We start from the raw sequence: 57,671 nt of genomic DNA, 5'->3' as shown, positions 1-57,671 counted from the left end.
AGAAGGACTCCACCCAAAGTGTTTGCCGTTGGCTGACCTGGGTTGGTGTTACCCGTATGCCGAGCAAGGTGAGCGGCCCCCTTTTCAGCGGCGGTATCTTTGCATCCGCTGGTACTTCGCTGACATACCAGTTGGGGTGCAATGGGCGCTCGATATTCTGCAGCAGTGCCTGCTTGTACCGCGTACTGCGCGCGGCGGGCAGGTACTGCAGTTCACGGGCCGGCGGTTGCAGCGAGAGCAGGGCGCTGCCATCGTCGAGCGCTTGCAGTTGCGTGCCCATGTCGCTGCAGAGGCTGGCGAAGCGCGCGCTGGCTTCCGCGGCAGCGCGGCCGGTGAGCTGGCGGCTGAATCCGAAGCCTGAGCCCACCGGGTAAAAACGTATCCGTTCTACCCCGCGGTGGCTGAGTGAAAGCCGGAAAATGCCGCTGTCTTTGAGGGTTTTGCGCACACTGTCGAACAGCAGGTCGCCGGCGTCGTGGATGATCGGGCGCGCCTTGTAGATTTCGATACCCTGCAGAATATGCGCACTGGTACCGAGCACCGCATCGGCACCGGCATCAATGATGCGATGGCCTACAGCGATTTCATCCACACCCGGGTGCGGTTCCAGGTTGTCACCCCAATGAACCGCAACCAATACCACGTGGGCCCGCTGGCGGATCTCATGGATACGGGGTGCGAGGGTTTCTGTCCAGACATCGTGCTCCTGCAGCCGCAGGTAGGCACAGCCCGGTTGTCTTTCCCCAGCTGCAAAATGCGGCTGGGTGGCGTCGATGGAAAAAATGGCCACGTTCAGCTCGCCGGCCGCACGCACCACCGGCGCCAGCGCTGCCTCCCGGTTAGGGCCTGAGCCGGCGTGCCCGATACCCAGGCCGTCGAGCCAGAAGCCCTGCTCGAGTAGTGCCTGGACACCGTAATCCCCGCTGTGGTTGTTGGCCGTGGCGACGACATCGATACCGGCGCGGCACAGCAGCCTGAGCATTTCCGGTCGCGCGCGGTAGTAGTAGGGGGACTTCTCTCCCTTATCCACGCCCTGTTCGCCGCTGGTGGCGACCACACACTCCAGGTTGACCACACTGAGGTCGGCGTTACTCAGCGCAGGGATGCGGCCGATAACTTCTTCTTCGCCCAGTTCTGCAGTGCGGTAGTGTTGCCGGCGGGCCAGATTGACATCGCCACCCCAGGCGACGGTGGGGTAATAATCCTCGCTGGGCAGCGCCTGCACGGCCGGCAGAGTCGCCGGTGAAAACTCCGCGGGGCGGCCGCCCTGCAACAGGTATTTGCGGAAGGCGACAAAGCCCGAGAGGTAATGCTCCACATCGTCGATGCGCACGCGGAACGCGTGGTGACGGATAAAAAAGCTGCCGACAATCTTGCGCGGGTTCTGGAAGTACATGGCGTACTCCGGCCAGTAATAGCCGTTCAGCAAATACATGGCCCGGGTGTGCAGTGCGCGGTAAAACTTGTGCAGGTCCAGCGGCTGCAGCAGTGATGCAAACTGCGCGTCCTGGCGCAGGCGGCACACCATGCGCTCGGCGGCCATCATCAGTTCCAGCAGGGTGGGGAAGGTGGTTATGCGTTCGAGTATGAAGTCCAGGTGGCCATTTACGTTCTGGATACCAAACTGGTAATAGCGCGCCTCCGGGCGGTAGAGTGTCAGTTCATTGACGCAGTAACTCAGCCAGTGGTCGTTGGCTCGCCAGTGTTCGTTGGCAATGAAATACTCGAACGCGTTTTCCACAATCTGTAGCCAGCGCGGATCCTTTGTCAGTCCGTAAAGGCGCATCAGTCCGAATGCGGCCTCGCCGTCGTAGTAGATGATCCGGAACGCCTCTTTGACCTCAAGCTCCGGGTACTGCAATACGTGTACAAATTTCCCCGAATCGGGCTCCTGCATAAAGCGGATACCCAGGGCCAGCTTTTCCAGTAGCGTATCGAACTGCCGGCTGCCGGTGAGTTCGCTGTATTTCACCAGTGCCAGCAGGCAGACCGCGTTGCCGCCCAGCTTGATTTCGCCGTTGCGCTCAACCAGAAATGCGGCCTCATCTCCGGAGGGAAGCTGCGCGGTTTTGATCAGCGTTCCGGTCAGGTGATTGAGTGCACGCTCGATGGACTGGCGCAGCTCAGCGTCCCCGGTCACCTCCCAGGCTTCGAGCATTGCGTAGGTGGAGCTGGCATGGCGCAGGGTGTTGTAGGTGCCGATGGCGCGGTCAAAACAGCAGTGCCAGCCGTATTCGAATCGTCCGTTGGCTTTGACCTGAGTGGAGAGGTAGCGGCTGCTGGAGTCGATCAACTGGTAAACCGTGGTTTCATCCAGCTCGTCGATGACTCGCCGCCCGGCATTGCGGCCCGGTCCGTAGAGAAACTGAGGTTGGGTGTTGCGATCCAGGTAAATGCCGCGGGTACTGAGCATGGATACCGGACTGTTGTCGGAGAAATCCAGCGCAAGTTTTTTCCCGAAGCGTTGCTGGGCATAGGCACGAAACCGCGACTCGTTGACCAGGACGTGAGGGATCTGGTTGCCACCGTACAGCATCGCATTGGCATTCAGTTCCTGTTCGAGGAATGCGACCTTGTGCTCGGTATCGAGGGCGATGCCGTAACGGAAATAACCGCGCTTGGTGTTGTTAAAGCGCTGCCGGAGCTGGAGCCAGGTCATCGGGCTGGTCTCGGTGACCCAGTCGATGCGCAGCCAGCGTGCGTTCAGGTGCGCACTGCCCAGGATTTTTCGCGCCTGCCGTGCCAGCTGCTGCCACAGCCGTGGAAGATCTGGGCCATGGGCATGCGTGACCCGCGCGCGCTCGACGCCATCGCAGACAGAAAGAAACAGGGTGTAGGGCGGGGGCAGGTTTGCCAGTTCCTGTTCGACAACCGGGTGCGCGCGCGACAACAGCTCAGATAAGGACATGATGATGCTTCAGAAAAAACCGGGTTTTATATTCGGCGTTCCGGTGCGAACAGAAGCGCAAGACAGCGCACTGGCGGGTGTAATTGTGTGCTTCCTGCCGGGCTTCGCTCCGGTCGCACCTCTGGCGACGCCGGTGTAACGGAAACCGCATGACGCCCGGAAATTCCAGTTTCCAGCCGTTAAACTCCGTGGGTGTAAGTATAGGTGGGCAAATCGAAGCCGCCGCGACTGAGGCGACCGGTGTGGTGGCAGTGAGTAGTCGCAGGGAAAAATAAAAAAGGCGCCTGAGGGGGGCTCAGGCGCCTTTTGCAGAGCGGGTTTCAGCGCTGATCAGAGTTCCGCGGCGAGGCGGGAGCCCTGGTTGATTGCCCGCTTGGCATCCAGTTCGGCGGCTTCGAAAGCGCCGCCGATCAGGTGGCTGGAAACGCCGCGCTGTTGCAGCTCATCGTGCAGCGCGCGCAGGGGCTCCTGACCCGCACAGACCACGACATTATCCACTTCGAGGATCCGGGCTTCTTCACCGACGCGAATGTGCAGGCCCTGGTCGTCGACTTTTTCATAGCTGACACCCGCGAGGTTCTGCACCTGACGGTGCTTGAGGCTGGTGCGGTGGATCCAGCCGGTTGTCTTGCCGAGGCCGGCACCGACTTTGGAGGCCTTGCGCTGCAGCAGGTACACCTGGCGCGGGCTGGTCACCGGCGACTGGGGCTTCAGGCCCGCGCGGTTTTCCAGCGCGATGTCTACGCCCCATTCGTCGAAGAACTCTTCCTTGCTGCTGGCGATCAGTTCGCTGGCAGGCTCTTCATGGTGGGTCAGGTACTCGGCAACGTCGAAACCGATACCGCCGGCGCCAATGATGGCGACCTTTTCACCCACAGGTTTCTTGTCTCGCAACACGTCGAGGTAGCTCAGTACCTTGGCGTGTTCGATCCCTTCAATCGGCGGTGTGCGCGGTTCGATGCCGGTGGCAATGATGACGTCATCAAATTCCTGCAGGTCTTCTGCGGTGGCGCGGGTGTTGAGTTTCACTTCCACACCGGTCAGTTCCAGCTTGCGCTTGAAGTAGCGCAGGGTTTCCTCAAATTCCGCCTTGCCCGGGATCTGCTTGGCGATATTGAACTGGCCGCCCACCCGGTGACTGGCTTCGAACAGGGTGACCTTGTGGCCGCGTTCCGCCGCCACAGTGGCCGCGGCAAGGCCGGCGGGGCCGGCACCGACCACGGCGATATTTTTCGCACTTTCCACCGGCAGGTAGTTCAGCTCGGTCTCGTGGCAGGCGCGCGGGTTGACCAGGCAGGAAGTGAGCTTCAGCTCGAAGGTGTGATCCAGGCAGGCCTGGTTACAGCCGATACAGGTGTTGATTTCATCCGCGCGGTTTTCCGCAGCCTTGTTGACGAAATCTGCATCCGCGAGGAACGGCCGCGCCATGGAAATCATGTCTGCGTGGCCTGCGGCGAGTACGTCTTCACCGACCTGCGGCATGTTGATGCGGTTGCTGGTCACCACCGGCACGCTCAGGTGCTGTTTCACCTTGGCGGTGATTTCACTGAACGCCGCGCGGGGCACACTTGTGGCAATCGTCGGCACGCGGGCTTCGTGCCAGCCAATACCGGTGTTAATGATGTTGGCACCGGCTTTTTCGATGGCCTGGCCGAGCGCGACCACTTCATCGAAATCACTGCCATCTTCCACCAGGTCGAGCATGGAAAGGCGGTAGATGATGATGAAGTCTTCGCCGACGGCTTCGCGGATGCGGCGCACGATCTCCAGTGGCAGGCGGGTGCGGTTTTCAAAGTCGCCGCCCCAGCGGTCGGTGCGCTTGTTGGTGCGCTTGACGATGAACTGGTTGATGAAATAACCCTCGGAGCCCATCACTTCGACACCGTCGTAGCCGGCTTCGCGGGCCAGGGTGGCGCAGCGCACATAGTCTTCGATCTGCTGCTCGACTTCGGCGTCGCTCAGCTCCTTCGGCGTGAAGGGATTGATCGGGGCCTGGATCGCGGAGGGCGCAACCAGGCTGGGGTTATAGGCGTAGCGACCCGCGTGGAGAATCTGCATGCAGATCTTGCCGCCCTCGGCGTGTACCGCGTCGGTAATCTCGCGGTGGTGCTGGGCTTCTTCCGGGGTGCTCATCTTGGCGGAGCCCTGGAAAACCCCGCCCTCTTCGTTGGGGGCAATGCCGCCAGTGACGATCAGGCCCACACCGCCGCGGGCGCGCTCGGCATAGAAGGTCGCGAGGCGGGTAAAGCCGCCGGCGTGTTCTTCCAGGTTGGTGTGCATGGAGCCCATGAGAACGCGGTTCTTCAGGGTGGTGAATCCCAGGTCGAGGGGGGCAAGCAGGTGCGGGTAAGTCTGTGACATGTCGGTCATTCTCTTTTTAGCGCGCTGCGGCATCGATGTTTGGTTTGCTCAGTGCAAAAGGTTATATGCAATAAGTTGCATAGGTTGAGCGGAGGATAACAGGGTGCCGCGCCGTGGGCACTGACGGATTCGACCGTTTCTTCTGGCGGTTGTGTGGGTGGCGTGACCAGTGTTGGCTTACTAGTCAGAGTCATGGCCAGAGTAACCAGCCAAACGAGCTTATCAGAGGCTTCAGGTAAACAGCGCCACGATCTGTTCCCGCAGCCAGCGGTTGGCACCGTCATCGTCCTGGCTGCGATGCCACAGCAGATGCCAGTCCATCTGCGGTATCTGGAACGGCAGTTCAAACCGTTTGGCCGGGTACTGACGGGCCAGGCTGGCCGGAATGGTCAGCGCCAGATCGGTCTTCAGTACCACCAGCGGGGCCACGCGGTAGTGCTGCACCCGCAGCTTGACCTTGCGCCGGCGCCCCAGTTTGTTGAGGGCGATGTCCGCAATGCCGGGACCGCTGCGGCGGCTGGATACATGAATATGTTCCAGTTCCAGGTACTGCTCGAGGGTCAGGCTGCTTTCGCCTGCCAGTGGATGATCAGGGCGCAGCATGACCTGGTAGCGATCCACTACCAGGCGCTGCTGGTGCAGCTGGGTGGCGGACACCATCGGGATATCGAGGCCGAAGTCGAGGCTGTTGGCGGCCAGTTCCTTTACCAGTTGGTCGCGGGGCACATAGTAGGACTCGATTGCGATACCGGGCGCCTCCTGTTGCAGGTGCTCCAGCAGCCGCGGCAGCAGCAGGGTTTCCGCCATGTCATTCATGGACATGCGCAGGGTCTTTTGCGCACTGGCAGGATCAAACGTGTGATGCTCGGCGAGGCTGCTGCCCAGCAGGGCCAGCGCCTGCTGTACCCGCGGCATGATGCTCTCGGTGAGTGGCGTAGGGCTCATGCCGCTGGGGGTGCGGATAAACAGCGGGTCATCCAGGGAGCGGCGCAGGCGGGCAAGGGCATTGCTGACCGCGGGCTGGGTGATATGCAGGCGTTCCGCGGCGCGGGTGAGATTGCGCGTGGCATATATCGCATCCAGCACCGGAAAGAGGTTCATATCAATTTGCTGCAACTGCACCTTATGGCTCCCCTATCACCACTGTGAATGTTTGGATATTTACATAATAAACTTTGATGATCTACGCGGACTGGGTAGTTTTGTTCTCTTAGCGTCCCGGTGGGTCAACTAGCCGGGAATGAATCCTGAAAAAGCCTGGGTAGGGCGGGGGAGAGCAATGCCGGAAATTCATGTGGTACGCCATGGGCAGGCGTCCTTTGGTAGCGACAACTACGACCAGCTCTCCGAGCTCGGCTGGCAGCAGGCGCGCTGGCTGGGAGAGCACTGGGCCGCGGATGGGCAGACATTTGACCGCATCGTGTGTGGCGACCTGCAGCGCCACCGGGAAACCGCGCAAGGAATCTGCGAGGGGCTCGAAATTGACCGCGGGCGTGTGGAAATCTTCCCGCAGCTGAATGAATTCGACTTTCAGGGGGTCATGGCGGCCTACGCAGAAAAGAGCCCGCAGGCCTCGCCGGGACACGGCGCCTCGCGCGCCGACTACTACCGCTTTCTGAAGCAGGCGATGCACGCCTGGTCGGCCGGCGAGATTCAGCCGAAAGAATCCTGGCAGCAGTTCGAGCAGCGGGTGGAAGAAATCCTCGGTGTGATTGCCGCGGCCGCCAGCGGCAGCCGCACCCTGGTGGTCAGCTCCGGTGGCGCCATCGCCATGATGGTACGCCAGATTCTCGGGGCGCCGGCTTCCAGCGTGCCGCAGCTCAACATGCAGATAAAAAATACCGCGATCAGTCATTTCTTTGCCGGAAGCAGCGGCGTCAGCCTGCACAGCTTCAATCACGTGCCGCACCTGGAGCACCGCGAGCGGCGTGAATGTATTACCTACAGCTGATCCGCTTCAACGAAAACAGAGCGAGACATTGAACATGAATTTTGAGTATTCGGAAAAAGTACAGACTCTGCGAGCGCGCCTGCAGGAGTTTATGGCGGCGTATGTGTACCCGGTGGAAGACCTGTACTTTGAACAGCTGCAGGAAGATCGCTGGGGCGAGCCTGCAATTATGGAAGAGCTGAAAGCCCGTGCCCGGGAGCAGGGCCTGTGGAACCTGTTTATGCCCGGCAGTGAGTTTGGCGCGGGGCTGACCAATCTGGAGTATGCGCCGCTGGCGGAAGAAATGGGGCGCGTCCTGTTTGCGTCGGAAATCTTCAACTGCAGTGCGCCGGACACCGGCAATATGGAAGTGCTTGCGCAGTACGGCTCGCCGGCGCAGCAGCAGCGCTGGCTGCAACCGCTGCTGGATGGAAAGATCCGCTCTGCATTTGCCATGACCGAACCCAAAGTGGCGTCGAGTGATGCCACCAATATCGAAACCTCCATCGTGCGTGACGGCGATGAGTACGTGATCAACGGCCACAAGTTTTACATCAGCGGTGCGCTCAACCGGCGCTGTGAAATCCTGATCGTGATGGGGAAAACCGATCCCGACAACCCAAACCGCCACCAGCAGCAATCGCAGATTCTGGTACCGATGAATACGCCGGGGGTAAATATTATCCGCCCGATGACCGTATTCGGTTACGACGATGCGCCTGAGGGACACGCGGAAATTGTATTCGACAATGTGCGGGTGCCGGCAGAAAACCTGATTCTCGGCGAGGGGCGCGGATTTGAGATTGCCCAGGGCCGCCTCGGCCCTGGCCGTATCCACCACTGCATGCGTTTGATTGGGCAGGCCCAGCGCGCACTTGAGGAAATGGCGGTGCGCGCCGAGCAGCGCGTGGTGTTCGGTCGCCCTATGAGCAAACAGGGTTCGGTGCGCGAGGACATTGCGCGCTCGGCGTGTGAAATCGAACAGGCGCGCCTGCTCACCCTGAAAGCAGCGGATCAGATGGATCGTGTCGGCAATAAAGGGGCGCGGGATCTGATTGCCATGATCAAGATCATCGCGCCGCAGATGGCCTGCAACGTCATCGATCGCGCGATCCAGATTCACGGCGCGGCCGGCCTTAGTCAGGATCAGGTACTGGCCCGCGGTTACGCCTATGCGCGCACCATCCGCCTGGCGGATGGCCCGGATCAGGTACACATGATGCAGCTGGGGCGAAACCTCGCATCCGACTTTGCGGCAGCCAAGGGGGAAGCCTGATGAGCGCGACGGAAACAGGCGAAATCACTGTGACCAATAAGAACAAGGCGGTAGAGCAACTCGATATGGCCGCGCTGGAAAAGTATCTCAGTGCCGTGTTGCCAGAGTTCCGCGGTCCGATTCGCGCGGAGAAATTCGCCGGCGGCCAGTCCAACCCCACATTCAAACTGGAGACCGGTGCTGGCACTTTCGTGCTGCGCCGACAGCCGCCGGGTAAGTTACTGAAATCCGCTCATGCGGTGGATCGGGAATTCCGGGTAATGCGCGCGCTGAAGGATTCGACGGTGCCGGTACCAGACGTCTTGCACCTGTGTGAAGACCCGCAGGTGATTGGCTCGATGTTCTACCTCATGGAATATTGTGAAGGCCGTATTTTCTGGGATGCGGCACTACCGGAACTGGACAATACCCAGCGCACCGCCTTTTACGAGGAAATGAACCGGGTGCTGGCGGCGCTGCACAGCGTTGATATCGATGCTGCTGGCCTGTCGGACTATGGCCGCGCGGGCAATTACTTCGAGCGCCAGTTCCAGCGTTGGGAAGGCCAGTACCGCGCTTCCGAGCTGGCTACCATCCCGGCGATGGATCACCTGATCGCCTGGCTCGGCAACAACCTCCCCGCCGATGACGGTCGGGTGGCGCTGGTACATGGCGACTACCGCCTGGATAACATTGTATTTCACCCGACCGAAAGCCGCGCCATTGCGGTTCTCGACTGGGAACTCTCGACTCTGGGACACCCATTCGCCGATCTTGCTTACCAGTGCATGCAGCTGCGCATGCCGGCCAACAGCGGCAATATTTCCGGCCTGATGGGAGTGGATCGGGCAGCGCTGGGCATTCCCTCCGAGCAGGAATATGTGGCGCGCTATTGTGAACGTATGGGCATCAGCGCGATCGACAACTGGGCTTTTTACCTCGCCTTCAGTTTCTTCCGCCTTGCCGCGATCATCCAGGGCGTCGCCAAGCGTGCGCAGGACGGCAATGCCTCAAGCAGCAGTGCCGCAAAACTGGGTGCATTTGTCGATCCGCTGGCAAAACTGGCGCTGGATGTGATCGAAAAAGAAAGCTGAAAACGAACTTTGCAGAATCAGATTGCTAAAACCCAAGAATAATTTCAGGAGCAGAACCCATGGCGACGAACCTTTTTGACCTGACCGGAAAAATTGCCCTGGTGACCGGTGCCAGCCGTGGCATCGGCGAAGCCATTGCCAAATTGCTCGCCGAGCAGGGCGCGCATGTACTGGTATCCAACCGCAAGATTGAAGGCTGCCAGGCAGTGGCCGACGCGATCACTGCCGCTGGAGGCAAGGCCGAAGCCGTGCCCTGCCATATCGGAAATATGGAGGATATTGAAAAGGTATTTACCCATATCCGCGAGCGCTACGGCCGGCTGGATATCCTGGTCAATAACGCGGCGACCAATCCGTACTTCGGGCATATCCTTGATACCGACCTGGGTGCCTTCGAAAAAACCGTGGCAGTGAATATCCGCGGTTATTTCTTTATGTCGGTTGAAGCGGGCAAATTGATGCGGGAAACCGGCGGCGGCTGTATTGTGAATACCGCCTCCATCAATGCGTTGCAACCGGGCGTGGGGCAGGGGATCTACTCCATTACCAAGGCGGCGGTGGTGAATATGACCAAGGCGTTTGCCAAGGAGTGCGCCCAGTTCAATATCCGCGTGAATGCGCTGTTGCCGGGCCTGACCAAGACCAAGTTCGCCGGCGCACTGTTCTCACATGAGGAAATCTACAAAACCGCCATCGGCCATATCCCCATGCACCGCCATGCGGAGCCGGAAGAAATGGCGGGAACAGTGCTGTACCTGGTATCCGATGCCGGAAGTTATACCAATGGCGAATGTGTTGTGGTGGACGGCGGCCTCACGGCCTGCGGAGGTCTGTAAACCATGACGCACTTCAATCGCGATCCGCTGCTGGATTTTACCGGCAAGGTGGCACTGATCACCGGCGCCGCGAGCGGCTTCGGTGCACTGCTGGCGAAGGAGCTGGGCAGCCGCGGCGCCAGCCTGGTACTGGGTGACATCAATGAGGCCGGCCTTGATCCGGTGGTACAGGAACTGGCGGACGCCGGGGTTCCCGTTATTGCTCAGGCCTGCGACGTGGTGTCGGAAGCGGCGTGTGCGGGGCTGGTGGCACAGGCGGTGAAACACTTTGGCCGACTGGATATCGCCGTCAATAACGCGGGGCTGGCACCGCCGGTGCAATACCTGGAAGACGTGGAAGAAGCCACGTTTGATCGCCAGCAGGCAGTAAACGTAAAAGGCGTTTTCTTTGGCCTGAAGCACCAGCTGAAGCAGATGCGTACGCAGAAACAGGGCATCATTCTCAATGTGAGCTCCATGGCGGGGATTGGCGGTGCACCGAAAGCCTCGGCATATGCCGCCGCGAAACACTCGGTGATAGGCTTGACCCGAACGGCTGCGGTTGAATACGCCCGGCACAATATCCGTGTGAATGCGGTGTGCCCGTTTTACACACTGACTCCGATGGTTACCGAGATCGAGGCACCGGAAGGGGCTACGGTTGAACAGATGCATGCACTGTTTGCGGCCGGCTGCCCGATGAAGCGGCTGGCGAACCCGGAAGAAGTGGTGAGTGCGATGGTGATGCTCTGCTCGCCTGCGCTCAGTTATCTCACCGGACAGGCGCTGGCAATCGATGGTGGCGTTTCTGCGTTCTGAACAGCGGGATTAGCCGGGAAAGGCAATCAGCCCCATCGACGAGTGGAATACCGCCGATGGGGTGCCTCGGACAACCATCATTAACCCAGCGGATGGGCTCGAGTTCGAGGAGGTCAGGGCCTGCTGGGTAGAATCCGGCAGTGCTGCCTGGCTTTTGCGGCAAGGTCTGACGGCAGCGCAGCGTCCGTGTTCGCGCGTTGTTCCTGCCTCCACTGATGGCACAGGGAAACGTAATTGCCTGCTTCCAGCTCACTGCGCAGGTTGTACCACTGATCCGGTACTTCGAGGGCTGCCAGTAACTCGGGTTCAAAGCGTACCTGGGCCGCTGGAGAACTGCCTTGCTGACTGGATTGATCCGGGGTCAGTGCGCCCAGGTACTGGGCGGGATGCAGTAATACGATGGCAATGGCTATTGCGCTGAACCCGGACGCAGCCTTCGAAAGCATGCGGTTTTCCCGCTTCACGGGCTTGTATTTCCGGGCCTGTGCAAAAATTTTCTCATCCAGCTCACCTGGAGCGGAAATGCCGTTGACGGCGGATATGTATTCCTTTTCCCATGCCAAAGAGCATGCAACCCTGTTGTTGCTGTTCATCACGCTGGTACCTCGATTCCCTTGACCACACTGGCATTGGCGGCAGCACTGTCTGCGCTCAGCGTTTCGGCTGAGTCGGGCCGTGCGCTTTTCTCTCGCTCCACGGCAAGTTCCATTCTGCGGGTTCGCTGCGACTTCCAGGCGCGGCGGGGCTGGCCATTGATAAGCGTTTCCAGGGAATCCCGCGATTGCCGGTAGTAGGCGGTACACGCCTTCAGCGTCAGGTTTTCGATATCGGCAATCAGGCCCAGCGACAATCCGCACTCCACATGTAACAGGAAGATATTGCGCTGGATACGCGGCAGCTGTTGTACAGCTTGCAGTAGCGCAGCGCGGTCGGCATCGCCGCGGGCAAGCGCCTCGAATGCCGTGTTTTCACTGCTATCTGCGAGGTGTTCGTCAGTGCTGCTTTTGGCAAAAGCTCCGCCCTGAAGCATGCGATTGGCTTGAATGTACAACCAGTTACGTAGCAGCCGCCCGCCCAGCCTGGGGGGCTTTTCCAGCAAGTTGAACCACAGCTGCTCGAGCAGGGCGGCACAGTTTCTGCGGCTTACCTGAACACAGTAGCGATACAGGCGATCCTTGTGGCGCTGGTAGATAAGCTTGAACGCTTTGAATTCGCGTGTGCTGTGGTAGTGGGTAAGTAGAGCTTCGTCACTGAGACTGCACAACTTGTCCGCAAACATGGGATTTGCCTCCTTGGCTTTTGGCTCCCATTGTCCTGTTACTCGAATGCGCACTCGCGACCGGCCGATTGACGGCGCGCCGGAAGCGGATGTTTTCAGCCTTGGTTACTGCGGGGCTGCGAGCAATTTGTCCGTATTACATTATTTCGCTTCTTATTACTGCCGAGCGAAAACTACTCTCTGACTCAGTGTTTGCCGTGTTCGTTCTGGGATTTTGTGTTGTGTACTTCTTGTCTCTGGGGATCCGCGTGCGGTGTCTCTTCTGCGGTCAAGTCGCCCGAATGGATGGTCTGGCCTTTCACCTCTTTTTCATCCGGTTCGGATTTGCGGCTTTTTCTCCAGGATGCCAGAAACAGCGTGGCGAGGCCGAGCAGGACTTCATCCACAAAAGGCACCAGGTCAGGAATGACGAGATCGACCAAAAAAATCACGCTGATCCACTTGAACAACTGTGGGTGTTTCAGCTTGCGGGCGTAATTCAGGAACCAGCCGACAAATGCGCTGGGGATAACACGCTTCATATTTTTTGATCGAAAAGCACTTCGAGACCGTGTTGGGAGTATAGCCGGCGGCAAGGGAGGGGGTGGCAGGGCAATCGAGATCCGGTGATAAATCGCGCTTCGAGTGGCGCCATATTGCGCGCAGCTTGAAAACCCATTGGTCGAAATGTGAGCGAAACCGGGCGCGAAGCCCCGGGAGCTCAGGTGCGGGAGGCGAGTTTGCCCCTGAAAGGCAGCGGCAACTGCTCCGGTCCCAATTCGGCACGTAAATCCTTGAGTTTCACGCCTACGCCGAGCAGTCGAACCGGTTCGCTGCGCTTATCCCAACATTGCTGCAACAGCTGCTTGAACTCGCTGATACGTGCTGCGCGACTGCTTCTCTCCTGTGTGGTCAGGCTGAAGTCGGCGTACTTGACCTTGACCACGGCACCACTGATTTCGTAGCGGTCACCCAGATTCTCGATGCGTTCCCAGAGTCGACTGTAAAGTCCGGTCATTTCTTCCTGCCACTCTTCAAACTTGCACAGGTCGCTGCTGAATGTGTGCTCCACACTGACGCTCTTGCGCGAGCCATCACTGTTGACCGGGCGCTCGTCGATACCCCGGCACAGCTGGTAGAGGCGATTGCCAAACTTGCCATACATCTGAACCAGTTCAACCAGGGAATATCGCCGTAAATCACCGCAGTTGCGGATGCCCTTGCGGTGCATCTTCTCCGCAGTCACGCGGCCGACGCCGTGAATTTTTGCCACTGGCAGGCGTAACACAAATTCTTCCACAGCGGCTGGATGGATGACTGTCAGGCCGTCGGGCTTTTGCCAGTCGCTGGCGATCTTGGCCAGGAACTTGTTCGGCGCAACCCCGGCGGAAATCGTGATGCCCAGTGTTTCCGCCACTTTGCGGCGGATCTCGGTAGCGATCAGGGTGGCGCTGCCGTTGCAGTGGGGACTGTCAGTGACATCAAGGTAGGCTTCATCAAGAGATAAAGGTTCTATAAGGTCGGTAAACTCGAGAAATATATTGCGGATCTGCGTGCTGACCTCCCGATATTTTTTCATGTTGCCCGGCACAACAATCAAGTCGGGACAGAGCTTCAATGCCTGCGATGTTGGCATCGCCGAGCGCACGCCGAAACTGCGGGCTTCATAGTTGCAGGTGGAAATCACCCCCCGACGGTCACTGGAACCGCCCACGGCAATGGGCTTGCCCCGCAGGTTGGGGTCATCGCGCATTTCTACCGAGGCGTAGAAGCAGTCGCAGTCGCAGTGGATGATCTTTCGCATGCTGGGATTATATCCAGTATACGTGGATCTAGAAATCCCTGCGGTTCTGTCCCGGTGCGCTTCGGGATGGTCGGCGTGCAACGGGAGTTCGCGGTAACGAAAGGGCCGCAACAGGTTCGGCCGTGACCTGTTTGTGCATTTCTTTGCATCGGTTGTGCGCACCATCGATATGCGCGTAAGCAACATAAGCGCCAATCGTGCCTTGTGACTGCTGGCTACCACTACACTTTCCTGTAGGTAGCGCGTTTGCGGATGTATCAGGCCCACAGGCGTGGGCTGTGGTCGCAGGCGTGGTCTTGTAACAACGGTTGTGCTTTCACTAAAACCTGTTGGTTTTAGGGTTGTCGGGTATGCCCGCTGTGGCGGCGCGGTTATCGGCGATGGGGCCTTTTGCGTTTCAAGGGCCCGGGCCGATAGAAATCCATTGATCCGGTCCTACCTGGAAAGCGCGAGGAGTGGCAAAGTGAGCTGGATTCCCCTGGTTGAGAAGGCCCCGGATGAGCGGGTGCACGCAATTTTTGATGACATACGCACGCAGCTGGGGGAAATCCCGGATATCTTCCGCGCGTTTGCCAATGCTCCTGCGTTGTTGGAGCTGATCTGGGCCCAGTACAGTAACCTGATGTCGCTCGGCCATTTGTCGCCGCAGTTGAAGGAAGGTATTGCGTTGATGGTTTCTGCCGATAACCGCTGTGACTCAGGCATCGCCCACCACAGTGCGCATCTGGAGAAATACGGGGTTGATCCCAGGGAGGTGTTGCGGATCCGCACCAATCCGGATCATGCCCATTACAACCCCAGGGATCACGCATTACTGGAAGTAGCCCGGCACGCCATTCTGGCGCCGCACGATCACGGTGAGCGGCTGATCAAGCTGGCCCGCGAGCAGGGCGCAAGTGATGGGGAAATACTGGAAGCGTTGGCGGTGGCCGGAATGGTCAGTGGCTTAAACAAGGCGTCGGACTTGATGGGCCTGTAAAGGCATTCATTCAGATAGATAAAAAAATATAGCCAGATAAAAAAGGCCGCCTTCGGGCGGCCTTTTTTATAGTCCAAATCGTCAACGGGGCGGTTTGCGACGACCGAAGATCAGTGCGACTACGAAAAGTACCAGGAATACAAAGAACAGTATCTTGGCGATTTCCGTCGCTGTGGAAGCTACGCCACTGAAGCCAAAAAAGGCCGCAACCAGCGCAATGACCAGACAGATAATAGCCCAGCGCAACATGGCAATACTCCTGTTGTGGCAAGGGACTACCGGCGGTTAGCCGGCTCAAGACGGGCAACCTAAATAACTATCCAGGTTAGCCAATCGACCTCATTGATAACGAACCCTGAGGCCCATCACCACTTTTTCTGCGCAGGATTGTGAATGCCATTCCGCTTGCGTGCGGCAATGCCGCTCGAAGCCTGCTCCGCTAGGTAGTTTTTTCGACCACCGGGAGCAGCTCTGACAGGGCGACAAACTCATACCCTTTGGCTCGCAACTGATCGCTGATCAATGGCAGCGCATCCAGCATTTGCTGGCGCTCGCCATGCATGGGATGGAGCATCAGCACTGCACCGGGAAACGCGTTGTCGGCGACATAATTGGCCACTTCCTTGAGCTCTGAAGGCTTCTGGTTTGAAGGCTGGAACGTAAGTGAGTCCCGACTGCCCAGTTTGCGCAGGATGTTGGCGGCGCTTGCGAGCTGACGGCGAGCGCTGTCGGGCGCTAGTTCGATCTGGGGTGAACCAGTGAATATAGGCGGCGCCGGCAGGAAGTAGGGCCCCCTGTTGTCATCAACGGACGAGCCAGGTATCAGGGAGGCCTTTATCCTGAGACGCTGCAGGGTTTGCAGCAGGTCTTCTTCGGTTCCGGACTGGATGGCGCCGCCAAAGGCCAGGGCAATGCGGCGATCCTCGCCAAAGCTTTCCAGGGGCAGGGCCAGAAGGGCGATAGCCATGGTCTGGCGCAAAAGGATGCGTAGGGACTTCATTCTCATGCTTGCTCGGATTACTGCTCTCGGGGTTCAAGGAAGGGGGGTACTGGTTGTGAGTCCGATGGTTTCAGCGGAAACCTGTATTCGGCGCAAACAAAAAAGCCGTCTTGTAAAAGACGGCTTTTTCAGAAACGTTGGCAAATCAGCGCTCGAGGTGCTCCAGCTTGCCTTTTACGCCATCCCACTCCTCGGCATCCGGCAGCGGCTCTTTCTTTTCAGTGATGTTCGGCCAAACCTCAGCCAGCTCAGCATTCAGCTCGATATATTCCTGCTGATCTTCCGGCACCTCGTCTTCCGAGAAGATGGCGTTGGCCGGACACTCCGGTTCACACAGGGCGCAGTCGATGCACTCGTCCGGGTGGATTACCAGAAAGTTGGGGCCTTCATAAAAGCAGTCTACCGGGCAAACCTCTACACAGTCGGTGTATTTGCACTTGATGCAGTTTTCCCCAATTACGAATGTCATGCTTGTCCCTCAACGCTACTGCGGCTTTCTTGCTTATTACCGGCCCCCTGTGGGCCCGCATGGAATTCTGCGGATTTTATCAATAACTGGCGCGAATTGTAGTGGCTTTTGAGTCAAATTGGTTGAGTGCTTATAACAATTTGCGCAGAGCGTAGAGCTGTTCCAGCGCCTGGCGTGGGGTCAGGTCGTCAGGATCCAGTGATTCCAGGGCTTCTACTGCCGGGTGCGGAGCGCTGCCAAAAAGATCTACCTGGGCCGGGGTGGACGCTTGTGGCATGGGCTGCGGCTCAGGTTTTGGCTGCGGTTTGAGCTCAGGCTTCGCGGCTGTCTGCATCGCGGGGCCGGGACCCGAGTCCCGGGTCGTGTTGCCGGCTTCCAGTGACGCCAGCCGCTCACGGGCTTCGTTCAGCACTTCCGTGGGGATACCGGCAAGCTTGGCCACCTGCAGGCCATAGCTCTTGGAGGCCGGGCCCTCCTGGATGCGGTGCAGGAACACGATGGAATCGCCGTGCTCGGTGGCATTCAGGTGGATGTTGGCGGCGTCGGCACATTCGCCCGGCAGCTCGGTCAACTCGAAATAGTGGGTGGCGAACAGGGTAAATGCCCGCACCTTATTCGCCAGGTAATGGGCGCACGCCCAGGCCAGCGACAGGCCATCGTAGGTGCTGGTGCCACGGCCGATTTCATCCATCAGGATCAGGCTGTGTTCACTGGCGTTGCGTAGGATGTTCGCAGTCTCGGTCATCTCCACCATAAAAGTGGAGCGGCCACCGGCGAGATCGTCGGCGCTGCCGATACGGGTGAAGATTCGATCCAGCAGGCCAATACGGGCACTGTCGGCGGGGACGTAGCTGCCGCAGTGTGCCAGCAGCGCAATCAGCGCGGTCTGGCGCATATAGGTCGACTTACCGCCCATGTTCGGGCCGGTAATCACCAGCATACGGCGGTTGTCGTGGAGCTCGATATCGTTGGCGACGAACGGCGCATCCAGTACCTGCTCCACCACCGGGTGGCGGCCACCTTCCACGAAAATACCGGGGGTGGTGGAAAGCTCCGGCTGCACCAGGCGCAGCTGGTCGGCACGCTCGGCCATGTTGGCCAGCACATCCAGTTCGGAAACTGCCGCGGCAGCAGTCTGCAGCTCTGCCAGGTGCTCGTTCAGGGTATTGATCAGCTCCTCGTACAGGAACTTTTCCCGCGCCAGTGCGCGGCTCTTGGCCGAGAGCGCCTTGTCTTCGAACTCTTTCAGTTCCGGGGTGATGAAGCGCTCGGCGTTTTTCAGGGTCTGGCGGCGGATATAGTCCACCGGCGCCTTGTCGCTCTGGCCGCGGCTGATTTCGATAAAGTAGCCGTGCACCCGGTTGTAGCCAACCTTCAGGGTCGGGATACCGGTGCGCTCTTTTTCGCGCTGTTCCAGCTGCACCAGGTAATCACCGGCGTTTTCGCTGATTCCGCGCAGCTCGTCCAGTTCCTCGTCGTAGCCCTCGGCAATCACGCCGCCGTCGCGGATTACCACTGGCGGGTTTTCCACTATCGCCCGCTCCAGCAGTTCCACGGTTTGTGGCCACTCACCGATCTCGCGGCCGAGCTGCTGCAGACGGCGGGCATCGGTTTCCGCCAGCTGGCGTTGCAGCTCAGGGAATTGGGCCAGCGACAGACCGAGGCGGGAGAGATCCCGCGGGCGCGCGGAGCGCAGGGCCAGGCGACCGAGAATCCGCTCCATATCGCCAATGGGCTTTAGTGCCTCTCGCATAGGTTCAAAACGGTAGTCACTGATCAGGGCGCCGATCGCCTGCTGGCGCTGCTGCAGGGTGTCGAGGGTGCGCAGCGGATTGTTCAGCCAGCGGCGCAGCAAACGGCTGCCCATGGCGGTTTTGCAGGCATCGAATACCGACAGCAGGGTGTTGTCGTCACCGCCGTTCAGGTTCAGGTCGATTTCCAGGTTGCGGCGACTGGCGGGATCCAGTGCCACGGTGTCTTCACTGCGCTCGGTGCGCAGGGTGCGAATATGCGGCAGCTCGGTACGCTGGGTATCGCGGGCGTACTGCAGCAGACAGCCGGCCGCGCACAGGGCTGCGTGCATATGGCTGCAGCCGAAGGCCTCGAGATCCATAGTGCCGAACTGGCGGTTGAGCAGGCGCAGGGCGCTCTCCAGCTCAAACTCCCAGGGGGCACGGCGGCGCAGCCCGGGGCGGCGCGCGATCTCCGCGGGCAGATCCAGGTCTTCCGGCGTCAACAGCTCGGTGGGGCTGAAGCGCTGGATCTGCTCGGCCAGCGCTTCCAGGGTGTCCACTTCCTGCACCGCGAAGTGGCCGGTACCCAGGTCCAGCAGCGCGAGGCCAAAGCGGTCGCCGAGCAGCCCCGCTGCCGCCAGCAAGTTGTCGCGGCGCTCGTTAAGCAGTGCCTCGTCGGTCACGGTACCCGGGGTGACGATGCGCACCACCTTGCGCTCCACCGGGCCCTTGCTCGTGGCCGGGTCGCCGATCTGCTCGGCAATCGCCACCGATACGCCGGCCTTGATCAGGCGCGCCAGATAGCCCTCTGCCGCATGGTAGGGGATCCCCGCCATCGGAATCGGCTGCCCACCGGACTTGCCGCGGGCGGTCAGGGTCACATCGAGCAGCTCCGCGGCGCGCTTGGCATCGTCGTAGAACAGCTCATAGAAGTCACCCATGCGGTAGAACACCAGCTCCTGGCGGTGCTCGGCCTTGATGCGCAGGTACTGTTGCATCATTGGGGTGTGTTCGGGCTGCTTGTTGCTACTGGAAGTGGGGGTTGCGACCATGAGGTTGAAAATTCTTTTTAAATCAGTTGGTTAGCTGCTTTTACGCTGCCGGGGTTGGCCGGGTGGCATCCGCAGGCGGGGACTACCGGCAGGCCGGGGAGGATATCAAAGCGACAGACAAAGCACTATCTGACTGGGACGTCGCTATTTTCACGGTGATACCTGTCCCAGAGCCCCCGGCTTTCCGTTCAGCCTGCACCACCTTATGGTTGTGGTACGCCACCGTTAGGGTGGGGGTGTGCGCCCCGAGCGCCGATGGAGGCAATATGAACCTGCAGATAATCTCCCTGGAAGGACATATCTATCTTGTTGAGACCGTCGATGAAAACGGGTCCCAACTCCTCACCGATCGCCATCAGCGGCCCCGCAAGTTCCACTGTCTGGAGGAAATCAGGGATCACTTGGATCTCCGCCGCTTCGATGAAGTCTGGTTGGAGCAGCAGACGCCATATGAGGAAATGTGCGGGCTGGATGAGGAAACGATGCCACTGCGCATTAAATTGAACTGGTGAGTAGCTGGGTAAACGCTGCCAAATCCTCTGAAAGGTGTAGCGATTCGACGAGCGATAACCTGCTTTCTTTATTAGGGAAGTTTTACAGGGCAATCTTTTGTGGTTTCTTGCGTAGGTGTGTTGGAATAATTTATTCTCGATCACAATTTTTAGAATAATGAGTCATCTGTCCAATGAAGCTTCTGATTCGTCCCGCTGCGGCGGCACTGTCGTCAATCGCCCTTGTCATGGCCGCTGGGTGCTCCGATCCAGTCCAGGAAAAGAGTGGGCTGTTACCAGCATTGGAAAGCCTGAGCCTGCGCGAGAAGATCGCCCAGAGGATCATGCTGGATATCCGCTACTACTGTGCAGACGCGGCACGACCGGACTCTGGCGACGAGGGAAAGTGGGGGAGCCGGGACTGCGATCAGCCCGTTACGCATTTGCCCCCGGCATTGGGCGATGTGATACGGCGTACCGGTGTCGGCGGGATAATCCTGTTTGCCGATAACCTGCAAAGTAGTGAACAGATTGTGCAGCTCAACCGTGACCTGCAGCAGGCAGCCAGCGGTGCACGCGCGGGGATACCCCTGCTGATTGGGGTGGATCAGGAGGGCGGGCGCGTCAATCGGTTACCCCGCGACGAAGCGGCGGCATTTGCCGGCAATATGGCCATAGGCGCGACCCAGGCCATTCACGGCGAGCGGTTTGCCACGGCAACCGCGGAAATCATGGCGGATCAGTTGCGCGTGCTGGGCTTCAACGTCAACTTTGCGCCGACTTTGGACGTCAACAGCAACCCGGATAACCCGGTGATCAATGTACGCTCTTACGGTGAATCGCCGCAGGTTGTGGCCGATCTGGGGACGGCCAGCGTAAAGGCGTTTCAGCGTCACGGGGTGGCGGCGACGGTGAAACATTTTCCCGGCCATGGTGACACCAGTGTGGACAGCCACACCGGGTTGCCAAGGGTTGAGCGATCACTGGAATCCGCGAAGTCGGTAGACCTGCTGCCGTTTGCGCAGGTCTTCGAGCGCGCGCAACCCGCACTGGCCATGACGGCGCATATCCAGTATCCCGCACTGGATAATTCCACCATGCGCTCGAAATCTGGCGAGGCCGTTGTGGTACCCGCTACCCTGTCGCGCAAAATCCTCACCGGATTGTTGCGCGAGCGGATGGGTTACAAAGGAGTCATTGTTACGGATGCGCTGGATATGGCGGGCATCAGTAATTATTTTTCTGCAGAAGAAGCGGTGGTGCATACCTTCGCTGCGGGTGCGGATATTGCGCTGATGCCGGTGAAGATCCGCTTCCCGGAAGATTTGACACGCCTGGATGCGATCATTGACCGTGTTGAGAGCGCAGTTTTGAATGGCGAACTCGCGATGCCGGAAATGGAGCAGTCGGTACAGCGGGTACTGAATTTGAAGCAGGAATATATTGCCCCGCAGTGGATGCAGCAGGACAGGGAAACGGCGGTGGCGAACGCGCGCAGTTTGCTCGCGACACCTGCGCACCACGCAGTGGCCAGCGAACTGGCCTCCGCCGCGCTGACCAATGTGTTCCCGACGGTGTCGGCGAAATTGCCAGTGATCAGCGAGAAGACCAAAGTCGTACAGGTGCTGGCGCCAAGCGCGGCGGTGGGCGCTGCATTCAAGATTGCCCTGTCTGAAGTGACGGGAGCGGCAATCGAAATTCTTGAACCACAGGCTGCGATCGAAAAGATATCCGCAAATGCCGCCGATCTGTTGATCGTTGCGAGTATCGTACCGGCGGAAAGCGCGGTGGAACTCGGGGGTGTTGAGGATCTCGCCCGTCTCTCGTCAGTGCAGAAGCTGCCGCTGGATACGCTCTATGAAATCTATCGGACTGGTTTGCAGGCCGCGCGCGAGCAAGGACTAAAAACCGTATTCGTGAGTATGCGCTCGCCATATGAATCTGCGCTTTTCGCGGATGTGGCCGATGTGCACCTGGCCAGCTTTGACTACAAAGCGTTTATCAATGCCAATGGCGAACTGCAGGGACCCATTTATCGGGCGTTGGCCAAGACCCTGGTCAATAAGCAACTGCCCAAGGGGCAGCTGCCAGTGACGGTCGCACTACCGACCGGTACTGGCGGTGCGCTCGCTAGCGGAAAATAGGCCGATCCGTCAGTACATAAATATACCGATCCAGGCCCGGTAAATTCCGGGCCAATTGACCTCCCATTTATTCGCGCTCTGCCAGTACCTCGTTACCAATACCTGGATAGTGACTCAGCTTGTCCGGGAAATACTTCTCAAGCAGCGCCAGCAAAATAGCACGGCTCTGGTTATCTACTTCTCCGTCGGCCTTCCAGGGGCGAAAGTGATACTGGAAAGCCCGGGTGTACAGGCTTATTTCGGTTTCTGAAGCCGTCTCAGGATTTATTCCGTAGCCGTAATCAGACAGCCAATGGGCGAATCGCCGCCGGATGCTGTCACGGTCGCTGCTGGTGTTTCCCTGTAGGTACTCCATATGCCGGCTGACGGCGTCCTCGTCATACCAGGCGCCGATACCGGCTTCGGCCAGTTGCCGCCAGGGAAACTTGGGGCCGGGGTCAATTTTATAGTGGGGAATAATATCGCCGTGACCGATGACTCGAGTGGGGGTGATATCCGGGTAGCGCGCGAGAATATCCCGGGCAAGCGCGATCACCAGCTCGATCTGGGCAGGATCGAAGTCAGGGAAGATACACACCTGGCCCGGCTCTTCGCCGGGCGTTGATTCAGGAGGCGGCTCGCATCGGCTCTGGTTCACAATCTCAATGCCGATGGAGTGGTCGTTCAGCTGGCTGCGGTCTTCCCACAGGCTTGGACCTGCGTGCCATGCGCGGCGGTATTCATCCACCAGCTGGTATACCCTCAGGTCTTTGTGGGGGTAGCTACCATCGTTGCTCTCTGGCACCAGGTAATGGGAGCTAACCGGGGCAGAACTCGGTTGAGTCAAAACGCGCAGCGAGGTTGCGAAATCGATTGCGGTAAAGTGCAGGACGAGGAAGCGCACGCGTTCGCTGGCATTTTGTGACATGACCACTTCAATGTCATAGCCGTTGCCGCGGTGATTGATACCGCTGTTGGTACTGCAGCCATTAAGTCCAAACATTGCCAGCGCCAGGCCGGTGACGCAAACCGTGGTACGGAATCTAAAGGGCATAGCGAGTCCTTTGGTCGAATCTGTTTTGGTGTCGAGCTGTACATCAGCATTGTTATTCCGGTGGGATCTCACCGATCTGCAGCGCGCATCTGAAATTCTCTAGCCACTTCTTTTTATCCGATCCCGATAAGTTCAGGTCACTCTGATCAGGAATAACAGATCCCCTGTGGCGCGAAAATTAACCTGAAATGCCATTTTTCCCCTGAATTGTACAAATAATTTATTCCGAAAGAATAGTTTTTGTGGAATTTTTTAAGTACGCTTGATGCGTTCCGAGAGTCAGCGCGGGCAAATTGAAGAGAGGTGCCGGCACCATCCATACCAGAATGACAGCGATGTCAGTTCGGTCAGGTTGGGCAAACAATAAATGCTGATAAGCAATTAAGTGACCAACGACAAGGCGGAAATGACCATGAATAAATTTGAGTTCCGTAAAAAACTGGTGTCTCGTGGCGTGGCTCTGGCTCTCGCAGGAATAGCAGCACCGATCGCAGTAGCCCAGGAGGTAGCTCCCAAGAGTGAGGCGGAAGTCCTGGAAGAAGTTCAGGTGGTAGGCTTCAAGGCTGCGCTGGAAAAAAGTGTCAACGTAAAGCGCAATGCCACTGTGGTAATGGATAGCGTGAACGCGGAGGATATCGGTAAATTCCCCGACAAAAATATTGGTGATGCATTGATGCGCCTGCCTGGTGTCGGTATTGAGCGGCGCTTTGGTGAGGCGGATGGCGTGAGTATCAGGGGGCTTGATCCCGCACTCAGCCTGACGTATTTGAACGGCCAATCGATCTCCACGGCGCAGTGGTTTGAGGGTTATCGGCCTACGCGTGGATTCCGTTCCGACATGCTGGCTTCCGAACTGGTGTCCTCACTGGAAGTGTACAAGTCTCCGCGCGCGGATCTTCCCGATGGTTCAGTGGGCGGTATCGTAAATATCAAGACCCGCCGTCCGCTGGATCTGGATGCCAACACCATGCAGGCGTCCATGGAATATCAGTACACCGAGAATGCTGAGCGTTGGGATCCGGCGTTCTCCGGGCTGTACAGTTGGAAATCTGAGGATGAAAAATTCGGGTTATTGGTAAGCACCAGCCACCAGGAGCGTTTTACCACTTACGATGCGATGGAAAACTACTACGGCACCAGCACTGAAGGCAAAGATACCGATGGTGCCGGCAATTTCACCCAGGCAACCTGGGGAGCTGGCCACGCCATTTTTCAACAGGAACGTGAACGTACGGCGTATAACATTACAGCGCAATACCAGCCCACCGAACAGTTGGACATTACCGCCAACTACCTGAACTTTGCGCTCTCCGCAGACAACGTGAACTCAAACTATTTGGTGGTTCCTGCTCGTACAGCAAACATTCGCAATGTTTCTGCCGTAGGTGACTTCCCGGCGGGTCAGGGTGTATTGCGGCATGATTCTTACCTCGCCGATGTTACCGGTGAGGCTGGCAATGACTACTGGTTTGGCCCGGATACCTTCTTCCGCAATACCAATCCTGAAGCCCAGGCGTTTGATATCGATGTCAATTTCAGTCATGAGCTGTTTGACGCGCATATGCAGGTGGGTTACACCGAGGCTGAAGGCGACATCATCGTGATTGGCTATTCCGGCATGATCAACGCCCAGACCATGGCTGCGACCAATTTGACCGGCGATGAAAAGCTCACCCTGGATCTCACCGGCAACAAGCTTGGAGTAGAGTTTGATGGATTCGATCCTAGCCTGCCGGAGAATTACCCGCTGTCGATCCGAGAGGTAAACCCGCATATGGAGGACTCGGATGAGGAGACCTATGCGCAGTTTGATCTCACTGTCCCGATGCCGGACGCGGGCTTTATCACCGCGCTGAAAACCGGTATGAAGTATCAGGATCACAGTAATGATCGCCATGTGTATTTCTTTGATGCGGAAATTCCGGAAAATTTGATGGCCGGTGTGGCGACTTATGCCGACTTGCCGGTGAATACCGGCTGTGGCCAGTTCGAGGAGACAGCCAAGAGCAATACCCTGACGTGCCTGCCGACCCTTGCCCTTGGCGGCATCCGGGATCTCACCAATCAGCTGACGCCATCGAATACCCGCCAGACAGAAAATCTCAGCGATTTCTATGAAATCAATGAGCAGAAGTTTGCCGTGTATGGAATGGCGGAGTTCGAATATGGCAAGTTCAGCGGTAACTTTGGCCTTCGCTATGTGGATTACGATCTTGAGTCCATTGCTCACCAGGACGATGCACTTAATGTCCCCACCAACAATGACTACAACGAAATATTACCCAGCCTGAATGTGGTGTACGAGATACAGGACGATCTCCTGCTGCGTGGTGCGGCAGCGCGGGTGATGTCACTGCCGAACTATCAGGATTTGCGTAACACCTTCAGTTATAACAGCCTGACCTTGTCTGGGTCTGCAGGTAACCCCTATCTGGATCCCTGGTTGGCCAATCAGCTGGATCTGGGCATCGAGTGGTACTTTGCGGATGGTGCCCTGGCCAGTGTGACTTATTTCCGTAAGGACATTGATTCATTCCTGTTCTCCATTACTGAAGAAGAGGAGCATGAAATTGTTCTGGAAGGTACCGATACGATTGAACCCAGGACATTGATGGTGTCACGCAACCGCAACGGCGGTGAAGCGAAGCTACAGGGACTGGAGCTGCAGCTGCAAACAGAGCTCGGCTATGGCTTCGGTATGAGTGCCAACTACACCTTTACCGATGCGGAAGTGATCGACAACAACGGGGTTGATGGGCTGAACCTGCCGGGTAATTCCGACAAAATGTGGAATATCACCACCTATTGGGAGAATGACCGCTACAGCGCGCGTCTGATGGCGAATCAGCGCGGGGAGTTCTTCAGCGGGCTCCGCCTGGGCTCTGCTACGGAAACGGAAGCATATACTTCTGTGGATGTGGCATTCTCTGCTGAGGTAACCGACAGCGTTACTTTAAGCTTGCAGGGCGTCAATCTCACCGGTGAACTTTACCGTACCAAGAACACGGAAGATTCCTGGGACGGGCTGTTCCGCCAGATCAACGATAACGGCACGCGCTGGTTTGCGAACGTTGCGGTGAAATTCTGATCTTCTCGGCCGGCTCGCCAGTCGAGCCGGCAGTGAGTTAATCGAGATTAATAACAAAGCCGGCTTGCGCCGGCTTTGTTATTATCCCCACACAATAAAAACGGATTGCGGGGCAGGTGTGTGGACAAGCGGGGCTCAATACTGATTGTCGGTGGTGGTACCGCCGGGTGGATGGCAGCCAATCTGCTGGCCCAACGTTTTCGAGGCGGCAACGTCGATATCACGCTGGTTGAGTCCGATGGGATTGCCACTGTGGGCGTGGGCGAGGGCAGTACGCCTTATCTCAAGAATTTCTTCCGTGGGCTGGATATCCCGGAGTCCGAGTGGATGCCCGCCTGCCAGGCCACATACAAGTGCGGTATCCGCTTCCCCAACTGGTCGGAAACTCCAGGATTTGAGTCCTATTTTCACCCGTTTTTCTCGCCGCTAGACCGTGAAGTGGGCGCTGAGTTTTTTCGGCTGGCGGACAGATGCCGGCAGGGTGAGCCAGCCAGCGCCTTACCGGATCATTTCTTCCACGCACCCTATCTTTCCGAAGCGGCAATGTCGCCGATACCGCAGCGACCGTTACCGTTTGAACTCGATTATGCGTATCACTTTGATGCGGGCCTGCTAGGCGCATTCCTGAAAAATAAGGCCATTGCCCGCGGCGTGAACCACCAGATTGAAACCGTTTCCGAAGTGCTGGTTGAGGGCGGCGAGATAGTGGGGCTTTCCACAGTGAGTGGGCACCGGTTGACCGCGGACTTTTATATCGACTGCACCGGATTTCGCAGCCAGCTACTTTCAGCGCTTCCGGGCTACCGCTTCCGGGACTATTCCAGCACCCTGTTCAACAATGCGGCGGTCACGCTGCAGTTGCCCCGGGATCACGCTGAACCACTGATCTCAGCGACAGAGTCGGCCGCGCTAACCAACGGTTGGATGTGGCGGATTCCGCTCCAGCAGCGTACCGGGCTCGGTTACGTGTACAGCGATGATTTCATTTCTGCCGAAGCGGCCGAAACAGAGTTGCGCTCTGTGAGCGGCGCCCCAGATAGCCTTGAATGCCGGCACCTGAAGATGCGCGTTGGCCGCGTCGATGCACACTGGTCCGGTAATTGCCTTGGGGTCGGGCTTTCCCAGGGATTCATCGAACCACTGGAAGCGACGGCGCTGATGCTCGTGCAGTTCACGCTTGAGTGCTTTGCCGGGAAATTCGATCCCGGTGTCATGACGCCAGATATTGGGGCACAGGAAGCGTTCAACCGGCGTATCAACCGCATGTTTGACGGTGTACTCGAATATGTGGCCGGTCACTACCTGCTGAATACACGCACGGACTCTGAATACTGGCGTGCCGCGCGGGAGGACCCGGCGAAACCGGACTTTCTGGTGGAGTTGCTGGCGAGCTGGGATTCGCAGGGTGACTTCTCAGGGTTCCTGGCTTCCGAGGGAACGAATCAGATTTATTCCCGCGCAAGCTGGTATTGCCTGTTGGCGGGCATGGGGCGTTTCCCCAGCCATGGCTTACCGGTGCCGGAAAGTACCCGGGCTTTGATTCAGGAGGCGGGCAAATTTTGCCGCGGTAATATCGCGCGGTTTCGTACCCATGAGCAGCAGATCGCGCACTTGTCTGGTTGATATCCGTTATCGCAAGCCTTGGAAGGTACCTCGCTACAGCGCTAATCAGACTTGTGATCTGGCGTTTGATGCCACCAGCGGCTTTACGCTATTCTGCTGGAAATGTCTGGCTTCGCGGATAATTTATTCTTCTCTTTGCCCTCCAATCCTCGGTATGTACATCCCCTCAGAGTCTGCCTGCGCCGATTTGGCGTCTAATGATCTGCCTATATATCATTAGCTGTCATTCAGTTATATTTTTTTGAATTTTTTATCATTTATCTATCGCACCAATTGAATTTTTTTTGCAGAATCATCGAGGAATATCTTATTCCTATAGTTTTCCGTCTAATACATAAACTATGACTTCAGGTTGTGGTTGCTACCTGATCAATATAGAGGGCGTCATAGAAATGCCCCTTTTGGCGATGAACTCTATTCGTGTGTGAAGCCAGCCTTGCCACGGGAAATAAACACAATAACAGCCTGGGAGATCTCAGATGCGTGAACCTAAAGTGAAGGGAAGTAAAGTTATCCATCGCCAGCTTCTGGCGATAGCGATTGGTACAGTTGTTGGCGTGAGTGCGCTCAACGCTCCGCAAGCTCTGGCCGCGAACAGCGATGGTGCCATTATTGGTACGTTCGATCAGGCCGACGCCAAGAAATTTGCCGGTGCGGAGGTTGTGATCCGAAACAAGGCAAATGGCTTCACGCGTACGACTAAGGCTGACGAAGATGGAAGATATCGATTTTCCAGATTGCCCGTGGGCACCTATGACGTAACAGCCAGAGTTAATGGTGAAGAAGTATCACTGGGCCGTAACGTGCGTGTGACAATCGGTACTGCAACCGAGCTGGACGGTACTTCCACTGCGGATTTAGAAGAGGTGGTTGTTGTCGGTCAGCGCGGTCGCCTGCAGATTGATACAACCAGCTCTGAGTCTGGAGTCAGCTTCTCGGCTGCTGATCTGGAGATGCTTCCTGTTGGTCGCAGCCTCGATTCCGTCGCGCTGCTTGCCCCTGGTACAGTTTCTGGGACCGCCTTCGGTGGTGTTTCCTTTGGCGGTTCATCCGTTGGTGAAAACGCAGTATTCATCAATGGACTTAATGTCAGTGATGTGGAAACCGGTATTGGCGCAGGCGCCGTGCCATTCGCGTTCCTCGAAGAAGCGCAGATAAAGACAGGTGGTTACTCGGTAGAGTTTGGCCGTACAACTGGCGGGGTCACCAATGCGGTTGTGAAATCCGGTACCAACGAATTCAAGTATGGATTTGCTTCTTACTATACTCCGGAAGCGCTTCGTGGTGGCGGTACCGATGGTTACAACTTGTTGGGGGAGCGGGTATCCAGCAATAATATGTCGGACAGCGATGCGCTCAGTACTAACTTCTATGCGAGTGGTCCAATCATTCAGGATAAGCTGTTTTTCTATGGTATTTACGAACCTCGTAATAATCGCAGCGAAGGCACTGTTCTAAATGGCGATACGACCTGGAAGAGCAAAGATGATAGTGGTTTCTGGGGCGGTAAAGTTGATTGGCTGATCACTGATGATCACTCTCTGGAGGTTATAGCATTCTCCGACGAGCGGGAATCTGCTACCGACTATTTTGACGCCGGGGAATATCAGCAGACAACCTTTGAGGAGCGCGGTGGTCAAAATTATCTCGCGACTTACACGGGCCAGATCACTGATGATTTCCTGGTTAAAGCGATGTATGGCGAAAGTGAAGGTAAGTATGTTTCTACCAACACTTCAGGCCTGGAATGTAACCGGGTCTACGATGACCGCAGTGGGGTGGATGCGCACATCGGTTGTACCACAAGTACCCGATTTGACGGACGTATTAACAGTCGAGAAGCTTTCCGCCTGGATATGGAATATGCGCTGGGTGATCATCTTCTGCGTTTCGGCATGGATGACGAATTGCGTATCACGAAAATGGATCGTCTGACGACTGGGCCGAACCAGGCTTACTATGAAATTGAAGATTCTTTTCCGGGCGAGCCGCTGCAGGGGGGGACTGTTCAGGGTGATGCCTACGTGATGGCCCGTACTAGGAACTCGATAGGTGAGTTTGAGTCTGATACGTCAGCGTTCTACCTGGAAGATATCTGGTCCGTTACCGACAATGTTACGGCTACAATGGGTGTCCGCTTCGATGAGTTTGATACCAAGGACGCGGCCGGTAACTCTTTCCTTAAGATTGACGAAATGATCTCTCCTCGATTCGGCATCGCCTGGGATGTAAACGGTGATGGATCGTCAAAACTTTTTGCTAACCTTGGGCGTTACTATTTCCCTCTGGCCAACGGCCTGGTTGCTCGCGAGGGTGGCGGTACCTTGGATACCCGTACTTACCATGAGTTCCTCGGCCTCGAAAGCGAGACAACTGCTTCCGGTTATACCAATGTTACCCCGATTCTCGGGGCTCAGATTGGCGAAACCTATCGGGTTGGTAATGCGGCTGAAGGTCTTGATGGTACTGAGGCTTTTGTAGATAACGACCTCGAGGCGAGTTACCAGGATGAGTTGATTCTTGGCTACGAAAAGCTGGTCGCAGAAAACTGGAAGTTGGGCGTGCGTGGTATTCATCGTCGCTTCCATAACGCTATTGAAGACATGAAGATTGATGTCGACGTAGCGGGATGTGGAAATGTATCCGGATGGGTGTTCGCCAACCCGGGCCGTGAACTGACCTTGACAAGAGAATGCGATGATGGACAGACCCGTCAGATCAATATTGATTTGGCCAAAGAGCAGATGCCAGGCTCTAACGGCGAGATGCTGGGCGGTCCTGAGGTGGAGCGTAGTTATAACGCAGTGGAGCTGGTGCTGGATCGGCAGTTTATGGATCAGTGGAGCTTTAACGCGGCTTATACCTGGTCCCGTTCTTACGGTAACTATGAAGGCGGGGTGAACTCTGATACCGGGAATGATATCCCTGGTTGGACCGAGGCAGGCGACAATGTGGCATACTTGCTCGGCAATTACGGCCGGCTACCTAATGACCGCACCCATTCATTCAAAATGCGTGGTCAGTATGCCTGGAGTGAAGACCTTACACTGTCGGCAGCGTTCACTATGATTTCGGGTCGCCCGATCAATGCACGAGCACAGGGTAATCCCTTCACTGATAGCGAAAGCTACGAGTTCAATTACGTGTGCCTTACCAATTGTACCGACCTGCTTGACGACAATGGTGATGTCATTGAAGAGTATTCCAACGGTGATCGTACCTTTAGTCGCTTAGGTAAGGGGCAATACGGCGATCTGGATTGGATTCATTCCCTGGACTTGGGTCTAGCCTACCGTACCCAGCTCGCGGGCAATGCTCTTAATATGCGCGCCGATATCTTCAACGTGCTGAACAGTCAGGGCGTTACTGACGTGGATGAAATCATGCGTTATTCCATGAGTGCCACTAATGCTAACTTCCTCGCTCCGACGGGATTCCAGGCGCCTCGTAGCGTGAGGCTGGCGGTCTCTATGGATTTTTGATGTGAGGTAAATAGAAGCGTGGGATCCTCTCGGGGATCCTGCCTTCTTACCAGTATAGGACTTTCGAATCTTCAAAAGGTGGTGCTTTTCCAAGCCGTGTAACTTTTAGGAAACTCGCCATCTACCTCCGTTGTCGGTGAGGGGGCATGAGTTCTTATTCTCTCCTGGGTTATTTTCGGAAGTACGGATTGCCTCGGTTCTACCGGGGCTTTTTTATAATGCAAAGTTCAGGTCTGGGCGCGTCCATCAGTAATTAACGTTTCAAGATTGGTGAATTATTTTTGAATAAATTATTCTTCGCCGGTAAATATAGCGTTAATATGTACACTGATATTCGAAAGGGGTGTTTTTAATGAGAGCAAAAAAAACGGTTAGCTATCTGGCAGGATTCGCCGCAATTTTTGTTCTCACCGCTTGCGGTGAATCCGATCAAAGTATTGCGGCTCTCCCCAATGCCGTTTCTACCAGTGTCCCTGCAACTGAGTATGCCAGTGACGTTCCGGGAATCACCGAAGCGATGTTGGTTCCCGATTTCTGGTTGCAGCGTTTAAGCGATGATCGCGTGCGCATGTCCAATCAGCAGATTCGCGAATTCAACACGGCAAATTTTGCCAGCGATCCTTACCTTCACCGATTGGATGACTTCCCCCAGACCCTGCCCAAAGAGGAAGTGGTGGCCCTGATTGACAAGGTCAGCGCACCGGCTTCATCCCCCCGGGTATTTGTCGATGGACGTGAAGTCAGCGCGGCGGATTACGCGGATCTTGAGGCGGCGGTGCAGCGTGATGCCATCCCTCAGGTTGTGCCTGTGCGCTGGGGTGTGGCGGTTGCACGCGCAAGTATGCGCAGCTACCCCACCAGCGAACGCGTTCTGAAACATATCGAGGATCAGGATCTGGATCGCTTCCAGGAGACGGGCGTGTTTCCCGGGCAGCGTCTGGTCATCCTGCATGAGAGTGCGAATGGCAACTGGTGGTTTGCGCTGAACTATCACTACGGGGCCTGGATACCCAAGCGGGCAGTCGCACTGGGTGACAGGGATGCGATCAACGATTGGTTTCAGCATGTGCCCCGACTGACGGTGACTGGCGCACAGGTGCGTACCAATTTCAATCCCGAAGATGCGCGCACGTCAGAAGTCGTTCTGGATATGGGCGTCTCGCTGCCTCTGCTGAGCGCTGCGGAGGTTGGCCATAACGTACACGGTCAAAACCCTTATGCCAGTTATATTGTGTCCCTGCCGGTGCGCGGTGAGGGTGGTAAGCTTGAGTTTGAGCCGACATTGATAGGGCGGGGTCGCGACGTTTCGGTGGGGTACTTGCCTTACCAGCCATCGGTGATCCTGCAGCAGGCGTTCAAGTTTCTCGGCGAACGCTATGGCTGGGGGCACGATTACAACGGTCGCGACTGCACCGGGTTTGTGGGTGAGGTTTACAAATCCGTTGGAATCCTGATGCCGCGCAATTCCGGGCAGCAGGGCCTCAGCGACTTTGCCCCCACCAGACGATTCGGGCCGGATGACCATGCGGCGCGGGAAAAAGCGCTGACTGAGCTGTCGGTAGGGGATCTTATCTACATCCCCGGACACGTGATGATGTACATCGGCGATGTGGATGGTGAGCCTTACGTGATTCACGATGTCACTGGTCTGAGCTATTACCGGGACGACAATACTTTTTATCAGGGCACGCTTTCGGGCGTGTCGGTCACCCCACTGATGCCGCTGCAACTCACGAATGAGAAGCGCTTTATCGATGGCATCTACGCCATAAAATCAATTATTTAACGGGTACGCCATGAAGATCGTTGACGTAAAACTGGGCATGCTCCAGGTACCGCTGGTAACGCCTTTTAAAACAGCCCTGCGCACAGTCGAGTGTGTGGAAGACGTGATCGTAATGCTGGAAACCGACACCGGTCATGTGGGCTATGGCAATGCACCCGCAACCGCGGTGATCACCGGTGATACCCATGGTTCGGTCATCGAGGCAGTACGCAAAATATATACGCCATTATTGCTGGGGCGCGACGTGGCCGATCTCAACCGCCTGACGCGGCAGATAGAGGGCGCGATGATCAACAACACCAGCGCCAAGGCGGCGGTGGAGATCGCTCTGTATGACCTCTTTGCCCAGAGCTATAAGACCCCGCTTTACAAGATCCTCGGTGGTGGCGAGAGCAGTCTGACCACTGACATTACCATCAGTGTGGACTACATCGACAAGATGGTGGCCGATGCCGAGCGGGCGGTGGAGCGTGGCTTTGAAATTCTCAAATTGAAAGTGGGTAAGGATATCGGCCTTGATATTGAGCGTATCAAGGCGGTATACGCTGCGGTGAAGGGGCGTGCCCTGCTGCGCCTGGATGCGAATCAGGGCTGGAGTCCCAAACAGGCGGTGATGGCGATTCGCGGGCTGGAAGAGGCCGGCGTTTTGCTGGAACTGGTTGAGCAACCGGTGAAGGCGGGTAACCTCGAAGGAATGCGTTACATCTCTGAACGCGTGAAAACCCCGATCATGGCCGACGAAAGCATATTCGGTCCTCATGAGGTGATGGATGTCATCCAGCGTCACGCTGCGGACATTATCAATATCAAACTGATGAAAACCGGCGGAATCTCCAACGCACTGAAAATTGCGGATCTGGCGGGTTTGTATGATGTTGAGTGCATGGTGGGCTGTATGCTTGAAACCAGTATCGGTGTTTCCGCCGCGGCGCATGTAGCGGCGGCGAAAGCCCCAATTGTCACCAAGCTGGATCTGGATGTGCCCTCCCTGTGCCAGTTCGACCCGGTAGTTGGTGGCGCGACCTACAAGGATGCGGATATCATTCTGAACGAAACGCCCGGCTTGGGTATCGAAAAAATTGACGGTCTGCAGTTGCTGGCATGAAGCCGGCGGTAACGCAGAGGGAGACAGCAGTAAGTGACCTGTCTATTGAAAATGCGCGCGATGCGCGACCAGATGTCTGTAAACGAGCGCAAGCTCGCGGACTTTATTTTGGATAACACCCAGCTCCTGCGTGACTATTCGTCGTCACAACTGGCTGAAGCGGTTGGTGTGAGTCAGTCCAGCGTGGTGAAGTTTTCCCAGAAGCTCGGCTATCGCGGCTATCCCAGCCTGAAGCTCGCCGTATATGAGTCTTATGCTGGCGCGGGGCACGGCGGGAGTAGTGAGCCTTCACGTCCTTTTTCCCAGGCGGACAGCGCACTGAGTCTGCTGGGGCAGAAAAAGCTCGAAATTTTGGAGAACACGGTCAGTATCAACGACGACGACCAGTTTTCCGCAGCGATTGACGCAATCCACGCTGCGCGCTGTATCCAGGTCTCGGCCTGCCCGGGGTCTGCGGCGGTCGCACGTTATTTTACCCACCAGCTATTGGAATTGGGGTGCTGGGCCGTTTATGACGAGGGCGGCGCGCTGCAGGGGCGGATTGCCGATTCGCTCAAAGATGAAGATCTCCTCTGTATCCTGTGCGACTTCGGGGGTGAGGAATCCCTGGTCGATGTCGCCAATCGTGCGCGAGAGCAGGGCGTCAAGGTGTTGAGCCTGACCCGGTACAACTACAACGCAGCGAGTATCAACTCGGATATTCGCCTCTATGTCGTACCGTCGGAAGACGATGAGGACTTGCAGCGCCTGCTGTTCCGCTCGGCGCAGTTGCATGTCATTGAAGGGCTTGTCAGTGGCCTGTTGAGAAAAGGCCGCTGAGAAAGGTTCCTTGAGAAAGCTTTGTTGAGAAGGTTTCGTTGAGAAGGTTTCGTTGAGTTTGTAGCACCCGGGATATCCTCCCGGGTAACTCGCCAATATTCCCTGTACCTATCAGTTGTTTTCCGCGGTTACCAGCGGATTCACCAGTTTCCAGTCCATATCGTAATCCCACTGGTCAAAGTAGAGGTTGCCACCGCGCCACTCCACCTCACCTCGCTGTGAGTCCACCGTTTCCGAGCGGAAATGCTGCTTGGCGGGGCTGAACTCCCGGCTGTAGTCGCTGTTGAATATCAAGCGGTAGCTGTCAATGCCGCCGAGGTAGAACCAGCGCTCCTGCTCGCTTTCGCCATTGAGAAGGCCGTGGGTGACATCCATTGGCATCCAGCCATATGGTGCCAGGTAAAATTCGCCCCAGTCGTGCATGGTGTCGAATGTCTCGGGAGAAAATTCCCAGCCGGATTGCCAGCGAGCCGGTATGCCATTCATGCGCATCAGGGTGATCAGCAGCATCGTCTGCTGCCCGCAATCGGCATGGCCGGCTTCGGCGGCATACTCGCTGATATTGCGGATGGTGGAGTACTCGCGGGCTCCAGCCCAGGGGATCTGGTCAACGTGCGCAAACAGTTTCTGCGCGATGCGATAGGGGTTCGTTTCCTCACCGACGATCTGTTCAGAAAGGGCGCGCATTTTGGGTGTGAATTGGATATGCGGCAGGCGCTCTGAAAGGTATGGTGCCAGTGCCGGATCTTCGGCGGGTGTCACCCGGCTGGCATCGATGTTGGACAGGCTGCTGATGCTGTCAAAGCTGTAGCGCACCTCAAACTCGGTGGGTTCTCCCTTCTGCGCGGTCTTTTCCAGGTAGATGGTGCGCTGCGGATGGGAGGCCGGGGCAAGTTCGAACGTGCCCGGGATGCTGCCGGTCAGCTGGATATTTTCCTGGCGGGTGGGGATTTCCTTGGGAAAGGGGATCCAGGCGCGCACTGTCTCCCCGGCGGGCACGGCATCGGCGTCGACGGTCAGTGAGTATTCCACCTGAATGCGCTGGCGCAGGGGCGCCTTGGATTTGATCACCGCTTGGTGGTGCGGGTGAAGTTGGTAGAGCGGCGCCTTGTCGGTGAATCGGCGGTAATCGTTGGTACGCAGCGCAGCGGCTTCCGAGATATGCACCAGGTTGTACGCGGTTTTGTCGAAGTAGCGCCGCTGGCCATCAATGGTCATGTATTCCAGCAGGCCCTCGCTCTCCCAGTGCTCGATATCCTTTTCCGTTGCGTCGGGGATATAACGCTGGATTGACGCCAGCAGATCCTCTGGCTTGAGTTTGAATTCCATCTCGATTCGGCGCATGCGCTCGGCCTCAAATGCGAGTGCACTTGAAACTGAAGCCTGACCGGATTCGCTATTCATGGCTGCTTGCTCCTCGCCAGTGGGGGTCTGTTGCCCGGCGGTTTGGGGGAGTAATTGCTGAATCCGGGCTTTGGCTGTCTGGTAGTACCCGCTGTCAATCTTGGCCTGAATCGAGGCCAGTTCATCCGCGGTGGCCGGGGCGATCAAAGCGCTGAATACGGCTAGTGCTTTTAGCGGGAAACGGTGGGAAAGATCGATTGGCATGGGCGCTCCATCCTGTGCTCGTTGGACCGATACCCTGGTCGCTGGCAAGTTGTCGGAATAATTTATTATTTACTTAAAATTCTATGGTTGATAAATTATTCTGATGCGTACGCCGCGTCAACCCCGCTGAAATTCGCCAGCGTCCAAATAATCAAAAATGCGGAGCGAACACTATGCGCGTATCACCCCTTTTACTCTGTTCAGTCGCTCTGACCCTGGCGGGCTGTGATCAGCCGCCTCTCGATTCTGGCACTGCCGAAGCGTATGTCGAGCGTGTGCTGCAGGAAGAGCAGGTACCCGGCGCAGCTGTGGGAATCTGGTATCGCGGCAAACCACTGCTATTGCAGGGGTTCGGGGTCACCAATGTGGATCAGCCCAGGCCAGTTGACGGACACACGCTGTTCAAGCTGGCATCCACCAGCAAGGCATTTACCACGGCAGCACTCGGTTTACTGGTTGAGGATGGCAAGCTGGAGTGGGACGGCCGGGTTGTGGACTACCTGCCGCAATTCCGCCTTGCCGATCCATGGATCACCCGCGAATTCCAGGTCGTCGACCTGCTGACCCATCGCTCGGGGCTTGGTCCCGGAGCCGGTGATCTGATGTTGTGGCCACAGCCCAACCAATACACCCGTTCTGATGTGCTCTCGGGCCTGGCCTATCTGCCGATTACCGGGAGTTTTCGTGCTGATTATGCCTATGACAACCTGCTGTATATCGTTGCCGGTGAGCTGATTGCGGCGGTGTCCGGGCAGAGTTACGAAGATTTTGTGCAGCAGGAACTGCTGGACAAAATCGGGCTGGAGCACTGTTACGCGGGGCCCGTACCAGACGCAGCAAGGGATAACCTGGCAGACCCGCACCGGCTGGAGAGTGAGGGGCTGGTGATCGATACGCCCAACCTCGCAGGGACAGAACCCATTGTGCTCGCTGCCGCCGGCGGTATGCATTGCAGTGCCGGCGATATGCTGACCTGGCTGCGAACCCTGATGCAGGATGGTGTGGCGCCCAATGGCGTGCGTCTGCTGAGCGAAGAAACCCGCGATCGCCTGTGGAAGCCCGAGACACTGATGCCTTTTTCTTTACAGCGGGCTGAGCGCGACGGTGGGCACTTCTATGCTTATGCGCTTGGCTGGCGGGTGCAGGATATGCACGGTAAGCGAGTCATCCATCACACGGGGTCGCTCTCGGGTATGTATGCCTGGGCGGCGGTGGTGCCGGAAGAGGATCTGGCAGTAGTCGTACTGATGAATCGCAGTGCCGGAGCTGCGCGGCAGGCTCTCATGTACGGCCTGTTGAAGCCGTTTCTCGGCGCCCCCGAACAGGATTGGCTGGCTTATTTCCAGGAGTTGTATGGGACGCCGGCAGAGGCCGTGGAACCTGAGCTACTGGAGCCCCCCGCGGGCTTTACTGCGGTTACTGAGCGGGAGCTGAGCGGACACTATCGCGACCCCTGGTTTGGGGACATCCAGATATTTCGAGATGGTGCGGGTCTGAGGTGGCGGGCGTTGAAGTCGCCGCGCCTTGCCGGAAACCTGACTCCGGCCGGTGAGGGTGTCTGGGCGCTGCACTGGGATGATCGGAGCCTCAATGCAGATGCGTGGATGATGGCTGACCGCAGTGAGTCCGGTGAACTATTGCTGACGATGCAGCCCAAATCGCGCGGCACGGACTTCAGTTACGATTTTCACGACCTTCGATTTGTGAAGTTTGCTGGTGAGCGTCACCTGAACGGGGCCGCCAGCGGGGCGCCGCTTCAGGAAAACCCTGTTAGCGCTGCCGTACAATAATATGCCGCACAATAATATAAACAGGAGCATGCCATGCACCGGCGCAATCTAATGAAATCCCTGCTCGCCGCCCCGCTGTTGGGCGCGGTGAGCGCTTCTGTCTCTGCCAGAACCGGTTCGACCGTCAGCGTGACCACAGACTACAGCGCTCCGGCTAGCGATGCGCCGTTGCTGCCGCGGCGGCTTGAGCCCGGGATGACGGTTGGCCTGGTTACACCAGCGAGCAATGCGTGGGAGGACGAGGATATTCGCTTTGCTGGCGATGTGGTCAAATCCCTCGGGTTTCGGGTAAAGGAGGGCGCGAACCTGTATCAGCGCACCCAGTATCTGGCCGGCCCGGATGCCGCCCGCGCGCAGGACTTCAATGCCATGTTCGCGGATCCGGATGTGGATGCGGTGTTCTGCCTGCGTGGTGGCTATGGTACGCCGCGTATCCTGCCCATGCTGGATTACGACAATATTCGCCGCAACCCGAAGGTATTGCTGGGCTATAGCGATATCACCGCGCTTCTGAATGCCATTTACCGTTGCAGTGGTGTCATGACCTTTCATGGGCCTATCGCTGCGCAGAACTTTACCGACTACACCCTGGCTGAATACCAGAAAGTACTGGTGCATGGTGAGCGTCCTGTTCCGTTGGGCGCGCCGCCGGCTTTCGAGTCTGCGCCGGGGCGCGTGGAAAGGGAGAACCGCATTACCCGGTTTGCCGGTGGTCGCGCACGGGGACGCCTGATCGGCGGTAACCTGACGCTGATGGCCAGCCTTGTGGGCACGCCTTTCGAGCCGGATTATCGAGACAAGATCCTGTTCCTCGAAGATGTGGGCGAGCCGCCTTACCGGGTGGATAGGATGTTGACCCAGCTGTGGCTGGCGGGAAAACTGCAACAGGTGGCGGGCATCGTGTTCGGCAAGTTCACCGAGGCGGACACCGATGGCAACACTTTCAGTATTGAACACGTCCTGCGCGAGCGCTGCGCCGGGCTCGGGGTGCCGGTAGTTCGCGGATTAATGATCGGTCACATTGACGATCAGACCGTAGTGCCGGTAGGGGCCATGGCGGAGCTGGACGGTGATGCGGGCACGCTGGTTTTGCGTGATCGTGTGGTAGCCTGAACCCTCAGTGGTGTTTTGCCACAGGCTCTGGCCCCAGCTTTGGTGTGGTTATCAGGCGTGTGATTTTTTGCGCTGCCAGTACGGGTACGCATCCGCTGACATTCTTGCCAGTCGAGGTTTCAATAAACCGGCAGGCCGATAAAAAATAAATTCGATAAAGACGTATCGCTGTATGACAGAACTTTCTTGGCTCACTTTGCTTCCACCGTTTGTTGCAATCGGCCTCGCGCTGCTGACCCGTCAGGTGTACCTCGCGCTGTTTGCCGGCATCTGGCTCGGGTTTTACCTGCTGAATCACTCCGGCGTAGTGCCGTCACTGGCTGAGGCGCTGGATGGGATACTGGCAGTGCTTGCCAGCCCCGGGGATGCGCGGGTGGTGATGTTTACCCTGGTGATCGGTGCCTTTATTGTCACCCTTGAACGCTGTGGTGCTGTCAGTGGTTTCGTGCATTTCCTTGAGCGCAGCCGCTGGGTAACCAATGGCAAGCGTGCGCAGTGGATGGCGTGGCTTGTGGGGATCGTGATTTTTATCGAGTCCAATATCACTGTGCTGGTGGCAGGCACGGTATCGCGCCCCCTGTTTGACCGCTTCCGCGTTGCGCGGGAAAAGCTTGCTTACATCATCGATTCTACTTCCGCGCCGATATGTATGCTGATCCCCCTGAACGCCTGGGGCGCGTTCAACCTGGGGCTGCTGGATGGCCTCGGTGTCGATCAGCCGCTCACGGTATTGCTGTCGACAATCCCTCTGAACCTGTACGCAATCAGTGCGGTAGCCCTGACGGCATTTACCATCGCACGAAATTACAATCCCGGCCCGATGGCCCATGCGCAGGCGCGCACAACCTCTGGTGACAAGGACGGTATCGACCTCGCCGCCAGTATGGGTGAGAAAGCCCATGTCAAACCCCGGGCGTTAAATATGTTCTTGCCCGTTGCGGTTCTTATTCTGGCGATGCCGGCCGGTTTGTGGATTACCGGCAATGGTGAGATCTTCAAGGGCTCCGGTTCCACGTCCGTGTTGTGGGCGTCATTGGCGGCACTGACCGTGGTGTCCGTACTGGTGCTGATCCAGCGCAGTATGACCCTGGATGAACTGAGTCACACCTGGATGGAAGGTGCCGGGCGGATGCTGCCCCTGGCGATCATTCTGGTTCTGGCGCTGGCATTGGGTTCCGTATCCAAAGCCCTGGGTACTGGCCAGTATGTGGCGGGCCTGGTTGGCGATGCCATTCCGGTGGCACTTCTGCCCGTGGCCATCTTCCTTGTTTCCGGCGTGATTGCCTTTGCGGTAGGTTCCAGCTGGGGCACCTTTTCCATAATGCTGCCGATTGCCATTCCGGTGGCGGCGGCCCTGGGCGCGGAGCCGACCCTGTTCGTGGCGGCGGTGCTGTCTGGCGGAATTTTCGGTGATCACGCATCGCCTATTTCCGATACCACGATTGTCTCTTCCCTGGCATCGGGCACAGAACACATCGAGCATGTCCGCACACAGCTTCCCTATGCGCTGCGCGCTGGTGTTGTGAGTGCTGTGGGCTTCGCCGTACTCGGCTACGTGATGCTTTAAATCGTTTCGAACAATTTCAATGAGGCGGGCGGGTTCGGTGAAGAAAGCAACGGTTAAGTGGGTATGCAGCCTGGCTCTCCTGGGCTGGGCTTCGATGACAGCCGGCGGTGAGTCTTCGCGCACGGGGGCCGAACAGCCTGAAGCCTACCTGCCCTTGCTGGCGAAGCAACAGATTGGCCTCGTGGTCAATCAAACCTCCCGGGTAGGTGACCGGCACCTGATCGATGTCCTGCGTGCGCGCGACGTTGCGATCGCGCGCATTTTTGCCCTGGAGCACGGTGTTCGTGGCAGTGTGGAAAACGGCGGGAAAGTGGCGGATGGTATCGATGGCCCCAGTGGGCTGCCGATTGTCTCGCTCTATGGCAGTCAGTACAAACCCACTGAAGAGAGCCTCCGGGGGCTGGATTGGCTGGTATTTGACATCCAGGATGTGGGGGTGCGCTTTTATACCTACATCAGTTCTCTCCACTACCTGATGCAGGCCTGCGCTGACTTTGATGTGCCACTGTTGGTTTTGGATCGGCCCAACCCCAACGGAGATTATGTGGATGGCCCGGTACTGGAGCCCGCGTTCCGAAGCTTTGTCGGTATGCACCCCATTCCCCTGGTACATGGAATGACGGTGGGGGAGCTGGCGAGAATGATCAATGGTGAGGGCTGGCTGGATAACGCAGCCCGCTGCGACCTCACTGTAATCCCGGTCTCCGGATACCGCCGCTCGCAGTCCTATTCATTGCCGGTACGGCCTTCCCCGAATTTACCGAACGACCTGGCGATCAGGCTGTATCCGTCACTCGGACTGTTCGAAGGCACTACGGTCAGTGTTGGTCGCGGTACTGCCTCACCATTCCAGATTCTGGGACACCCGGCGGATACCCGGGGGGAATATGTGTTTACGCCGCTTCCCGTGCCGGGTGCCAGTGAAAACCCGAAACACAATGGTGTGTTGCTGCGCGGAGACGACCTGCGCGGAGCCACCCCCGGCCGCAGGCTTGACCTTGCCCCCTTGCTGGACTGGTTCGGGCGAAGCGGCGAACGCGGTGACGACTTCTTTTCCCGCGCTGCATTTTTCGACAAGCTCGCCGGCACGGATCAGCTGCGCCGTGCCGTTCTGGCGGGGGATTCGGAAGCGCAGATCCGCGCTACATGGCAACCGGCCCTGGCGGCCTTCCGCGAGCAACGCAAACCTTATTTGCTCTACCCGGATATTTCACCAGCAGACCAGGAGTGAATCATGCCCCGGCATCATCTGGATCGCATTCTTGCTCAGCTGCCCGCGGGGCGTTTGATGTCGGTGGATATCCTTCGCGGTTTGGCCATCGCCGCCATGGTGTTGGTGAATAACCCGGGCAGTTGGTCCTATGTCTACGCACCCCTGGCCCATGCAGAGTGGCATGGGTGGACGCCAACGGACGTCATTTTTCCGCTGTTCCTGTTCGTGGTTGGGTTGTCGATCGTGCTCGCAACCGGAAAAAATGGCGAGTTTCCAACGGTGGGGAAACCCCAGTGGATACGCGCGGTGAAACTCTTCGCACTCGGTCTTTTCCTTGCCGTGTTCTTCTACAATTTCCGTGATACCTCCTACAGCTGGTTCAGTGACCGCATCGAAGGTATTCGCTGGATGGGGGTGCTGCAGCGCATTGCGCTGGTGTATATCGCGAGCTGCTATCTGGTGCGCTGGCTGCCGGCGTCGGGGCTGATCATCGCCGCGATAGCCTGTAGCCTGGTGCCGTGGCTACTGATGCTGTGGATGCCTTATCAGGCCGACAGCGGTGAAATGTTTCGCGGACAGCTGCTGTTCGGCAATCACTTTTCGGCCTGGCTGGACCAGGCGCTGTTTGGAAGCGCGCATGTCTATTATCGAAACGCGCAGCCGTTCGCGTTCGACCCGGAAGGATTACTCACCACGTTTCCCGCAATATCCACCTGCCTCCTCGGCGTCCTTGCCGGACTGTCGTGGAAGCGAGCCGACGAGGCTGCCCAGCAGGCACTCGGGCAAAACTGGCTGGTGTGGGGTGCTTTGATGTTGTTGGCCGGGCAGATACTGGACCTGTGGATACCGGTTAACAAGGCGCTATGGTCGCCCAGCTTTGTTCTGGTGACTGCGGGCGTTTCGTTGATATTGCTGGCGGGCTTGTACTACCTGGTGGATATCCGCAAACGGCGTCGTGCATTTGCGCCGTTGCTGGTTCTGGGTGTCAATGCGATTGCACTGTTTATGCTCGCTGGCGTAGTCGGGCGGCTGCTGATCATGATCCCCGTTGCGGAAACTACGCTCAAGGGCTGGATGTTTACCAACATTTTCCAGCCCCTGTTCGGCAGTTACGGTGGCTCGCTGGCCTTTGCAGCCTTTTGCCTTGCGGTGTTTTACTGGGTCATGTGGCAGATGTACCGCAGGCGGATTTTCTGGAAAGTCTGAACCAGGAAAGTGTGAACAGGCTGTTGCGCGGTCTCTACCTGGTGGATCACTGCCTTCAGTAGACGGCTTCCTCGCCACACCTCTCCCGAACCTCCGGCTTGGCGCTTTCTGCGGGTGTGGCTGGGGATGTTTTCATTCCCAGGGTTTGCAGCGCACGCCGTAAAAAACCATTGGCGTTACGGAGTGCAATCTCTGCTTCACGCCGATCCAGCCCGCTCAGGATCATCATGATGGCGAGCTTTGCATTGTGCTCGCACTGGCTCAGTACCCGATCGGCTTCCTGCAGCTCCACACCGGTCGCTTCCATCACGATGCGACGGGTTCGGCTGACCAGTTTTTCGTTGGTGGCCTTCACGTCCACCATCAGGTTATAAAAACTTTTGCCCAGCCGAATCATGCTCGCGGTAGTGAGCATGTTGAGCACCAGTTTCTGGGCCGTGCCCGCTTTCATCCGGGTGGAGCCGGTGAGGATTTCCGGGCCGACCTCCGGGAGTATCGCGATATCTGCTTCAGCCGCGATGGCCGCGGCGCGGTTGCAGGACAGCGCGACCGTGACGCATCCCAGTTGACGGGCATAGCGCAGGCCACCGATAACATACGGGGTACGCCCGCTCGCGGCGATGCCTACCACTACATCCTGTGGCGTCAGTCCGATATTTTTCAGGTCTTCACCGCCGAGTTCAAAGCTGTCTTCGGCGCCTTCCTGGGCGCGGTACACCGCCTCGCTGCCACCCGCGATGAGGGCTACGACCATGTCCTCACCCACACCATAGGTGGGGGGGCACTCCACGGCATCGAGAATCCCGAGCCTGCCACTGGTTCCTGCACCCATATAGATAAGCCGGGCGCCGGACTTGAATGCCTCGACTATCGCATCAACGGCACGGGAAATATGTGGGATTTCCCGATATACCGCAGGGGGAACCTCACGATCAGCATCGTTGATCTTCCCCAGGATGTCTTCAGTCGGAAGCAGGTCTATATCTTGTGTGTCTGGGTTGCGCGCTTCGCTGGTGAGTAGCGCCAGTTCTTGAATCAGCTTTTGGTTCATGGCGATGGTCAACTCTCTGAATGTATACGTTACATGGTGAATGCCGGTGCAATTTCGAGTCGAGCCTCTTTGCGTGCCAGCATGCAGGCGCCATCAAGCGCGGTGCCGAAGGGAGCAATGAGTTTCTGTTGATGGGCTTCGCACAGAAACGGACTCAGTTTGTCGGCCAGCCCGCCGAGAAGGGTCAGGGGAAGATCCTGGTTGTCATTGGCCACGGCGATCAGGCGATCGATTTCCCCGGCCGTTTTGGTAATGATCTCGTGGGCTTGCTGGCAATACGGTAAATGGCTGAACACCAGCGGCGCGAGCGCGGCATATTCCCGCGACCCGGCTTCCCGCAGCCAGCGCAAGATGGCTGGCCGCTGTATCCCGACTTTGACCATGACCTGCTGGCAGAGGGCGCTTACCGCACGGCTGTGAATATCGAGCTCCCACAACAGTGCACGCACGGCGCTTTTGCCAATAGCCGCACCGCTGCCCTCGTCGCCGATTGCCAGTCCCCAGCCTCCAAATTGCCGGATATGGCCATCTCTGGACAGGCGAATGGCGACTGAGCCAGTGCCAATGGAAACCACCACGATCGGCAGGCCGGCGCCTGCGCCCAGCAAGGACGTCTGGGCATCCGAAGTGACGGTAACTTCCGCCAGCCCAAGGTCTCGCAGACGCGCGCTGAGCTGGCTGGCCGCTGCGGTGTCACCGGCACCGGCCAGGCCGCAGGCAATGGAAACCTGTTGCGGCTGAATCTGCTGTTTTGCCATCAACTCCCGGCACAGGCCGAGCACTGTATTGATCGCGCCACCGAGATCCTGGGTCAGGGAACTTCCCCCAGCGCCAATTTCCATCAGGGTGTCCCGGCCACGCCCCAGCCTGGCCAGCGTTTTGGTGCCACCGCCATCAATGCCAATAAAGTAGTCGCTCATGTTTCGATACCTTTGAGTTCCGTCTCAAGGTGGGACTGGGCTGGCTTGCCCAGATTACAGACTGCAAAAGAAACCAGGGTGCCTGCGCAGAGCTGCCACGGAAATGCAATTTCAACCGGGCTCTCGTTGCCCGTCAGTGCACTTATCATCCAGGGTTGCTGAAGCAGGGTAACGACGAAGCCGGTGACCAGTGCCATGATCACACTGGTACTGCTACCGCGACTGGTGAACAGCACCGTGAAAAAGACCCCGAGTAATCCCGAGTACGCGAAGACCATAACGGAAAGGGCAAAGGTGATCAGAGGCAGGTCACTGATCTGTTGCCAGTAGAAGCAGAGGATCGCCATGGCGCTGAGGCATAGGGCGATAACCGCCATGCCACAGCGGCCGGCGCGCACAAAGTGGGACGATGGCTTGCTGATCTGCCGCCGTTCCAGCCAGTTGCGATACAGATCCTCTGTAAGCACGCTGGCCATTGAGTTGAGGCTCGAGTTCAGGGTGGAAAGCGCGGCCGCGATGACCCCGATGGTGACCAGCCCGCGCAAGCCTGCGGGCATTTCATGCAGGACATAATGCATAAACACGGTGACATCGCCGCCGCCAGGCTGGGAAATTGCCATGCCGCCCATCAGCTCGGTCTTCTGGTAAAAGATGTACAGCAGCAGGCCGATGCCCATGAAAATTGCCATTACCGGCACGACAAGAATCACCGAAAACAATACCGCGCGGGCACCGTCGCGTGGTGTCTTGCAGGTAAGCAGGCGCTGGGTAACATCCTGATCCAGGCCGAATGCTGCGATGTTCAGCAGCACAAACCCGGTCAACGTTGCCCAGATATTGAATGGGTCGGCGAGATTCCAGCTGGTATCGATCAGGGTAAGTTTTGATGGCTGTCCTTCGCCGGGGGCCGCAAGTGCCGTGACGATGTCGCCCATATCGACGGGAATTTGCCAAAGCAGGACGGACACTACCGCGATGGCAGCGGTAACATACACGGCGCACTGCAGTACGTCGCTCTGGATCACGGATCGCACACCGCCGATCAGGGTCTGGAACAGCCCGACGATTGCGAGAAGCAGCGTGGCCGTGATGACGTGGCCGGCCGCGATGTCGTTGAACAGGATCATGGAGACCGCAATGCCGGCCATGTAAAGCCGCGCACCGCTGGCAAAGACGCGGCCCAGCAGGTAGATGGTGCCCGCCGCGTGCTTGGCGGATTGCCCAAACCGTGTCTGCAGCAACTCATAGACGGTGGTGACGCGGCTGGCGTAAAAGCGGGGGATGAGTGTACGTGCAACAATCACCGCGGCGATGACGGCGCCGAGGTTGGTGAACAGGTAGGTCAGGTCGCCGCGGTACCCCAGGTCGGGGCCGCCGAGAAAGGTGGCTGCGGACTGAACGGTAGCCAGCGTTGAGATCGCCACCATCCACATGGGCATGGCGTTTTTGGCAAGAAAGTAATCGCGGCTGTCGTTGGCCTTAACCCGGCTGAAATAGTAGCCCGAGCCGGCGACGATGGCGGCATAAGTTGCAAAGATTGCCCAGTCCAGCGCGGTAAACTGCAGTTCCATCTTGTTGGGTGCTCTTCCGGCGGTAACCCGCTCGCAGCAAGCGGGTTAACTAAATTATTCTTAGATTGTCATTATATTGTTATCATTTATTCCTTGGGTGCGCAAAGCATTTCTCTTGGCGCAGTCATTGAGACGCGGTGTTTGCCGCCATACCACCAGGTGTATTCGGGGAGAGGGGGAAAGATGGGGTCGTTGGCGAAAATTCGTGCAATGCGCAATGGCATGTCGAATCATGAGCGGCGTATTGCCGACTACCTGCTTGATAATGTCGATGCCGTCAGAAGTCACTCCTCGAAGCGCCTTGCAGAAAGAATCGGCGTGTCGCAATCGAGTGTGGTGAAGTTCAGCCAGAAGCTCGGCTATCGGGGCTACTCGGAATTCAAACTCTCACTGACCGAGTCGGTAGCGCGCACGGCTATGCTGCCGCAGGCCATTCACGGCGATATATGCAGCGATGACGACGTTAACACCGTGGCCCAGAAGTTGATTGCGCGAAAGAATCTGGCCCTGAACGAGACGCTGCTGATCAATCCGGAGGCGGTGTTGCTCGAAGCGGTCGACAAACTCAACTCTGCCGGGCGTATCGTTTTGGCAGGGGTGGGCGCCTCTTCTCTCGTTGCCAAAGACCTGGCGTTCAAACTGATGAAGTTGGGGAAATCCGTGATCGCGGAGAGTGATACCCATGTACAGGTCGCGAACGCCGCAACGCTCGGTAGCGGTGATCTGGTGCTCGCCATTTCCGAATCGGGCCTGACCCAGGATGTCATCCGGGTGGCCGAAACCGCCTCCGCCCAGGGCGCGGAAATCATTTCCCTCACCCGCTATACGAGAAATCCGCTGACGGAGCTCGCGTCGGTGAAGCTTTTTTGTGTCGCGAACGAATCCGAAGCGCGCAGTTCCTCGATCCTCGGGCGTACAGCGCAGTTCATGGTGACGGACATGCTTTTTATTTTGATGTCGCAGCGGGATGAGCAGGCAAAAGGCATGTTTGACCGCAGTCGCCGCGCGGTCGATATTTTCCGCCGACAGGAATAATTACGCCAACTGTGCATTCGATACTATATTCCGGTTGAATTACCTCTTTGGGAATAATATATTCTTTCCGTCTGTATTTTTTGCGATAACTTGTTTCTGGAAGAGGGCGGGTTTGAAGCGATACAGGCGCTGACTCTTAGCGGAGTCAATTCACCTTGTACCTCCAATTCTGAGGTCTCTATTCGTGGAATTGGTTTTGGGGCCCATAGGGCCCCATTTTTTGCGTACTGATTCCTGCCTCTACATATACGGAACTCACCGCGCCGGAATGGCGAGCTTCCATCTCGACAGGCATCCGGGGTTTTTGCCTGACCGTCGGTTGGGGCGCTATCCTTGCGCCCATAGTGATGTCTGGTAAAGGAACGGCAGTGTCTCTGGAAAAGGAAATCGCGGCCCTGGCCACCCGGCTGGGGGCCGCGTTGCAATCATTGGGCTGGCAGGTTACGACAGCAGAATCTTGTACCGGCGGCGCCATCGCTGCGGCGATTACGTCGGTGGCGGGGGCGTCCAACTGGTTTGAAGGGGGCATTGTCAGTTATGCCAACCGCATCAAACGCGATCTCCTTGGGGTGGATCAGAAAGACCTCGATGAGTTCGGTGCGGTCAGCGAGCCGGTGGTAAGGCAGATGGCCATGGGGGTGTTGAACCGCCTGGACGCCAATCTTTCCGTGGCTGTCAGCGGGATCGCTGGGCCAGATGGCGGCAGTGAAGACAAGCCCGTCGGCACCGTCTGGATTGCCTGGGCGCACGGGGAGGGGCAGGAGCCCGTAACCATCAATGCCCAGTGTATGCACTTCGCCGGTGAGCGGGCGGAAATCCAGGCGCAGACCGTTGTCGAGGCCCTGAAAGGCCTGCTGGCGATTGTGGCAGAGCATGAATGACGGGTTCTGTTTCCGCCGGCGCGCACGGCTCGGTGCCAATTCCCGATTACTGGTTGCTTATACAGTAATTTTTCTCTAAGCTTCCGCCCCATCACCAATCTTCAAGTACACGGGAAAGGTCATGGATTCCAATAAAGACAAGGCTTTACAGGCGGCGCTGTCTCAAATCGAGCGCCAGTTCGGCAAGGGCACCGTTATGCGGATGGGGGAAAAGGGGCGCGAGCCCATCCCGGCCATCTCCACCGGCTCCCTGGGTCTGGACGTAGCCTTGGGTATTGGCGGTCTGCCGCGCGGTCGAATCGTTGAAATCTATGGCCCTGAATCTTCCGGTAAAACCACACTGACCCTCCAGGTTATTGCCGAGGCCCAGCGCAAGGGCGGCACCTGTGCCTTCGTGGATGCTGAACACGCACTCGACCCGATCTACGCCGAGAAGCTGGGTGTAAACGTCGATGAACTGATCGTCTCCCAGCCGGATACCGGTGAGCAGGCCCTCGAAGTTGCAGACATGCTGGTGCGCTCCGGCGCGGTAGATGTGCTGGTTGTAGACTCCGTTGCTGCCCTGACGCCCCGTGCGGAGATTGAAGGCGAGATGGGTGACTCCCACGTTGGCCTGCAGGCGCGCCTGATGTCCCAGGCACTGCGCAAGCTGACCGGTAACATCAAGAACACCAATACACTGTGCGTATTCATTAACCAGATCCGTATGAAGATCGGTGTCATGTTTGGCTCCCCGGAGACGACTACCGGTGGTAACGCGCTCAAGTTCTACTCTTCTGTACGCCTGGATATCCGTCGTATCGGTTCCGTCAAAGAAGGCGACGAAGTGGTGGGTAACGAAACCCGCGTCAAAGTTGTGAAGAACAAAGTGGCGCCGCCGTTCAAGCAGGCGGAGTTCCAGATCATGTACGGTGAAGGTACCAACATGCTGGGCGAAATCATCGACTACGGCGTAAAGCTGGGTCTGATCGACAAGGCGGGCGCATGGTACAGCTACAAAGGCGACAAGATTGGCCAGGGTAAGGCCAACGCGGTCAAATTCCTGAAAGAGAATGTTGATATCCGCAACGAGATTGAAGGCCAGTTGCGCGCCCAGCTACTGGGTGAACTGGCGCCGGTACAGCCGGAAGCCGCGGAATCTCTGGAAGACTAACATTGTCTTTTCTCACCGACACCCCGGGAGGGCAGGAAGCTGCCCCCCCGGGAGACTCTCCCGCAGACCTTCCCGATTCGCAAGTAACTGACAGAAGTCAGACCAGTCAGGCGCTGTTCACGGCGGCAATCGACCTGTTGTCGCGGCGCGAGCATTCCTGCCACGAGTTGCGTCAAAAGCTCGTTTCAAAGTTCCCCGATGCCGACTTTGAATCGGTGCTTGAGCGTTTGCAGGCGCTGAATTACCAATCCGATCAGCGGTTTGCTGAAGTCTTTGCGCGCTCCCGGGTGCAGCGTGGGCAGGGTCCCCTGCGCATTCGTCAGGAGCTGCAGTTGCGCGGAATCGGCAATAGCCTGGTACAGGAGAGCATGGAGCAGTTGGCGCAGGAGGTTGACTGGTTCGAGCTTGCGGCAGATCAGCTGCTACGCAAGTTCCGGCGCCCGGTCAGTGATGCGCTGCCCAGGGATCAGCAGCAGAAAGAGCGTGCTCGCCGGCAGCGCTACCTGGCTTACCGGGGCTTTTCGGGTGACGCTGTGCGTTATGCCATTGAAGAGCTGGATCGGCAGTCCGAGGACGCTAAAACACGTTAAGCCGGGCTATGCCGCTGGCACTGGCCCCGTCTGGCGCCTGTGACTATATTCTACGTGCAGATGGCGGAAGTCCGGCTTCCGCCTGCCAAATAGAATAAATAGCAGGCACTCCGCATGATTCTCTCCATTGACCAGGGTACTACTGGCACCACCGCGTTTGTATTCGACCATTCCGGTCAGCTGTGCGGTCGCAGCTACTCTGAGTTCCCACAGTATTATCCGCACCCAGGCTGGGTCGAGCACGACGCGGAAGAAATCTGGCAGGTTACGCGAAAAGTCTGCGCGGCAGCGCTACAGCGTGCGGGAATCACGGCTGCGGATCTCAGCGCAATCGGCATTACCAACCAGCGCGAAACCACGGTTCTGTGGGACAGGGCGAGCGGCGAGCCGGTATGCCGTGCAATTGTCTGGCAATGCCGTCGCTCTGCTGGTATTTGCGATGAGCTGCGTGCAGCCGGTAAGGCCGCATGGATTCGTCAAAAGACAGGACTGGTGCTGGATGCCTACTTCTCCGGGAGCAAATTGCAGTGGATATTCCGCCAGAACCCCGAGCTCCATCGCCGTGCCCTTGCCGGGGATCTGTGCTTCGGCACTATCGACAGTTGGCTGATCTGGAAGATGAGTGGCGGGCGCGCGCACCTCACGGATCACACCAATGCGTCGCGGACACTGCTGTACGATATCGAGCGCCGGGGTTGGGATGCCGAGCTGTCAGCGCTGTTCGAGTGCCCGTCGGCGCTGCTGCCTGAAATACGACCGTCAGCAGGCTTGTTTGCGATGACGGATCCGGACGCGTTTCTGGGGGGTGAAATTCCCATAACCGGCGTCGCCGGGGATCAGCAGGCCGCAATGTTTGGTCAGGGCTGTGTGTACCCGGGGTCGGTCAAGAATACCTACGGCACCGGCTGCTTCATGCTGGCGATGGCAGGAGATCAGAGACCCCAGATTCCCGCCGGGCTGTTGGCGACCGTTGCCTGTGATGCTTCCGGCCAACCGGTATACGCGGTAGAGGGATCCGTATTTAACGGTGGGGCCGCAGTGCAGTGGCTGCGCGACGACCTGGGGCTGATCCAGCAGGCCGCTGACTCAGAGCAGCTGGCCCACAGCGTGCCGAATACCCGCGGTGTGTACCTGGTGCCGGCCTTCAGCGGTCTTGGCGCGCCGCACTGGGATGCCGCTGCGCGGGGTTCGGTGTTTGGCCTGACCCGGGGTGCCGGTCGCGCTGAGATTGTCCGCGCCACACTGGAGTCCATCGCCTATCAGAGTCACGAGCTGATTGCGCTTATGGGGACGGCACTAGGCGTTGAACTGACCTGCCTGCGCGTCGATGGTGGCGCCAGTGCGAACAATTTCCTGATGCAGTTTCAGGCGGATATTTCTTCGATCCGGGTCGAGCGTCCCCGCCAAATCGAGTCCACCGCCGTGGGCGCGGCATTGCTGGCTGGGCTGGGGGCCGGTATCTGGTCCGGGGATACGCTGCCTGAATCCCTTCGGGAGATAGAGCAGGACTTCCTCCCGCAGATGAGTGGCGCGCAGCGCGAGCAGCTGTTGCGCGGATGGGGGAGGGCGGTTGACGCCTGCCGGTCTTTCTAGTCCCGGGCGCTACGGTAACTGTACCCTGCGCTCCGGTGTCCGGGACGAAACGGGATTTGGCCTGATATCGGCAGGCCCATGACTCGCCGGTCTGGTCGCCCTGCGCAGACTATTTGGGTAATTGCTTCAGCCTTCGTGAAAACCCCATTAAAGCGTTGTACCATACGCGGTCATTTTTAACCCGGTAGCCCGGTTGTTCAGGGGCTCGGGCTGGAGCAGAGTGAGTCATGGACAAGAAATTACTGAGCCTGCTGGTTTGTCCGGTCAGCAAGGCGCCTTTGGAATACCGCGAGGAAACCCAGGAGCTTGTGTGCAAGGCCAGTGGCCTGGCTTACCCGGTCAGGGACGGGATTCCGGTGATGCTTGAATCGGAAGCGCGTCAACTCACCGCTGAGGAAAAGCTGGACAAGTAACATCCCGTTACTAACTGCCTACCCCTGTCGGGCGAAATGGATTCCGGTGACAAATTGGGTGACCTATGGCCAAAACCAGTGTGTTTAGTCAGATCATTGCTGGAGAGCTTCCGGCAAAGCGGATTTTCGAAGATGAGCAGTGCATCGTTATCGAGGACCGATCCCCCCAGGCACCCACTCATTTACTGATCATTCCCCGCGAGCCGCTGGTAAGCCTGGCTGACGCGCAAAAAGAAGATGCGCCATTGCTCGGTCACTTGCTGTGGGTCGCCTCTGAACTCGCCAGGCGGTTGGGGCTGCAAGACGGTTTCAGGTTGGTCATCAATAATGGCCGCGGTGCAGGGCAGACAGTGTTTCACCTGCACATTCATTTATTGGCTCAGCGCAAAATGCGCGAAGCTGACCTGGCACAGGGGCTGCCAGAATAGGAATTTGGCAGTGGCGAGGGTCGCTGCCGCGTGTTTTAACTGACGAAGTGGAATTTGGCTGGATGAAGAGCGCACAGATACGCGAAGCATTTCTTAATTATTTTGCCGAGCAGGACCACACTCGGGTGCCGTCCAGCTCGCTGGTTCCCGGTAACGACCCGACCCTGATGTTTACCAATGCGGGCATGGTTCAGTTCAAGGATACGTTCCTTGGGCAGGATCCGCGTCCATACGTGCGTGCCACCAGCTCACAGCGTTGTGTGCGCGCAGGCGGTAAACACAACGACCTGGAAAATGTCGGCTACACCGCCCGTCACCACACCTTCTTTGAAATGCTGGGTAACTTCAGCTTTGGCGACTACTTCAAGCGTGAAGCGATCCAGTTTGCCTGGCAGTTCCTGACCGAGGTGCTCGGTCTGCCGAAAGAGCGTCTTTGGGTAACCGTACATATCAGTGACGATGAGGCGGCGGATATCTGGCTGAAGGAAGTCGGCGTTAGTGCGGATCGTTTCTCGCGTCTCGATGAGGACAACTTCTGGCAGATGGGGGATACCGGTCCCTGTGGCCCCAGCTCCGAAATTTTCTACGACCATGGCGAAGATGTGCCCGGTGGCCCGCCCGGCTCTGAGAACGATGACCTCGATCGTTATATCGAGATCTGGAACCTGGTATTCATGCAGTACGAGCGCACTGCCGATGGCGAACTGCACCCGCTGCCGAAGCCTTCCGTTGATACCGGCATGGGGCTTGAGCGTATCGCTGCAGTAATGCAGGGGGTTCACTCCAACTATGAAATCGACCTGTTCCAGGCCCTTCTTAAAGCGGCTGGCGAGATTGTTGGCTGCGACAACCTGGAAGAGAAATCCCTGCGTGTTATCGCGGACCATATCCGCTCCTGCGCCTTCCTGATTGCTGACGGCGTATTGCCGTCCAATGAAGGTCGTGGCTATGTGCTGCGCCGGATTATCCGCCGCGCGATTCGCCATGGTCACAAGCTGGGCCACGAGCAAACCTTCTTTTACAAGCTGGTGCCCGCACTGATTGAGCAGATGGGTGAAGCCTACCCGGAGCTGCAGGACAAGCGCGAGACCATTGAGAACGCACTGCGCAAGGAAGAAGAGCAGTTCGCCAAAACCCTGGATAAGGGAATGGCGCTGCTGGAAGACGGGCTGTCTTCATTGCAGGGGAGTGAAATCCCTGGTGAGCTGGTTTTCACCCTGTATGACACCTATGGCTTCCCTGTGGACCTGACCCAGGATATCGCTCGCGAGCGGGATCTGACCCTGGATATGGCCGGCTATGAAGAGGCGATGGAAGCACAGCGCGAGCGCGCGCGTGCCGCAGGCAAGTTCAAGATGGACTATACCGGCAGCCTGGATGTGGACGGCGCTACCGAGTTCCTCGGCTATGAGGCAACAGCCGGCACCGGCAAAGTGGTTGCCATTATCAAAGATGGCGCGCAGGTGGACACTCTGGAAGAGGGCGAGTCCGGTGCGGTGGTGCTGGATCGCACACCATTTTATGCGGAGTCCGGCGGCCAGGTAGGGGACAGTGGCTATCTGCAAAGTGGTGAAAGCCGCTTTGAGGTTGCCGATTGCACCAAGCTCGGTGCACATCACCTCCATCAGGGCAAAGTGCTCAAGGGGACGCTCAAGGTTGGCGACAGTGTCGAGTCGGAAGTGGCTGACGATGTACGCCAGTCTACGGCCTTGAATCACTCCGCCACCCACCTTCTGCACGCTGCGCTGCGCAAGGTGCTGGGTGAGCATGTCACGCAGAAGGGCTCTTTGGTGGATTCCGAGCGTCTGCGCTTTGACTTCTCGCACCCTGAAGCGGTATCGCTCAAACAGTTGCGCGCCATCGAGTCGCTGGTGAATAGCCAGATTCGAGCAAACACTCCGGTAGAGACCGAAGTCACCGACATTGAAACCGCCAAGAACAAGGGCGCAATGGCGCTGTTTGGCGAGAAGTACGGTGACACCGTACGCGTACTGACGATGGGTGAGCGCACAGATAGCGGCGCCTTTTCCGTTGAACTGTGCGGTGGTACCCACGTAGAGCGCACTGGTGATATCGGTCTGCTGCGTATTGTTGGCGAGAGCGGTATTGCCTCGGGCCAGCGTCGTATTGAAGCAGTGACCGGCGCGCATGCGCTGGCGATGTTCGATCAGGCGCAACAGCGCCTGGATCACGCTTCGTCATTGCTGAAGACACGCCCGGATCACCTGGCGGAGAAGGTAGAACAGCTGCTGGCGAGCAATCGCAAGCTTGAGAAAGAGCTCGCCCAGCTCAAGACCAAGCTTGCCAGCGGTGCAGGCGGCGACCTGAGTGCCCAGGCCGTAGACGTGGCCGGCGTAAAACTACTGGCCGCCTCTCTCGACGGCGCCGATGCGAAGTCGCTGCGTGACCTCGCAGACCAAATGAAGAACAAGCTGGGCAGCGGCATTGTCCTGCTCGCTGCGCCGGGCGAGGATAAGGTGGCGCTGGTGGCCGCCGTAACCAAGGATCTGACCGGTCGCTTGGCTGCCGGTGACCTGATGCGTTTTGCGGCAGGCAAGCTCGGTGGCAAAGGGGGTGGTAGACCCGATATGGCCCAGGGCGGTGGAGTTGACGTGGAAGCGTTGCCCGAACTGCTGAAAGAAGTTCCAGCGTGGGTGGAAGCTAATATCCGCTGAATCTGCGGAAAAGAACAATCTGAATCAGGTTAAATTCGGCCAGATCTATGATATTTCAGTTGATTTGGTGGGGATTTGGTGATTTAGTGCGCGGCACGCGCAATTCTGATGCCGCGCGGCTAAAAGGAAGTGGTAAGGAACACTAGATCAATGAGTTTGTTCGTGCAGAAGTACGGTGGAACTTCGGTGGGCTCAATCGAGCGTATTGAAGCAGTAGCCGATAAGGTCGCTTCGTTCAAAGCCCAGGGACACGACATGGTGGTGGTTCTGTCGGCAATGAGCGGGGAGACCAACCGCCTGATCGATCTGGCCCGCCAGATACAGGAGCATCCAGACCCCCGGGAGATGGACGTTCTGGTTTCTACGGGTGAGCAGGTAACCATTGCATTGCTCAGCATGGCGCTCAAGAAGCGCGGTTATGATGCATGCTCCTATACCGGCGGTCAGGTAAAGATTCTCACTGACAACGCCCACACCAAGGCGCGCATCCAGCGCATTGATGTAGAGCGCATGCGCCGGGATCTGGACGCAGGACGCGTAGTTGTAGTCGCCGGTTTTCAGGGGGTGGACGAAGACGGCAATATCACCACGCTTGGCCGCGGCGGTTCTGATACTACGGGTGTCGCCCTGGCTGCGGCGCTGGATGCAACAGAGTGTCAAATCTATACCGACGTGGATGGGGTCTATACTACCGACCCGCGGGTAGTGGACAGCGCACGTCGGCTGGATCGGATCACCTTTGAAGAAATGCTGGAAATGGCCAGCCTTGGTTCAAAAGTGTTGCAGATTCGAGCTGTTGAATTTGCCGGTAAGTACAAGGTGCCGTTGCGTGTCCTTTCTACATTTGAGGAAGGTGAAGGCACACTGATTAGTCTGGATGAGGAAGATAACGAGATGGAACAGCCCGTAGTATCCGGCATTGCGTTCAATCGGGACGAAGCAAAACTGACAATTCGCGGTGTGCCAGACACCCCGGGGGTTGCTTGCCGCATTCTCGCACCGGTCGGGGCAGAGAATATTGAAGTTGACGTTATCGTTCAGAATATCAGTGCTGTTGATGGCACCACCGACTTCACGTTCACTGTTCACCGCAATGATCTCAGTAAGGCGCGTCGGGTACTCGAGCGTGTAGCTGAGGAGCTGGGCGCCAGGGAGGTCGTTTCTGACGACAAGATCGCCAAGGTTTCCATCGTCGGTGTTGGTATGCGTTCGCATGCCAATGTGGCGTCGCGGATGTTTGAAGCGTTGGGTGAAGACAATATAAACATTCAGATGATCACCACATCTGAGATAAAAATTTCCGTAATTATTGACGAGCGTTACCTTGAGCTGGCTGTTCGCGCGCTACACAGCGCATTCGAGCTGTCTGAACCCAAGGTCACGGAATAGCTATAACCAGAGTGAAGGTCATCACCGGCATCCATAGCGATTCAGTTGCTTGGCGTTTGAACCGACATGTTGAGATTTTCAGCGTCTGGGCAATACTGAATAAAGTGACGGACAAGGTTCTCAATTTACGCCGCCGTCGGGTTATGATGATCTAAGGTGCGTACCAGGGAAAACCGGGCGTACCAAATCACAGGATGATCAAGGAGAAGTAGGTAATGTTGATTTTAACCCGCCGTATCGGTGAGACACTGATGGTTGGTGACAATGTGACGGTTACCGTATTGGGTGTTAAAGGCAATCAGGTACGAATTGGTGTGAATGCGCCTAAGGAAGTAGCTGTTCACCGGGAAGAAATTTATCAGCGTATCCAGCGCGAAAAGCAATCTTCCGATGAGGATGGTGCGGAATAACGTCCGCAGCCTCGATA

General features: G+C 57.5%; 45 protein-coding genes (1 of these 45 cut by a window edge). 29 read left to right on the top strand and 16 right to left on the bottom strand.

Annotation, left to right across the window (positions count from 1 at the left end; translation table 11 throughout):
- From ACNKU7_RS06610 to ACNKU7_RS06600, 3 genes are all read right to left on the bottom strand, one after another.
- On the bottom strand, positions 1–2,908 hold the 5' portion of the coding sequence (locus ACNKU7_RS06610) for a CapA family protein (protein ID WP_418296181.1). Its footprint begins 1,868 nt before the window's first position; 2,908 of the gene's 4,776 nt are visible here — the first part of the coding sequence; the start codon lies at positions 2,906–2,908; its stop codon lies beyond the left edge, outside the window.
- 330 nt (positions 2,909–3,238) lie between these two features.
- Positions 3,239–5,269 (bottom strand): oxidoreductase, encoded by a 2,031-nt coding sequence (locus ACNKU7_RS06605; RefSeq protein ID WP_418296180.1) that lies wholly within the window; start codon positions 5,267–5,269, stop codon positions 3,239–3,241.
- Positions 5,270–5,500: 231 nt separating this feature from the next.
- Positions 5,501–6,391 carry a LysR family transcriptional regulator gene (locus tag ACNKU7_RS06600; protein WP_418296179.1) on the bottom strand — a complete coding sequence of 297 codons (891 nt, stop codon included), beginning with the start codon at positions 6,389–6,391 and terminating at the stop codon, positions 5,501–5,503.
- Positions 6,392–6,548: 157 nt separating this feature from the next.
- Here ACNKU7_RS06600 and ACNKU7_RS06595 point away from each other — a divergent pair, with 157 nt between their 5' ends.
- Genes ACNKU7_RS06595 through ACNKU7_RS06575 form a run of 5 tightly spaced genes read left to right on the top strand, consistent with a single transcriptional unit; the run spans position 6,549 to position 11,182 of the window.
- Complete coding sequence (locus ACNKU7_RS06595; RefSeq protein ID WP_418296178.1) at positions 6,549–7,220, top strand: histidine phosphatase family protein; 672 nt, start codon at positions 6,549–6,551, stop codon at positions 7,218–7,220.
- 34 nt (positions 7,221–7,254) lie between these two features.
- On the top strand, positions 7,255–8,475 hold the full coding sequence (locus ACNKU7_RS06590; protein WP_418296177.1) for an acyl-CoA dehydrogenase family protein: 1,221 nt from the start codon (positions 7,255–7,257) through the stop codon (positions 8,473–8,475).
- Complete coding sequence (locus ACNKU7_RS06585) at positions 8,475–9,548, top strand: phosphotransferase (protein WP_418296176.1); 1,074 nt, start codon at positions 8,475–8,477, stop codon at positions 9,546–9,548. Before ACNKU7_RS06590 ends, ACNKU7_RS06585 begins: the two co-directional genes overlap by 1 nt.
- 59 nt (positions 9,549–9,607) lie before the next feature.
- Positions 9,608–10,384: an SDR family oxidoreductase gene (locus tag ACNKU7_RS06580; protein ID WP_418296175.1), complete on the top strand. Its 777-nt coding sequence runs from the start codon at positions 9,608–9,610 to the stop codon at positions 10,382–10,384.
- A 3-nt stretch (positions 10,385–10,387) separates the two neighbouring features.
- Positions 10,388–11,182 carry an SDR family NAD(P)-dependent oxidoreductase gene (locus tag ACNKU7_RS06575; RefSeq protein WP_418296174.1) on the top strand — a complete coding sequence of 265 codons (795 nt, stop codon included), beginning with the start codon at positions 10,388–10,390 and terminating at the stop codon, positions 11,180–11,182.
- Between the two features lie 113 nt (positions 11,183–11,295).
- Here ACNKU7_RS06575 and ACNKU7_RS06570 read toward each other — a convergent pair whose 3' ends face one another.
- From ACNKU7_RS06570 to dinB, 4 genes are all read right to left on the bottom strand, one after another.
- The gene (locus ACNKU7_RS06570; RefSeq protein WP_418296173.1) at positions 11,296–11,775 is read right to left on the bottom strand and encodes a hypothetical protein; all 480 of its coding nucleotides are present in this window, start codon (positions 11,773–11,775) and stop codon (positions 11,296–11,298) included.
- A complete protein-coding gene (locus ACNKU7_RS06565; protein ID WP_418296172.1) occupies positions 11,775–12,461 on the bottom strand; it encodes an RNA polymerase sigma factor in 687 nt (228 codons plus the stop codon). The genes ACNKU7_RS06570 and ACNKU7_RS06565 overlap by 1 nt, the downstream gene beginning before the upstream one ends.
- A 185-nt stretch (positions 12,462–12,646) precedes the next feature.
- Complete coding sequence (locus ACNKU7_RS06560) at positions 12,647–12,982, bottom strand: DUF6116 family protein (RefSeq protein WP_418296171.1); 336 nt, start codon at positions 12,980–12,982, stop codon at positions 12,647–12,649.
- A gap of 179 nt (positions 12,983–13,161) precedes the next feature.
- Positions 13,162–14,244 carry a DNA polymerase IV gene (gene dinB / locus ACNKU7_RS06555; RefSeq protein ID WP_418296170.1) on the bottom strand — a complete coding sequence of 361 codons (1,083 nt, stop codon included), beginning with the start codon at positions 14,242–14,244 and terminating at the stop codon, positions 13,162–13,164.
- 463 nt (positions 14,245–14,707) lie between these two features.
- On the opposite strand from dinB, the gene ACNKU7_RS06550 reads away from it, so the two are divergent.
- A complete protein-coding gene (locus tag ACNKU7_RS06550; RefSeq protein ID WP_418296169.1) occupies positions 14,708–15,223 on the top strand; it encodes a carboxymuconolactone decarboxylase family protein in 516 nt (171 codons plus the stop codon).
- Between the two features lie 81 nt (positions 15,224–15,304).
- Here the strand turns inward: ACNKU7_RS06550 and ACNKU7_RS06545 are convergent, their stop codons facing one another.
- The 4 genes from ACNKU7_RS06545 to mutS form a co-directional block, all read right to left on the bottom strand.
- Positions 15,305–15,472: a DUF1328 domain-containing protein gene (locus ACNKU7_RS06545; RefSeq protein WP_418296168.1), complete on the bottom strand. Its 168-nt coding sequence runs from the start codon at positions 15,470–15,472 to the stop codon at positions 15,305–15,307.
- A 190-nt stretch (positions 15,473–15,662) separates the two neighbouring features.
- Positions 15,663–16,223, bottom strand: coding sequence for a polysaccharide deacetylase family protein (locus ACNKU7_RS06540; protein WP_418296167.1), 561 nt, complete (start codon positions 16,221–16,223; stop codon positions 15,663–15,665).
- Between the two features lie 145 nt (positions 16,224–16,368).
- Positions 16,369–16,692 carry a ferredoxin FdxA gene (fdxA, locus tag ACNKU7_RS06535; protein ID WP_418296166.1) on the bottom strand — a complete coding sequence of 108 codons (324 nt, stop codon included), beginning with the start codon at positions 16,690–16,692 and terminating at the stop codon, positions 16,369–16,371.
- Between the two features lie 130 nt (positions 16,693–16,822).
- Positions 16,823–19,477 (bottom strand): DNA mismatch repair protein MutS, encoded by a 2,655-nt coding sequence (gene mutS, locus ACNKU7_RS06530; protein WP_418296165.1) that lies wholly within the window; start codon positions 19,475–19,477, stop codon positions 16,823–16,825.
- A 266-nt stretch (positions 19,478–19,743) separates the two neighbouring features.
- Between mutS and ACNKU7_RS06525 the strand changes: the two genes are divergently transcribed.
- Entirely contained in the window at positions 19,744–19,989 is a 246-nt protein-coding gene (locus ACNKU7_RS06525; protein WP_418296164.1) for a DUF6482 family protein, read from the top strand.
- Between the two features lie 173 nt (positions 19,990–20,162).
- A complete protein-coding gene (locus ACNKU7_RS06520; RefSeq protein WP_418296163.1) occupies positions 20,163–22,112 on the top strand; it encodes a glycoside hydrolase family 3 protein in 1,950 nt (649 codons plus the stop codon).
- Between the two features lie 67 nt (positions 22,113–22,179).
- Here ACNKU7_RS06520 and ACNKU7_RS06515 read toward each other — a convergent pair whose 3' ends face one another.
- Positions 22,180–23,145 carry an N-acetylmuramoyl-L-alanine amidase gene (locus tag ACNKU7_RS06515; RefSeq protein WP_418296162.1) on the bottom strand — a complete coding sequence of 322 codons (966 nt, stop codon included), beginning with the start codon at positions 23,143–23,145 and terminating at the stop codon, positions 22,180–22,182.
- A 412-nt stretch (positions 23,146–23,557) separates the two neighbouring features.
- Between ACNKU7_RS06515 and ACNKU7_RS06510 the strand changes: the two genes are divergently transcribed.
- From ACNKU7_RS06510 to ACNKU7_RS06485, 6 genes are all read left to right on the top strand, one after another.
- Positions 23,558–26,233, top strand: coding sequence for a TonB-dependent receptor (locus ACNKU7_RS06510; RefSeq protein WP_418296161.1), 2,676 nt, complete (start codon positions 23,558–23,560; stop codon positions 26,231–26,233).
- Positions 26,234–26,353: 120 nt separating this feature from the next.
- Positions 26,354–27,856, top strand: coding sequence for a tryptophan halogenase family protein (locus ACNKU7_RS06505; RefSeq protein ID WP_418296160.1), 1,503 nt, complete (start codon positions 26,354–26,356; stop codon positions 27,854–27,856).
- Between the two features lie 479 nt (positions 27,857–28,335).
- A complete protein-coding gene (locus ACNKU7_RS06500; RefSeq protein ID WP_418296159.1) occupies positions 28,336–31,338 on the top strand; it encodes a TonB-dependent receptor in 3,003 nt (1,000 codons plus the stop codon).
- 352 nt (positions 31,339–31,690) lie between these two features.
- A complete protein-coding gene (locus ACNKU7_RS06495; RefSeq protein ID WP_418296158.1) occupies positions 31,691–33,124 on the top strand; it encodes an NlpC/P60 family protein in 1,434 nt (477 codons plus the stop codon).
- A 10-nt stretch (positions 33,125–33,134) separates the two neighbouring features.
- Positions 33,135–34,229: a dipeptide epimerase gene (locus ACNKU7_RS06490; protein WP_418296157.1), complete on the top strand. Its 1,095-nt coding sequence runs from the start codon at positions 33,135–33,137 to the stop codon at positions 34,227–34,229.
- A 33-nt stretch (positions 34,230–34,262) separates the two neighbouring features.
- Positions 34,263–35,048: a MurR/RpiR family transcriptional regulator gene (locus tag ACNKU7_RS06485; RefSeq protein WP_418296156.1), complete on the top strand. Its 786-nt coding sequence runs from the start codon at positions 34,263–34,265 to the stop codon at positions 35,046–35,048.
- A gap of 111 nt (positions 35,049–35,159) precedes the next feature.
- Here the strand turns inward: ACNKU7_RS06485 and ACNKU7_RS06480 are convergent, their stop codons facing one another.
- Complete coding sequence (locus ACNKU7_RS06480) at positions 35,160–36,656, bottom strand: transglutaminase-like domain-containing protein (RefSeq protein WP_418296155.1); 1,497 nt, start codon at positions 36,654–36,656, stop codon at positions 35,160–35,162.
- Between the two features lie 173 nt (positions 36,657–36,829).
- On the opposite strand from ACNKU7_RS06480, the gene ACNKU7_RS06475 reads away from it, so the two are divergent.
- The 5 genes from ACNKU7_RS06475 (at position 36,830) to ACNKU7_RS06455 (ending at position 43,545) form a co-directional block, all read left to right on the top strand.
- Positions 36,830–38,446 carry a serine hydrolase gene (locus ACNKU7_RS06475; RefSeq protein WP_418296154.1) on the top strand — a complete coding sequence of 539 codons (1,617 nt, stop codon included), beginning with the start codon at positions 36,830–36,832 and terminating at the stop codon, positions 38,444–38,446.
- Between the two features lie 33 nt (positions 38,447–38,479).
- A complete protein-coding gene (locus ACNKU7_RS06470; protein WP_418296153.1) occupies positions 38,480–39,559 on the top strand; it encodes a S66 peptidase family protein in 1,080 nt (359 codons plus the stop codon).
- A gap of 172 nt (positions 39,560–39,731) precedes the next feature.
- Entirely contained in the window at positions 39,732–41,126 is a 1,395-nt protein-coding gene (locus ACNKU7_RS06465; protein ID WP_418296152.1) for a Na+/H+ antiporter NhaC family protein, read from the top strand.
- Between the two features lie 37 nt (positions 41,127–41,163).
- Positions 41,164–42,357 carry an exo-beta-N-acetylmuramidase NamZ family protein gene (locus ACNKU7_RS06460; protein WP_418296151.1) on the top strand — a complete coding sequence of 398 codons (1,194 nt, stop codon included), beginning with the start codon at positions 41,164–41,166 and terminating at the stop codon, positions 42,355–42,357.
- A gap of 3 nt (positions 42,358–42,360) precedes the next feature.
- On the top strand, positions 42,361–43,545 hold the full coding sequence (locus ACNKU7_RS06455) for an acyltransferase family protein (protein WP_418296150.1): 1,185 nt from the start codon (positions 42,361–42,363) through the stop codon (positions 43,543–43,545).
- A gap of 55 nt (positions 43,546–43,600) precedes the next feature.
- On the opposite strand, the gene murQ is transcribed toward ACNKU7_RS06455, so the two are convergent.
- From murQ to ACNKU7_RS06440, 3 genes are read right to left on the bottom strand one after another with little or no spacing between them, the layout of a single operon-like run.
- Positions 43,601–44,596, bottom strand: a complete 996-nt coding sequence (gene murQ / locus ACNKU7_RS06450; RefSeq protein ID WP_418296149.1) for an N-acetylmuramic acid 6-phosphate etherase — start codon at positions 44,594–44,596, stop codon at positions 43,601–43,603.
- A 29-nt stretch (positions 44,597–44,625) separates the two neighbouring features.
- Positions 44,626–45,516, bottom strand: coding sequence for a glucosamine kinase nucleotide-binding domain-containing protein (locus ACNKU7_RS06445; RefSeq protein WP_418296148.1), 891 nt, complete (start codon positions 45,514–45,516; stop codon positions 44,626–44,628).
- On the bottom strand, positions 45,513–47,087 hold the full coding sequence (locus ACNKU7_RS06440; protein WP_418296147.1) for a sodium:solute symporter: 1,575 nt from the start codon (positions 47,085–47,087) through the stop codon (positions 45,513–45,515). Before ACNKU7_RS06440 ends, ACNKU7_RS06445 begins: the two co-directional genes overlap by 4 nt.
- A gap of 183 nt (positions 47,088–47,270) precedes the next feature.
- On the opposite strand from ACNKU7_RS06440, the gene ACNKU7_RS06435 reads away from it, so the two are divergent.
- From ACNKU7_RS06435 to csrA, 10 genes are all read left to right on the top strand, one after another.
- Positions 47,271–48,122, top strand: coding sequence for a MurR/RpiR family transcriptional regulator (locus tag ACNKU7_RS06435; RefSeq protein WP_418296146.1), 852 nt, complete (start codon positions 47,271–47,273; stop codon positions 48,120–48,122).
- Positions 48,123–48,490: 368 nt separating this feature from the next.
- Positions 48,491–49,003: a CinA family protein gene (locus tag ACNKU7_RS06430; protein WP_418296145.1), complete on the top strand. Its 513-nt coding sequence runs from the start codon at positions 48,491–48,493 to the stop codon at positions 49,001–49,003.
- Positions 49,004–49,124: 121 nt separating this feature from the next.
- Positions 49,125–50,156: a recombinase RecA gene (gene recA, locus ACNKU7_RS06425; protein ID WP_418296144.1), complete on the top strand. Its 1,032-nt coding sequence runs from the start codon at positions 49,125–49,127 to the stop codon at positions 50,154–50,156.
- A gap of 2 nt (positions 50,157–50,158) precedes the next feature.
- Positions 50,159–50,746 (top strand): regulatory protein RecX, encoded by a 588-nt coding sequence (locus ACNKU7_RS06420; protein ID WP_418296143.1) that lies wholly within the window; start codon positions 50,159–50,161, stop codon positions 50,744–50,746.
- 114 nt (positions 50,747–50,860) lie between these two features.
- On the top strand, positions 50,861–52,339 hold the full coding sequence (glpK, locus tag ACNKU7_RS06415; RefSeq protein WP_418296142.1) for a glycerol kinase GlpK: 1,479 nt from the start codon (positions 50,861–50,863) through the stop codon (positions 52,337–52,339).
- A 227-nt stretch (positions 52,340–52,566) separates the two neighbouring features.
- Positions 52,567–52,752 carry a Trm112 family protein gene (locus ACNKU7_RS06410; RefSeq protein ID WP_418296141.1) on the top strand — a complete coding sequence of 62 codons (186 nt, stop codon included), beginning with the start codon at positions 52,567–52,569 and terminating at the stop codon, positions 52,750–52,752.
- A gap of 65 nt (positions 52,753–52,817) precedes the next feature.
- Positions 52,818–53,180, top strand: a complete 363-nt coding sequence (locus ACNKU7_RS06405) for a histidine triad nucleotide-binding protein (protein ID WP_418296140.1) — start codon at positions 52,818–52,820, stop codon at positions 53,178–53,180.
- A 62-nt stretch (positions 53,181–53,242) separates the two neighbouring features.
- On the top strand, positions 53,243–55,855 hold the full coding sequence (gene alaS, locus ACNKU7_RS06400) for an alanine--tRNA ligase (protein ID WP_418296139.1): 2,613 nt from the start codon (positions 53,243–53,245) through the stop codon (positions 55,853–55,855).
- Positions 55,856–56,005: 150 nt separating this feature from the next.
- Complete coding sequence (locus ACNKU7_RS06395; RefSeq protein WP_418296138.1) at positions 56,006–57,244, top strand: aspartate kinase; 1,239 nt, start codon at positions 56,006–56,008, stop codon at positions 57,242–57,244.
- A 215-nt stretch (positions 57,245–57,459) separates the two neighbouring features.
- Positions 57,460–57,654 carry a carbon storage regulator CsrA gene (csrA, locus tag ACNKU7_RS06390; RefSeq protein ID WP_418296137.1) on the top strand — a complete coding sequence of 65 codons (195 nt, stop codon included), beginning with the start codon at positions 57,460–57,462 and terminating at the stop codon, positions 57,652–57,654.
- Positions 57,655–57,671: the final 17 nt, after the last annotated feature.

Origin of the sequence: Microbulbifer weihaiensis (genome assembly GCF_048323715.1) — a bacterium.
GTDB lineage: Bacteria > Pseudomonadota > Gammaproteobacteria > Pseudomonadales > Cellvibrionaceae > Microbulbifer.
Note: the sequence above shows the minus strand (reverse complement) of the source record. Positions and strands in the feature narration are given on the sequence as shown.

What these genes read in the sequence shown, in the direction of transcription:
- ACNKU7_RS06465 (WP_418296152.1), top strand. Translation starts at nt 39,732, where the DNA reads ATGACAGAACTTTCTTGGCTCACTTTGCTTCCACCGTTTGTTGCAATC.
- ACNKU7_RS06545 (WP_418296168.1), bottom strand. Translation starts at nt 15,472, where the DNA reads ATGTTGCGCTGGGCTATTATCTGTCTGGTCATTGCGCTGGTTGCGGCC.
- ACNKU7_RS06495 (WP_418296158.1), top strand. Translation starts at nt 31,691, where the DNA reads ATGAGAGCAAAAAAAACGGTTAGCTATCTGGCAGGATTCGCCGCAATT.
- ACNKU7_RS06405 (WP_418296140.1), top strand. Translation starts at nt 52,818, where the DNA reads ATGGCCAAAACCAGTGTGTTTAGTCAGATCATTGCTGGAGAGCTTCCG.
- fdxA (WP_418296166.1), bottom strand. Translation starts at nt 16,692, where the DNA reads ATGACATTCGTAATTGGGGAAAACTGCATCAAGTGCAAATACACCGAC.
- ACNKU7_RS06445 (WP_418296148.1), bottom strand. Translation starts at nt 45,516, where the DNA reads ATGAGCGACTACTTTATTGGCATTGATGGCGGTGGCACCAAAACGCTG.
- ACNKU7_RS06565 (WP_418296172.1), bottom strand. Translation starts at nt 12,461, where the DNA reads ATGTTTGCGGACAAGTTGTGCAGTCTCAGTGACGAAGCTCTACTTACC.
- ACNKU7_RS06470 (WP_418296153.1), top strand. Translation starts at nt 38,480, where the DNA reads ATGCACCGGCGCAATCTAATGAAATCCCTGCTCGCCGCCCCGCTGTTG.
- recA (WP_418296144.1), top strand. Translation starts at nt 49,125, where the DNA reads ATGGATTCCAATAAAGACAAGGCTTTACAGGCGGCGCTGTCTCAAATC.
- ACNKU7_RS06515 (WP_418296162.1), bottom strand. Translation starts at nt 23,145, where the DNA reads ATGCCCTTTAGATTCCGTACCACGGTTTGCGTCACCGGCCTGGCGCTG.
- mutS (WP_418296165.1), bottom strand. Translation starts at nt 19,477, where the DNA reads ATGGTCGCAACCCCCACTTCCAGTAGCAACAAGCAGCCCGAACACACC.
- ACNKU7_RS06540 (WP_418296167.1), bottom strand. Translation starts at nt 16,223, where the DNA reads ATGAAGTCCCTACGCATCCTTTTGCGCCAGACCATGGCTATCGCCCTT.
- alaS (WP_418296139.1), top strand. Translation starts at nt 53,243, where the DNA reads ATGAAGAGCGCACAGATACGCGAAGCATTTCTTAATTATTTTGCCGAG.
- ACNKU7_RS06440 (WP_418296147.1), bottom strand. Translation starts at nt 47,087, where the DNA reads ATGGAACTGCAGTTTACCGCGCTGGACTGGGCAATCTTTGCAACTTAT.
- ACNKU7_RS06585 (WP_418296176.1), top strand. Translation starts at nt 8,475, where the DNA reads ATGAGCGCGACGGAAACAGGCGAAATCACTGTGACCAATAAGAACAAG.
- murQ (WP_418296149.1), bottom strand. Translation starts at nt 44,596, where the DNA reads ATGAACCAAAAGCTGATTCAAGAACTGGCGCTACTCACCAGCGAAGCG.
- ACNKU7_RS06435 (WP_418296146.1), top strand. Translation starts at nt 47,271, where the DNA reads ATGGGGTCGTTGGCGAAAATTCGTGCAATGCGCAATGGCATGTCGAAT.
- ACNKU7_RS06480 (WP_418296155.1), bottom strand. Translation starts at nt 36,656, where the DNA reads ATGCCAATCGATCTTTCCCACCGTTTCCCGCTAAAAGCACTAGCCGTA.
- ACNKU7_RS06510 (WP_418296161.1), top strand. Translation starts at nt 23,558, where the DNA reads ATGAATAAATTTGAGTTCCGTAAAAAACTGGTGTCTCGTGGCGTGGCT.
- ACNKU7_RS06580 (WP_418296175.1), top strand. Translation starts at nt 9,608, where the DNA reads ATGGCGACGAACCTTTTTGACCTGACCGGAAAAATTGCCCTGGTGACC.
- ACNKU7_RS06395 (WP_418296138.1), top strand. Translation starts at nt 56,006, where the DNA reads ATGAGTTTGTTCGTGCAGAAGTACGGTGGAACTTCGGTGGGCTCAATC.
- dinB (WP_418296170.1), bottom strand. Translation starts at nt 14,244, where the DNA reads ATGCGAAAGATCATCCACTGCGACTGCGACTGCTTCTACGCCTCGGTA.
- ACNKU7_RS06525 (WP_418296164.1), top strand. Translation starts at nt 19,744, where the DNA reads ATGAACCTGCAGATAATCTCCCTGGAAGGACATATCTATCTTGTTGAG.
- ACNKU7_RS06410 (WP_418296141.1), top strand. Translation starts at nt 52,567, where the DNA reads ATGGACAAGAAATTACTGAGCCTGCTGGTTTGTCCGGTCAGCAAGGCG.
- ACNKU7_RS06575 (WP_418296174.1), top strand. Translation starts at nt 10,388, where the DNA reads ATGACGCACTTCAATCGCGATCCGCTGCTGGATTTTACCGGCAAGGTG.
- ACNKU7_RS06590 (WP_418296177.1), top strand. Translation starts at nt 7,255, where the DNA reads ATGAATTTTGAGTATTCGGAAAAAGTACAGACTCTGCGAGCGCGCCTG.
- ACNKU7_RS06500 (WP_418296159.1), top strand. Translation starts at nt 28,336, where the DNA reads ATGCGTGAACCTAAAGTGAAGGGAAGTAAAGTTATCCATCGCCAGCTT.
- ACNKU7_RS06490 (WP_418296157.1), top strand. Translation starts at nt 33,135, where the DNA reads ATGAAGATCGTTGACGTAAAACTGGGCATGCTCCAGGTACCGCTGGTA.
- ACNKU7_RS06605 (WP_418296180.1), bottom strand. Translation starts at nt 5,269, where the DNA reads ATGTCACAGACTTACCCGCACCTGCTTGCCCCCCTCGACCTGGGATTC.
- csrA (WP_418296137.1), top strand. Translation starts at nt 57,460, where the DNA reads ATGTTGATTTTAACCCGCCGTATCGGTGAGACACTGATGGTTGGTGAC.
- ACNKU7_RS06520 (WP_418296163.1), top strand. Translation starts at nt 20,163, where the DNA reads ATGAAGCTTCTGATTCGTCCCGCTGCGGCGGCACTGTCGTCAATCGCC.
- ACNKU7_RS06475 (WP_418296154.1), top strand. Translation starts at nt 36,830, where the DNA reads ATGCGCGTATCACCCCTTTTACTCTGTTCAGTCGCTCTGACCCTGGCG.
- ACNKU7_RS06595 (WP_418296178.1), top strand. Translation starts at nt 6,549, where the DNA reads ATGCCGGAAATTCATGTGGTACGCCATGGGCAGGCGTCCTTTGGTAGC.
- glpK (WP_418296142.1), top strand. Translation starts at nt 50,861, where the DNA reads ATGATTCTCTCCATTGACCAGGGTACTACTGGCACCACCGCGTTTGTA.
- ACNKU7_RS06560 (WP_418296171.1), bottom strand. Translation starts at nt 12,982, where the DNA reads ATGAAGCGTGTTATCCCCAGCGCATTTGTCGGCTGGTTCCTGAATTAC.
- ACNKU7_RS06570 (WP_418296173.1), bottom strand. Translation starts at nt 11,775, where the DNA reads ATGAACAGCAACAACAGGGTTGCATGCTCTTTGGCATGGGAAAAGGAA.
- ACNKU7_RS06455 (WP_418296150.1), top strand. Translation starts at nt 42,361, where the DNA reads ATGCCCCGGCATCATCTGGATCGCATTCTTGCTCAGCTGCCCGCGGGG.